Here is a 56,734-nt window from a genome sequence, read left to right on the forward strand (position 1 = left end):
CGCCGCGGGGAGCCTGCCGGTTCATCGCCACCACCAACCGGTGGGTCTGGGACCGCGAAGCAGCCCCCCTGCGGGCCGCCGCCGTGCGGGCGGAGGACGTGGAGGAGTACATGCGCCTGGCCCGGCTGCGGGCCGGGCGGGTGCGGCTGCGGGGCCTGGTGGCCCTGGTCGCCGCCGTGTTCGGCGTCGGCTTCGCGCTGTGGCTCTACGTCATGGCCCCGGCGCTGATGTACGCGTTCGCTGCCGGTGGGGTGCTGCTGCTCGGCATGGCCGGTCAGCAGCCCGACGCCCCGGTCATCGGCCCCGCCGTCCTGAAGACCGAGGTGCAGAAGCTCACCGGGTCGATCGTGCTGCGCGGTCTCGACTCCATCGGGAACGCGAAGATCTCCGCCGCCATCAAGAAGGGCGGCGACATGAACGGGCTGCGCTTCACCAGCGAAATCGTCCGCGACGGGCCCGGCTACCGCGCCGACCTCGACCTCCCGTACGGCGTCACGCCAGAGGACATCATGGAGGCCCGCAAGCCGTTGGCGTCCGGGCTGCGCCGCAAGGTCGGCTGCGTCTGGCCCTCCCCCGACCCCACCGAGCACGAGGGGCGGTTGGTGCTGTGGGTGGGGGACAAGCCGATGAACGAGACCACCAAACCCGCCTGGCCGCTTCTCAAGACGGGGCAGGTGGATCTGTTCAAGCCGGTGGTGTTCGGCAATGACCAGCGGATGCGCGACGTGTCGGTGACGCTGATGTTCGCCGCCGTGGTCGTCGGGTCCATCCCTCGCATGGGCAAGACGTTCCTGATGCGGCTGTTCCTCCTCATCGCCGCACTCGACCCGCGCGCCGAGCTGCACGCGTTCGACTTCAAGGGCACCGGCGACTTCGGCGCCCTGGAACCCGTCTGCCACCGCTACCGGGCAGGCGAGGAGAACGACGACATCGAATACGTCCTGGATGCCCTGCGGGAGCTGAAGGAGGAGCTGCGCAGGCGGGCGAAGGTCATCAAGTCCCTCCCGCGCTCCCGCTGCCCGGAATCCAAGGTCACCCCCGAACTGGCCAGCGACAAGAGCCTCGGTCTGCACCCGATCGTCGCCGGGTTCGACGAGTGCCAGGTGCCCTTCGAGCACGAGGAGCACGGCAAGGAGATCGAAGCGATCTGCACCGACCTCGTCAAGCGCGGCCCGGCGCTGGGCATCGTGACGCTGTTCGGGACGCAGCGCCCCGACGCGAAGTCGCTGCCCACAGGGATCAGCGCGAACGCGGTGCTGCGGTTCTGCCTCAAGGTCATGGGACAGCCCGCCAACGACATGGTGCTCGGCACGTCGATGTACAAGGCCGGGTACCGGGCCACCATGTTCTCCCGCTCAGACCGGGGCATCTGCTGGATGGCCGGTGAAGGCGACGACCCGCGCATCGTCGCCAGCGCGTTCGTGGACGCGGTGGCCGCCGAGCAGATCGCCGCCCGCGCCCGCAAGGTCCGCGAGGAGTACGGCAACGTCACCGGCCACGCCATCGGCGCGGGCCCGGAGAAGACGGGCCAGTCCGACGTGCTGGCCGACGTCCTCGCCGTCATCGCGCCGCACGAGAAAGCCGTCTGGTGCGAGCGAATCGCCACCCGCCTGGCCACCGCGCAGCCGGACGTGTACGGCGGGTGGAAGGGCGAGAACGTCACCGCCGCGCTCAAGCCCCACGGCATCAAGGCCGGGCAGGTCTGGGGCCAGAGCGACACCGGCGAGGGCAAGAACCGGCGCGGCATCGACCGCGCCGACATCACCGCCGCCATCACCCACCGTAACCAGAACAAGGCTGCTGCCTGACCCCAGCACGGTTGCTAGACCTAGCACCCCCGACTGCTAGGTCTAGCACCCCCGCTAGCACCCCACACCGCCCCTGAGCTGCGACCTAGCGTCTAGCAACCCACCTGCGGAAACACCCGGAAACCCGCCTGACGAAGGGATGTGAGCCCCTCGTGGCGCTCGCTAGCCTCCTCATCCTCCTCACCGCCGCCGGTTACGCACTGTTGTGTGCGACGCGGCCGTTCGCCCCGTGCCGGAAGTGCTCCGGCATCGGCGTCCGCACCCGCCGCCGCACCATCACCCTCTGCCGCCGCTGCCACGGCACCCGCGCCCGACTCCGCATCGGACGCCGACTCCTCAACAACAGCCGCACCATCCACGCCCAGGGCACCCGACCCCAGCCCGCCGACAGGAAGGCCGCCCCATGGCAGTGACCCTCTCCCTCGTCGCCCTCTTCGGACTCGTTCTGGTCTTCCTCCTGCGCTCCCACAGCCTGACCCCCGGCGGCGCGTTCACCGCTGCCGGGTTCGGGTTCTTCCTCGCCTCCACTGGCGCCGCCGACCCCATCAATCACATGGCCGCCGCCCTTATCGACGCCCTCCCCAACATCTGAGGAGCATCCCGTGCGACTGCGTATCTCGCGCACGACCTGGCCCCGGCCCGCGCTCGTCCTGACCGACACCCCCCGCCCCCGCTGCCCCGACTGCCACGGTGCGGGCGGGCACGCCGTCGACTACGGCGACCACAACGGCGAGTACGCCGGAACCGACTGGTGGCCCTGCCCCTGCTGGGACGACACCCGCCGCTGGACCCTGCTCCCCCTGCCCCGCCGCACCCCGCCCGGCGGCTACTCCAACGAACCGCCCTTCTGACGTGAGGACACCCATGATCCGCACCGGATTCGCCACCCGCGAGGGAACCGCTGCCGACAACGCCGACGCCTGCAAGGTCTACAGGCTCGCGGACGGCACTGTGGGGGCCGCCGTCATCGACGGCATCGGCCACGGCCCCCACACCTCGGCCACCGCCCCGCTCCTGGCCGAGACCGCCGCCCGCGTCACCGCCCACCGAGGCGCCCTCGCGGGCATCCTCTCCGCCGGACTCCTGATCGCGGACGACGGCCACGACGGAGAGGAGGCGAACGCGGTCGGTGTCGCGGTACTCGTCGACGACGCCGGGGCCCGCGCCGCGTGGGTGGGCGACTGTGACGTGCTCGGCTGGGACGGCAGGCGCCTGCGCCGGTACTCCACCCCCCAGGTCATGGGCGAGTGGGTACGCCAGTACGGGCCACCGGTAGAGATCGCCGCGCACTACGACGACTGGGTCCGCGTCTCCTTGCACTCGGCCACCGTCGCCACCACCGGCGAAGTCGACATCCCCGACCCCGTCGTGATCCTCCTCTCCGACGGCGTCCACGACCAGGTCGCCGCCGACGTCATGGAAGACCTGGCGCGCGAACACCACGACCCGCAGGCCCTCGCCACCGCCCTGGTCTCCGCCGCCCAGGCCGATGAGTCCGGCTACCGCGACGACGCCACCGCCATCGTCATCTCCATGACACCCCAGCCCACCACCTGACCCCGCCTACGCCGAGAGCGGCCCCCTCACGCCAATGACTGGGGCCGCTCTCGTCTACCAGCACCCTCTACAGGACTGGAGAGACCCAGCATGACGTATACCGCCACGGTCCGGCGAGACCGCCAGGCCGTCCGCCCGCTCGACACGGCCCTGAGCCTGGCCACCGCCGGGGTCCCGGTGATGCCGCTCAGCGCCGATAAGCGCCCCGTCGCCAACTGCACCGGCTGCGCCAACCTGGTATGCGGGGGGCGGCCGAACATGAAGACCCCCGGCCCCTGCACCTGCCCGGCCCCGTGCCACGGATGGGCCGCCGCCACCACCGACCCCGCCACCCTCACCGCGCCCGCGTGGGTGTCGGCCTGGAGGCAGGCTGGAGCCCTCGCCTACCACCCCGGCGGGGCTGGGGTCACGGTCGTCGACCTCGACCACGCCGACGCCGTCACCTGGGCCCGCCGGGAACTCCCCGCTACACGGACCGTGCCCACCGCCCGGGGCGAGCACTGGATCTACCGGGGCACCATGCCGTCCGCCAACCACGTACGCGACGGCGTCGACATCAAGTCCCGGATGCAGTACGCCCGGTGGCTCGGCCCCGGCACCGGCCCCGTCACGGCCCTGCCGCCAGTCGTCCTGGCCCTGATCGAGAGGGAAGAGTCCACCCCCGCCCGCGCGGCCGTGGACTCTTCCACCCCGGCCCAATGGAACCGCAGTGTCGCCACCGGCTGCCGCCACACCCCCGCCTTCGTCCGGACCGGCCTGGAACGCGGACTCGACAGCATCAGGGCCCACCCTGAGCACGGCGCCGGTACCGCCGCCTACGGAGCCGCCCGGTTCCTCGCCACCCGGCACACCGCCTGCCCCGGACCGTGCGGACTCGACAGCATCGCCGAGGAACTGATCGCCACCGCCATCGCCGTCGGTGTCCCGGCCTCGTACGCCCGCCGATGCGTCACCAACGGCATGAACGCCGCCCTGGGGGCCGTCTCATGACCGCCCGACCGCCCCGGCCCACCACGGCCGAGGGCGCCCGAAAGGCCGTCGCCGGAGGCGTCCGCATTGCTGTTCGCCCTGACGCGCAGACCGGCGACGGGCGGCGGGTAGTCGGGTTTCTCCGGATCAGCGCCCCGGGGCGGAACGCATCTCCGGCCGCCGAGTCGTTCTGCTCCTGCGGCCGTCACGAGACCGCCCGGGGCCAGGCCCGCGTCCTCGCGCTGATCGACGACCACGCCGCCCACCGGGCCACCTGCCCGATCCAGACCGAAGGGAGGACCGCCGCGTGAACACCGCCGAGGAGCTGCCCGCACCTTCCAACCCTCTCGCCGTCGCACGGCGGATCGTCCCCGACTGGACCACCCAGGACGGACACCTGCGGCTCCGCCGCTGGCGCGGCTCGTGGATGCACTGGACCGGCACCTGCTGGCGCGAGTACGACGAACAGCAGATGCGCGCCGGGCTCTACAAGCGCCTGGAGCACTGCGTCCACACCGTGGTGAACAAGAAGGGCGAGCCCGAAGAACACCCGTGGGCCCCGACGAAGACGAAGATCAGCAATCTTCTCGACGCCATGTCCGCGATCACCCTGCTGCCCGCCGACACCGACGCCCCGTCCTGGATCGACCACGAGCACGGGCGCCACGACGACAGCCCGATCGTCGCGTGCCGCAACGGGCTCCTGCGCATCCGCGACCGGGCGCTGCTGCCCCACGGGCCCGGCTTCTTCAACATCGTCTCCGTCCCCTACGACTTCGACCCCACCGCCACCGCCCCCACCTGGGAAGAGTTCCTGCGAGGGATCTGGCCCGATGACCCCGACTCGATCGCCGCGTTGCAGGAGTGGTTCGGCTACGTCCTGTCCGGGCGCACCGACCAGCAGAAGATCCTGCTCATGAAAGGCCCCTCCCGGTCCGGAAAGGGCACCATCGCTCGCATCCTGAAAGAGCTGGTCGGCAAGGAGAACCTTGCCGGGCCCACCCTCGCCGGGCTCGGCACGAACTTCGGGCTCTCCACCCTGGTCGGCAAACCCCTCGCGGTCATCTCCGACGCCCGCCTCTCCGGCGACGGCGGGCAGGTCGTCGAACGGCTCCTGACCATCTCCGGTGAGGACACCATCGACATCGACCGCAAATACCGCGACGTCTGGACCGGCAAGCTCCCCACCCGGCTCATGGTCCTGACCAACGAGCTGCCGAACTTCGGGGACTCCTCAGGTGTCATCGCCCGCCGGTTCGTCGTCCTCAACATGACTGTCTCCTGGCTCGGCCGCGAGGACACTGGGCTCACCGACAAGCTCGCCGCCGAGATGCCCGGCATCATCAACTGGGCCCTGGACGGCCTTGCCCGCCTGGAACGCAACGGCCGCTTCACCGAACCCGCGTCCTCCCAGGACGCCATCACGATGATGCAGGACACCGCCTCCCCCACCAGCGCATTCGTCCGCGAGCGCTGCACCACAGGCCCCACCCGCGACGTCCCCGTCGACGTCCTATGGAATGCCTGGCGGGAATGGGCCGAAGACAACGGCGTACGGGCCATCGGCACCAAGCAGCTCTTCGGCCGCAACCTGCTCTCCGTCGTCCCCCAGCTCAACCGCACCCGCCCCCGCGACGCCTACGGCCGACAGGTCGCCACCTACACCGGCATCGCACTCAACACAGCCGAACCACATCTATCTGAGTCGTGACTCATCGCGACTCAACCCCACCGAATCCCGCTCTGAGTCGCGATGAGTCACGACTCAAGACAATGTCGCCGCACCCTCCCAACCTCAGAGGAGTCGCACCGTGGCCCGCCCTCAGATGCTCAAACTCCCCGACGTCCTCACCGAGATCCAGATGAGCCGCGCCGCCTTCTACCGCATGCGCGCCCGAGGCCAGGCGCCCCGCCTCCAGAAGCTCCCCAACGGCCAGCTCCGCGTAAGCCGTACCGACCTGGACGCCTGGTGGGAGCGCTGCCAGCAGCGCGCCGCGTAACTATCTCCACCGACCACGAGGGGCCTCACCGCGCGCGGTGAGGCCCCTCGGTTTGAAGGGACGAAGTGAAGAGCTACGACGTACGGGTCTGGAGTATCCGCCACCGCAATAGCAAGAAGGCCCCGTACCAGGTCCGATGGATCGTGAACGGCGAGGAGTTCCAGAAGCCGTTCGCCACAAAAACCTTGGCGGACGCACGGCGCTCAGCTCTTGTCACCGCTCAGCGTGCCGGAGAGGCGTTCGACGTGGCATCCGGGCTTCCTGTCTCAGAACTGCGAGAGGCGGCCTCGCCCACCTGGTACGACCACGCCTGCGCCTACGCCCGCATGAAGTGGCCAGCATCCGCGGCCAAGCACCGGGCGAGCATCGCGGAAGCTCTCGCCGCGGTGACAGCGGCGTTCGTCAAGACGCAACGTGGAGCCCCCGACCGCGCCGTGCTGCGCGGCGCCCTACAGGCATGGGCATTCCGCATGGTGCTCGATCCGGAGACAGGAGAACACGTCAACCGCAAGGACGCAGAGGCCCCACCCCCAGAGATCCGGCGAGCGCTGGAGTGGGTGTCGAGCAACTCGTTGAAGGTAATCGACGTAGCAGAATCGGACGTCGTACGGGCGGCCCTGCGAGCTCTGTCGAAGACGCTGGCAGGGAAGCAGGCCGCAGACAACACGGTCCGCCGGAAACGGGCCGTACTCAGCAACGCCTTCCGCTACGCGATCGAGCGAGACCTCTTGGCCGCCAATCCGCTGGACCGCATCGACTGGGCACCTCCTGAGACCACCGATGAAGTCGACTTCGAGTTCGTACCGGGTCCGGAGCAAGCGGGTGAACTGCTTGCGGCCGTACAAGGCATCAGCGCCCGAGGACGTCACCTTCACGCATTCTTCGGCTGCATGTACTACGCCGCCATGCGGCCTGCCGAGGTCGCCAGTTTGAAGCGGAGCAACTGCAAGCTACCGGCGCAAGGCTGGGGGGAGTTGGTGCTCTCCCAGAGTCGCCCGGAGGTCGGTTCCGGGTGGACTGACGACGGGAAGTCGTACGAGGAGCGGGGATTGAAGCGCCGAGCCCGCAAGGCCACCCGTCCCGTTCCCATCCCGCCCGTACTGGTCACGATGCTGCGCACCCACCTGGATGAACACAGCACCGCGCCGGACGGGCGCCTCTTCCGTGCGGTGAGGGGCGGAAGAGTCCGGTCCACGGAGTACACCGAGGTCTGGCAGGCGGCCCGCGCGAAGGCGCTGTCCGAAGAGGAGGTCGAGACACCGCTCGCGGATGTGCCCTACTCCCTTCGTCACGCGGGCGTGTCGCTCTGGATCAAGGCGGGGGTCGACCCGGTGGAAGTTGCGCGCAGGGCCGGGCACAGTCCGGCTGTCCTGTGGAAGTTCTACGCGAAGCTCCTCCGTGGCCACCAGGATGCCTCAAACCGGATGATCGATATCGCCCTGGAGGCCCGCCGCGACGGCTGACGTCCCTGGCCAAACTGGCCGCAGGTTGGCCGCACGCCCTGGTCAGGACTGGGAAACGGGCGATACGAGGTGAGACAGGGTGAGCGCAGAGGGCGGGCTCCGGAGTCCGGTGCCCGCCCTCTGACCTGCTGCTTCTCTCACCTGGCGGTGGGTGTGGGATTTGAACCCACGGTGACATCGCTGCCACGACGGTTTTCAAGACCGTTCCCTTAGGCCGCTCGGGCAACCCACCCCGCGTCGGCGGCCCCCAAGCCGTGATGGCCGATGGGCCGTCATGGTCCTGTGGGACGGGTTCGACGCTTGGGACAGCCTAGCCGGTCAGCTGTCGCCCTCGCGCTGGCCCAGGGTGACTTCGGCCGTTGCGGTCCTGCCGTCGCGCTCGTAGGTGAGGGTCACCTTCTCGCCGGGCTTGCGGGTCCAGATCTCGCCGATCAGGGTCGGGCCGCTGTCGATCACGGTGTCGTTGAACTTGGTGATCACGTCGCCCGCCTTGAGGCCCGCCTTGGCCGCCGGGCCGTCCGGGGTGACGGCGGGGGTGCCGCCCGCGCCCTCGGCGGAGATCGCGGCGCCGCCGGTCTTCTCCTCCATCGTCACCGTCGCGCCGATCACCGGGTAGACCGGCTTGCCCGTCTTGATCAGCTGCTCGGCGACGTTCTTCGCCTGGTTGATCGGGATGGCGAAGCCGAGGCCGATCGAGCCGGCCTGGGACTGGCCGAGGCCGCCGCCCGTCGACTGGATCGCGGAGTTGATGCCGATGACCGCGCCCGTCGCGTCCAGCAGCGGGCCGCCGGAGTTGCCCGGGTTGATCGAGGCGTCGGTCTGGAGCGCGCTCATGTACGAATTCTTGCTGCTGGAGCCGTCACCGGAGGCGACCGGGCGGTTCTTCGCGCTGATGATGCCCGTCGTGACCGTGTTCGACAGGCCGAAGGGGGCGCCGATCGCGATCGTCGAGTCGCCGACCGCCACGCTCTCCGAGTTGCCGAGGGGGAGGGGGGTCAGACCCGCCGGGGGGCTCTTCAGCTTCAGTACGGCCACGTCGTAGCCCTGCGCCCGGCCGACGACCTCGGCCGCGTACTTCTTGCCGTCGGAGAACGTCGCCGACAGCTCGCCGGACGACTCCGCGGCGGAGGCCACCACGTGGTTGTTGGTGAGGATGTGGCCCTCCTTGTCGTACACGAAGCCCGTACCCGTGCCGCCCTCGCCGTCGCCGCCCTGCGCGTCGATCGTGACGACGCTGGGGAGCGCCTTCGCCGCGACCCCGGCCACGGTGCCCGCCGGGCGCTTGATGTCCCTCGGGGTGTCCGATGCGGAGACCGTGGTCGAACTGCCGGAGGAGCCGTTGTCGTTGCGGTCGGCCGCCCAGTAGCCGAGTGCGCCGCCGATGCCGCCCGCGACGAGTGCCGCCACCGCGACGGCCGCGATCAGACCGCCTGCGCCCCGGCGCTTCCCGTTGCCGTGGGGGAAGACGTGGGAGGGGCCCTGGGAAGGGTCGTGGCCGGGCTGTGGGGTCGGGGTGCCCCAGACCGGGCCGTTGCCGCTCCCGTTGCCGGGGGTGTGGGCCGCGCCGCCGCCCGCGTACGAGGGGACCGCGGGCGGGGGCGGGGGCCAGGAGGCGGCGCCCGCGGGGGGCTCGGGCGCCGCCCCGTAGGGGGAGTGCGGTGGCTGGTGGGGCTGCTGGGGGGTGTGGGGGCTGTGGGACGCGTGGGGGGTGGGGGAGGCGTGGGGGTCGGTCGGGGGGTGGGGCGTGGTCGGGCCGGAGTACGCCGGTGGGGGCTGGTGGGTGCCGGAGTGCGGGGCGGGGGGCTGGTGGGTGCCCGCGTGCGCCGGGGAGCCCTGGCCCGTGGGGGTGTGACGCGGTGCGTCCCCGTGCGCCGGGGTGGGGGGCGTGGCCGGGGCAGTCGTGGGGGCCTGGGTGGGCCTCGTCGCCTCCGTGTCGGAGCTGCCGGGGGCATCGTCGCGGGCGTCGTCGCGGGCATCGGCCGCCGCCGGGGGTACCGGGGGTGTGGCGTCGTCCGCCGACGGGTCGGGAGTGGTGGCCGGCACGGGAGGTGCGGGCGGAACGGACGGCACGGCCGGTACCGCGTTGCCCTCGGTGCCCTCGTTCTCGGTGCTCACAGCTCTTTACTCCTCGGTTCCACTCGGCATCCAGTCGGCGTCAGGCAAGAAATCCGCTGTGCACGTGTCTGCGGTCAGCTTTTCCCACAGCGCGTCGGGCCACTGTAAGCAGGACCTGTGCATCCGCACACCAATCTTTACATCAGACAAAACGGACCTCCAGGGTGACATGTGTTCGCCCACCCCCGTGGCGGTGACACCATGGCGCGCGTGACCCACGCACGGCAGCGCAGCGCGCACACCTCGATCCAGGTCGTCGCCCATCGCGGAGCCTCCGACGACGCCCCCGAACACACCCTGGCCGCCTACCGCAAGGCCATCGAGGACGGGGCCGACGCCCTGGAGTGCGACGTCCGGCTGACCGCCGACGGCCACCTCGTCTGCGTGCACGACCGCCGGGTGAACCGTACGTCCAACGGGCGCGGCGCCGTCTCCGCCCTGGAGCTCGCCGATCTCGCCGCCCTCGACTTCGGCTCCTGGAAGGACCGCGAGGAGTCCCCGGACTGGGATCCGGTGCCGGGCGAGCTCACCTCCGTACTCACCCTGGAACGGCTCCTGGAGCTCTTCACCGAGGTACGGGCCACCGGGCGGCCGCTCCAGCTGGCCATCGAGACGAAGCACCCCACCCGTTGGGCCGGACAGGTCGAGGAGCGGCTCCTGCAGCTGCTGCACCGGTTCGAACTGGCCACGCCGTCGGCCGACGAGCCCTCCCCCATCCGCATCATGAGCTTCTCCGGCCGCTCCCTGCACCGCGTCCAGGCCGCCGCGCCCTCGCTGCCCACGGTCTACCTGATGCAGTTCGTCTCGCCCCGGCTGCGCGACGGCCGGCTGCCCGCCGGTTCCCGGATCGCCGGGCCCGGCATGCGGATCCTGCGCAGCCACCCCGGGTACATCGAGCGGCTGCACCGGGCGGGCCACCGGGTGCACGTGTGGACCGTGAACGAACCGGCCGACGTGGAGCTCTGCGCCGAGCTCGGCGTCGAGGCGATCATCACCAACCGCCCGAAGCAGGTTCTGTCCCAACTGGGCCGCATTTAGCACACAACAGGCACACGAAGCACCCCCGTACCACCATGACGGGGAGTACACCGGCGCATTCGCTGCGCGTTCAGCCGTGACGAGTGCGTCACCGACAGCCCCTCGGCCGGTTTCCGGTGCAGCTCAGTGGGGCATCCAACCCGTGGCGTGGGGCAAAGGAGGTCTCGGGGGTGGCGTTGGTGGTGGCACAAGAGGTGCCTGCGTCGTCGAGCATGGCCGTACCCCATGGCCCTGCGGGCGTGGGGCAGGCACGGCACCGGATGCGTGAGCAGTTGCGCAGCAACGGGGTGTCGGACGCGGTCGTGGACGACGCTGTTCTCATTCTTTCCGAACTGCTCAGCAACGCCTGTCGGCACGGCAGGCCGCTGGGGCGGCACACGGATGTCGGTGACGGCGACATCCGGGCCGCCTGGCGTGTGGAGACGAGCGGCGGGCTGACCGTGGAGGTCACGGACGGCGGCGGGCCGACCCGTCCGGTTCCGGCCACCCCTTCGGTGACGGCACGCGGCGGCCGGGGGCTCAACATCATCAGCGCCCTGGCACAGGAGTGGGGCGTACGGGACGACTCGTCGGGCGAAGTCACCGTCTGGGCCCACGTCTCCTCGCAGAAGCCGCCCGGGATGGGCGGGGACGGCCCCGGTGTCGGCGCCGGCCCCGGCGGGCGGGGTGCGAACAGGCTGGGCGCGGTCGGCGGGCTGGCCGGATTCGAAGGGCTGGACTTCTCCGACGTCCTCGACGACGCGAGCTGAAAGGCCCTAGGCCCAGCCCGAGGGCGAGGCCAGCCCGAGGCCACCCTGAGGGCGGCCCGGTCTCCAGGGCGGCCCGGTCTCCAAAGCAGCATGGACTCCAAGGCGACGCGGGCCTGAGCAGAAGCTGAAGCACACGTGAGCTGAAGGGCGCGCGAGCCGAAGCACACGGCAGCCGAAGGACTCGGGAGTTGAAGGACGCGGCAGCCGAAGGGCGCGGGAGCTGAGGGCCACTCGCCCTCGAAGGCCCCGGACGTCGACGGAGGCTGTGGCAGGGCCAGGTGTGCGGAGGTGGCCTCCTGGGCGGCTAGGCTCGCGCCGAGACCGCACTGTCGCAATCGGGAGAATGCCCACCATGGCCAAGAAGCGCCCTCAGACCAAGGCCGGGAAGCAGCAGCTCAAGGACGGTGAGATCCCGGTCGTCGGGGCCCGTGAGCCCTGCCCGTGCGGTTCGGGCCGTCGCTACAAGGCGTGTCACGGACGCGCCGCCGCCCAGGCCGTGACCGAGCTCGTCCACCGCCCGTTCGAGGGACTGGCCGGCGAGTGCGACTGGGTCGCCCTGCGCGAGCTGGTGCCCGCCGCCACGGTCGGGCTGACGCTGAAGGGCGGGCTGCCCGAGGGCGTTCCGTCGGTGACGCTCGCGACCGTGCTGCCGATGGCCTGGCCCGCCCTGCGCCGCGACGACGGTTCCGTCCTCCTCGCCCTCCAGAACGACACCTCCTCCGGCGACCTCAGCCGCGACCTCGCGGACACCCTCCAGCGCGCCTTGGAGGTCGAGCCCGGCAACCCGGTCACCGCCCGCCGCGTACCGGCCGACGGGCCGCGCCTCCAGGATCTGCTCGACCCGGACGCCGCGTTCGAGCCGGTCGTCCACACCGGGTTCGAGTTCTGGGTGCCCGACGCGGAGAACGCCACGCCCGAGGTGTCCGCCTCCCTGGAGCGCGCGAACGCCGCCGCGATCCCGACGGTGCTGCTCTCCGGCGTCGACGCCGCGTACTGGTGCGAGACCCCGGAGAAGAACCACCTGCGCTGGGTCATGCCGCACCCCGAGGAGCAGCTCCTCGACGCGCTGGCCCGGCTGCACGCCGCCGGGACCTCCTCGCTCGGCGACGACACCCGCCTGGTCGGCTCCTTCCGGGCGCACGGTCTGGTCGTCCCCGTCTGGGACCTGCCGAGCTCGATGGGCGCCGAGGCGTGCGAGAAGCCCGCCGCCGCGTTCGCCGAACGGCTGGCCGCGGCGCTCGCCTCCGACGCCCCGCTCACCGCCGAGGAGCGTCGCGCCCGCGGTGGCCTCACCAACCGCCAGGTGACGCTCAGCTGACCCCGACGGGCCCCGCTCACGACCCTGACGGGACCCGCCCCGAGTTGGTGACCCGTGTCACAACTCACCGTACTCACAAGTAAATCGCCGTCCCCATAGGCGAGATCGAATTTGCGAACGGCAGATCTCTTGTTACCGTTCTAGAAGCCCGGTCGCTGGTGCATCCCCCGTCGCCAGCGACCGGGCGTCTTCGTTTCCGGCTGCGGCCCGTACCGTCCGGCCCCCGGAGCCCTTCGCCTCCGGAGCCCCTCGCCTCCGAACTCCCGGACTCAGTCCGATGCGCCCGGCGCACGATCCGATCCTGCGCGCAGCAGCAGCGGCGCCTCCTCGACCGGCCCCGCGCCCGCGTACTCCGCCACCGCCGTGTACGTACCGGGACCGCCCGCCGAGGGAGCTCGCGGGGTCTCGCAGCTGCCCGGCTCGTCGTGGGCGGCCAGTACGCAGTGCAGCTCCACGGTCCGGCCGCCCGGACCCATCAGCGTGAGTACGGAACGGAGTTCGGCGCCGGAGGTGTTGCGGTGGTAGGCGCGCGCCCAGGTCTCGCCGCCCCCGGTCATGACGCAGGTCTGCGCCTCGATCCCCTCCGGCGCGACCAGCTCGGGGCCGCACCGGGCCGCGGCGTCGGATCCGGCTGCGGACAGTTCATCAGAAAGCAGGCCGGAAAAGCTTTCTGATGAACTGTCCGCAGATTGCCGTTCTTCTTTTTCAGTTGATACGGAATATAGAGAATCTGGAGAATCCGGAGACCTCGCGGAATCTGCGGAATCTGCGGAATCCGCAGAAGCAACGATCGGAATCAGGCATCCGCACACCACGACAGCCGTAAGACCGATCATGCGGAGATTCATGGTGCGCCCCCCTTGCCGACCGCGCGGGTAATGGGGCGACGATATCGACGCGGGGCGCACGGCCGGGGCGTCCGGCACCCGTTTACCGCGGATCCGGCCCGGCTCACACCCGTACGAGTGAGCCGGAACCCTGCCATCCACCCGGCCGCCGGTCCGCACGGCCGCCCGTCAGTCCCCCGGCCACCCGGTCGTCCAACCACCCAACCGTCAGTACGCGAGTCTGCTGCCGCCGTCCGGAGCGCTCGTGCTCGCCTCGACCAAGGCGTCCAGGACCGCCTCCACGTCCGGGAGCCAGGGCGCCGTCCCCACCGGGGCGCCGCCGCCCCTCGCCGTCCGGCGGAAGACCGGGGCCGGGGCCGGGGCGGAGAGCGCCGGGGGAGCCGGCAGCGGGGCCCGCTCCCAGCGCACCTGGCCCGCGCCGATCTCGGAGGGCGGCAGGACGAGGTAGCCGCCCTCCCCGTGGAACCGGAGTGAGCTGGGCACCCAGTCCTTGCTGTACAGGAGCTCGCCGAGCCGTTCCAGCGTGTACGGGGCCACCAGCAGCGACCACCGCGTGGGCGTCGCCACGACGGGGCCCAGCCGCATGCCCATGCGGTCGAGGGCCGTCAGCGCTCTCGCACCGGCCAGGGCGGGCAGGCTCACCGCGCAGGGCGCCCGGCCGCCGGTCGCCAGCATCACCGGGGCGGTGGGACGGTTGGTCCACCACCAGCGCACCATGCGCTCGTCCGTGGTGGCCGCCAGCAGTCCGGGGTCGAAGGGGTGCGCGCCGGGTACGGCGCAGTCGGGGTCCGGACAGGCGCAGCCGAGGCCACGCCCGTCGCGCAGGGCGGCCGGCGCGGTCCCGGCTCCGGGGAGCACGGGCCACTGCCATCGGGTGGCGAAGGTCAGGGCCGCGTCGAGCCGGGCGGCACCCTCCTTGCGCCGGAGCCGGAGCCTGCGTCGCCTTCCGAGGATCTCGCGCATGAGCGCTCGTTCCTTTCCGTTGAACGCCGAGTCCACATGACACCGCGCGTGGGTGGCACCGCGCGTCTGTCTCTTCGCTGTGCGTACGTGCTCATCAGGTTCTGCGGTACGGGCGTGCCTTCGATCGTGCCGTCGATACCGAGCGTGAGCCGAGCCGAGCCGAGTGGAACCGATCCGATGGGAACAGATCTGGGGTGGAGCTGGGAACAGATCTGGGTGGAGCCGGGAGCGCCCGCCACGGACGCCTCGTGCCTGCCGGCCCGGGTCCGGTCGCGTGGGGCGGAGGCATGACCGTCACTGATCGCGACCGTCACGGGGAAGGACGTCCGGACCCGCTGTCAGGTTCCTGTTCCTGGGCGATCACATCCGCCCCTGAGCATCCGCCACCCTTGGGCGTCCGCCCCGAAGCGACTGCCCTGAGCATCGTCGATTACGTACCCAGCCTGCCCGGAATGACGCCGCCCCTGGGATTTCATCCCGGAGGCACCCCGTGTTGAGCTGTGCCAGTCGACCGCAAATAGCTGCCGGAGGGTGCAATTTTCGGCCAAGTTGACCGACACTGGAGGGGCGCGAATCCGGCGAGCCTCCAGGGGACAATGCTGGACATCGGGTTACTTGTGCGTGTACATGTGGATGCATTGATAGTGGCGCAGAATCACATGGGGGTTTGCGATGCTATTCGACGAATCGCACCGGCATGAAAGCTGGCTGCCATGAGCGCCCCACACCTGCCGAAAGTGGCTGGAATCAATCCAGAAGTTCCGGTTTCAACGCACACTGCCGCACCTCTGAGGGAGGTCCCGGCAGCGCCCGGAGCCTTCATCCAGGACCGGCTCGCGGGCTGGGTGTCGGATCTCACCACCCTGCACGAACTCACCGAGCGGCTGGCCGGGACCTCCACCCTCGAAGGAGCCCTGGACGAGCTCCTGCACGCCGGAGCCGCCCTCGTCGGCGCCCGCCGCGGACTCCTCGTACTGGAACCCGCGGACGGCGCGAGCTCGTCCACCACCGTCGGCCTCGGCCTCACCCACGCCGATCTCGGGCACATCGAGACCGTGCCGCGCACCGCCACCGCGCTGGGCCGCGTCCTCGACGGGCGGCCGGACACCGCGGACGGGATCGCCAGCCCCGACCTGCTCGGCGACAAGGACCTGGACCCCCGCCACCGCGAGGTCGCCACCCGGCTCGGGTACGCCGCCAGTTACGCCCTGCCCCTCGCCTCCGAGGCGGCCGGACGGCTCGGCGCCGCCGTCTGGCTCTACGACGAGCCCGGGGAACCCTCGGAGAAGCAGCGCCACCTCGTCGGCCTGTACGCCCGGTACGCCACCGAGCACCTGGCCCGGCTGGCCGAGCTGGAGCGGGCCCGCGCCGATGTCGCCACCGTCGCGGAGGAGCTGCTGCCCAGCCGACTGCCCCGCGTCCCCGGTGTACAGCTGGCCGCACGGCACCGGACCGGGCCCCGGGGCGGCGGCGACTGGTACGACGCCCTGCCGCTCCCCGACCACGCGCTCGGGCTCGCGGTCGGCTCGGTGGGCGGATCGGGGCCGAGCGCGATGGCCGCGATGGGCCGGCTGCGGGCCAGTCTGCGGGCGTACGCCGTCATGGAGGGCGAGGACCCCGTCGCCGTACTCTCCGATCTGGAGCTGCTGCTGCGGCTGACCGAGCCCGCGCGGACCGCCACCGCCCTCTTCGCCTACTGCGAGCCCGCCGCCCGCAAGGTCGTGCTCGCCGGGGCCGGGCACACCCCGCCGCTGGTGCTCGGCGAGCGGCGCTGCGAGTTCGTCGAGACCACGCTCTCCGCCCCGCTGGGGATGCTCGCCTGCTGGGAGGCGCCGAGCGTGGAGTTCTCCCCCGCGCCGGGAGAAACGGTGCTCCTCTACACGGACGGCCTGCTGCGCCGTACCGGTGACGCGATGGACCGGGCCTTCGCCCGGCTGCACTCGGCCGCCGCCTCGGTACCGAAGGAGGGGCGGCACGACCCGGCCGCCGTCGCCGACCACGTACTGCGCACGATGCTGCCCGACGGGCTCGACCGGAGCGACTCCACGGAGGACGTGGTGATCCTCGCGGCGCACTTCGACTGACCCCTCCCACCTCCTCGGTAACAGGTCTTTCGGCCCTGGGCCCCCTGCCGTACGCCCGTACGATGGGTGGTGGTCCAGCGTCGTATCAAGGAGAGTCACATCGTGTCTGAGGAGCTCATTCCGGAGACCCCGGAGCAGGAGACCGAAGAGAACGAGGCCGCAGAGCCGATCAAGCAGCGGAAGAACGGCCTGTACCCGGGTGTCTCCGACGAGCTTGCCGAGAACATGAAGTCGGGCTGGGCCGACACCGAGCTCCGCGACCTCGAACCGATCGCCCAGGCCGCGAACACGGCCGCCCGGCGCGCCGCGCTCTCCGCCCGCTTCCCCGGCGAGCGGCTGGTCATCCCCGCGGGCAACCTGAAGACCCGCTCCAACGACACCGAGTACGCCTTCCGCGCCTCCACCGAGTACGCGTACCTCACCGGTGACCAGACCCAGGACGGCGTCCTCGTCCTGGAGCCGGCCGGCGAGAGCGGCCACGAGGCCACGCTCTACCTGCTGCCCCGCTCCGACCGGGAGAACGGCGAGTTCTGGCTCGACGGCCAGGGCGAGCTGTGGGTCGGCCGCCGCCACTCACTCACCGAGGCCGAACAGCTGCTGGGCATCCCCGCGAAGGACGTCCGCGAGCTCGCCGCCGCGCTGGCCGGGGCCACCGGCCCGGTCCGCACCGTGCGCGGTCACGACGCCTCCATCGAAGCCGCCCTCACCGACAAGGTCACCGCGGAGCGCGACGAGGAACTGCGCGTCCACCTCTCCGAAGCGCGCCTGGTGAAGGACGCCTTCGAGATCGCCGAGCTCCAGAAGGCCTGCGACGCCACCGCGCGCGGCTTCGAGGACGTCGTCAGGATCCTGGACAAGGCCGAGGCGACCAGCGAGCGCTACATCGAGGGCACGTTCTTCCTGCGCGCCCGCATCGAGGGCAACGACATCGGTTACGGCTCCATCTGCGCCGCCGGTCCGCACGCCACCACCCTGCACTGGGTCCGCAACGACGGTGCCGTCCGCGCGGGCGAGCTGCTGCTCCTGGACGCGGGCGTGGAGACCAACGAGCTCTACACCGCCGACGTGACGCGCACCCTGCCGATCAACGGCACCTTCTCGCCGCTCCAGCGCAAGATCTACGACGCGGTGTACGAGGCCCAGGAGGCGGGCATCGCCGCCGTGAAGCCCGGTGCCGCCTACCGCGACTTCCACGACGCCGCGCAGCGCGTGCTCGCCGAGAAGCTCGTCGAGTGGGGCCTGCTCGGCGACCTGTCCGTGGACAAGGTCCTGGAGCTGGGCCTCCAGCGCCGCTGGACCCTGCACGGCACCGGCCACATGCTCGGCATGGACGTCCACGACTGCGCCGTGGCGCGGACCGAGGCGTACGTCGACAGCGTCCTGGAGCCGGGCGTCTGCCTGACCGTGGAGCCGGGTCTGTACTTCCAGACCGACGATCTGACCGTGCCCGAGGAGTACCGGGGCATCGGCGTCCGGATCGAGGACGACATCCTCGTCACCGAGGACGGCAACCGGAACCTCTCCGACAAGCTGCCCCGCCGGTCCGACGAGGTCGAGGCCTGGATGGCCCGGCTGAAGGGCTGACCCTCAGTCCCTGCCTCGGAGGGCGCGCCGCTCACACCATGAGCAGCGCGCCCTCCCGCCATTTCAGGACCTTGTCGAAGCTCACCACCGCGCCCCGGCCCGGCCGGTTGCCGAACTGGACGTGGTCGGCGAGCTGCTCGATGAGGTCCAGCCCGCGGCCGCTCTCGGCGACGCAGGGAGCATGCGCGGCTGGGCGAAGCTCGCGGCGGGCGGGAAAGCCCGGCCCCGAGTCGGCCACCTCGATACGGCATTTCTCGCCGTCCAGATAGGCCGTGACCCGGTACTGCCCGGAGTCCGCCGGGGGCCTTCCGGCTCCGGGATCCCCCTGCTCCACGAGGCCCGTCCGGTCGCCGCCGTGTTCGACGGCATTGGCACAGGCTTCGCTGAGCGCGACCGACAGGTCGAAGGAGATGTCCGGATCCACCCCCGCGGTTTCCATGGTGCCGAGCAGAAAACGACGGGCGAGCGGAACGCTCGCGGCTTCGCGCCGCAAATGGAGTGACCACCAGATGCTCATGCTCCAGCCTCCTGGCCGCGGCTCGACGTACCGATACGTATTGCCGCCCGACGCACTTCGTAAGCACGGATCGGCTGTGAGAGCCCTCATTCGGCGGATGCGGATATTCCGCGCACCGGTGTATGGCCTCCGCCGGGTGGCCCCCGCGGGTTCCGGAAGCGGCGCGTCCACAGTCCGTACATCCCCCGCCAACAGCCGCAACAAGCACGCTTGCGGACGGAGGCTGATGTTCCGGACCTGCCGTACCGCGAAGGGGTGCGCAGTGCGATGATGTCCCGGCCATGTCCACGCCTGTCGCACACGCCGGAGCCGGTCTGCGGCTCATGAGGGCCGCGGTGTTCACCGCGGTCTGCGTCGTGCTGTCCGCGGCCGGGCACACGTTCGCCGCCGGTGCTCCGGTCCCCGCGTGGACCCTGCTCGCCGGCTTCCTCGGCGTCCTCGCCGTCGCCTCGGCCCTCGCCGGACGGGAACGCTCCCTGCCGTCGATCGCGGGCGCGCTGGCGGGCGGACAGGTCGCCCTGCACATCCTCTTCGCCTACGGCAGCCACGGCAGCGCGCAGGCCGTCGCCGCCTCCGCCCCGGCGGGCAGCGGCGAGAACCCCCTGATCCGCTTCGCCGCCGGGCTCGTGTGCGGGGCCGGACCGGGGCAGATCGACGCCGCCGACGCCCACCGCATCGTCACCTCGGCGGGCATAGACCCCTCGACGCTCTCGCAGGGCCACGGCCACCTCGCGTCGTCGGCGGGAGCGACCGGGGCGACCGGCGCGGCGGAAGCCGCGGGGACGGCGGGAGCGGCCGTCGCGGCGGCTCCGGACGGTGGTTCGGGCCTGGCGTCCTCGTACACCGCGGTGATCGCGCTGCTGCCTGGGCTGCCGATGTTCCTGGCGCACCTGCTGGCCGCGCTCGCCGCAGGCTGGCTGCTGCGGCGCGGCGAGGCCGCCCTGTTCCGGCTGGCACAGCTCTCCGCGTACGGCGCCCAGGAGCTCGCGGCCACCACCCGGCTGCGCTCCCTGCGCGCCGCGCTCGCGCTCGTACGCGCCCTGCGTGCCGGAGCGCGCGAGCAGCTCGCGTACGGCCCGCGCGCCCTGCGTACGGCCGATGACGACCCGGCACCGGCCACCGGGGATCCTCTCCACCACCTGGTGATCAGGCGCGGGCCCCCGGCCCCGTACGCCCTCGCAGCCTGACGCGACACCTGCGCCCCGCCCTGAACGGACCACCACCGCCGGGACGGGCCGTCCTCCCCTGTTCCTGAGCGGCTCCGCCATGGGCGGGACCGGAATCCTCTCGGACCGGACAAGGTGTCGTGCTGCCGTCGCGCACCCGCGCGCCGGACCACCGTGTTCCTCACCTTCTGTGGAGTGATTCCTGCCATGAGCGCCAAGAACATCACCAGCGCCTCCCGTATCGCCATCGCCGCCGGCGTCGCCGCGTCCACCGTCCTGCTGCTCGCCGGTCCCGCCGCCGCGCACGTCAGCGTCCAGCCGCAGGGCGAGGCCGCCAAGGGCGGTTACGCCACCCTCAACTTCAAGGTCCCCAACGAGCGGGACCAGGCCTCCACGGTCAAGCTCGAAGTGAACTTCCCGGCCGACCACCCGCTCTCCTCCGTCACCCCCGAGGCCGTTCCGGGCTGGAAGATCGCCATCACCAAGGGCAAGCTCGACAAGCCCCTGGAGGTGCACGGCCGGAAGATCACCGAGGCCGTCACCAAGGTGACCTGGACCGCCGACGGCTCCGAGATCGCGCCCGGCTACTTCCAGCAGTTCCCGGTCTCCGTCGGGCAGCTTCCCGAGAACGCCGACCAGCTGATCTTCAAGGCCATCCAGACGTACGACAACAAGGAGGTCGTCCGCTGGATCGAGGAGCCCACGGCCAACGGCGAAGAGCCCGACAGCCCGGCCCCGGTCCTGAAGCTGTCCGCCGCGACCGACGACCACCACGGCGGCGGCACGGCCGACAAGAGCGGCGACGACGACCACAAGGCCGACGAGAAGGCCGATGAGAAGGGCCACGACAAGGCCGCGTCGGCCGAGGGCGACAAGAAGGACACGCACGCCGCGTCCTCCTCCAGCGACACCACGGCCCGCACCCTGGGCATCATCGGCATCGTCATCGGCGCCGCGGGCATCGCGTTCGGCGTGCTCGCCGGACGCCGCCGCACGGCCTGATCCGGCCGGGCCGGGCCGTACGGCCTACGCGTACGGCCCGGCCCGCCGGTCCATCACCCGCACCACATTCAGGACACCTCTTTCATGCGCAACAGAACAGCAGTGACGGCCGTGGCGTTCGCCGCCGCGGCCGCACTGGCCCTCTCCGCCTGCGGCACCGACGACGGCAAGAAGGACTCCTCGGCCATCGCCGACGTGAGCGCCGAGCCGAAGACCAAGGCCGCGACCGTCCTCGACCAGCCGTTCACCAAGCCGAACCTCGTACTCACCGACACCCAGGGCAAGGAGTACGACCTCCGCGAGGCGACCAAGGGCAAGCCGACGCTCATCTACTTCGGCTACACCCAGTGCCCCGACGTCTGCCCGCTGACCATGAGCAACATCTCCATCGCCAAGCGGGACCTGCCCAAGGCCGACCAGGACAAGCTCCAGGTCGTCTTCGTCACCACCGACCCCGAGCGCGACACCCCCGCCTCGCTCGGCAAGTGGCTCAAGGCCCAGGACCCCACCTTCACCGGCCTCACCGGCGACTTCCCCACCATCCAGGCGGGGGCGCGGCAGATCGGCATCGGCATCGACGCGCCGGAGAAGCAGAAGGACGGCACTGTCGTCTCGATGCACGGGGCCCAGGTCGTCGCCTTCTCGCCGAAGACGGACGGCGGATACGTGCTGTACGGCGAGAACACCACCGCCGAGGAGTACGCCAAGGACCTCCCCAAGCTGATCAAGGGGGAGAACCCGTGAACCGCCGCACGACCCTCGCCGCCGTCCTCGCCCTCACCACGGGGCTGGCGCTGACGGGGTGCTCCACGGACAGCGAGCCCGAACTGAAGGTCGTCGACGCGTTCATGCCGCAGCCGGTGAGCGACATGGCGGCCGCCTTCCTCGTCGTACAGAACAGCGGGTCCGCCACCGACCGGCTCACCTCGGTGACCAGCCCGCTCTCCGACGACGTCACGATCCACGAGACGAAGAACCAGAAGATGCGCGAGGTCTCGTCGTTCGAGGTGCCGGCAAACGGCGAGCTCGATCTCGAACGCGGCGGCAACCACATCATGTTCATGAAGCTCAAGCAGCAGCCCAAGAAGGGCGACAAGGTCTCCGTCGAGCTGCACTTCGAGAAGGCCGACCCCATCACGGTCGACCTGCCGGTGAAGGAAACCACCCACAACCCGAAGAAGCACTGAGGGAGTGATCGTGATGACTGCCACCGCCCCGCGCCTTCGGCCGTCGCCGATACAGCGGCCGTTTCCGGTACGGCGGACGTCCCGGATGCGGCAGCCGTCCCCGGTACGGCGGCCGTTCGCCGCCGTCGCGCTCGTCGCCGCCCTGTGCAGCCTGGTGTTCGGGCTGCTGCTGGCCGGCGCGGGCCCGGCGTCCGCGCACGCCGCCCTGACCGGGAGCGACCCGCAGGACGGGGCGGTGGTCGCCACCGCGCCCAAGGAGGTCACCCTCACCTTCTCCGAGGCGATCGCCGTCGGCGACGGTTCGATCCGGGTCCTCGACCCCAGCAGCAAGCGCGTCGACACCGGCGCCGAGCCGAAGGACCTGTCCGACGGCTCCACCGTCCGGTACGGCGTCGACCTCCACCCCGGCCTCCCGGACGGCACCTACACGGTGGCCTGGCAGGCGATCTCCGCCGACAGCCACCCGATCTCCGGCGCCTTCACGTTCTCCGTCGGCGCCCCCTCCGAGACCACCGTGGCCCTGCCCTCCGAGGAGGTCGGCGGCGGCCCGGTCGGCACGGTCTACGGCATCGCGCGGTACGCCGCGTACGCCGGGTTCGTCCTGCTCGTGGGCGGCGCCGCCTTCGTCCTGGGCTGCTGGCCCGGCGGGGCGAGGGTGCGGCCGATGCAGCGGCTCGTGGTGCGCGGCTGGATCACCCTGACCGCGGCGACCCTGGCCATGCTGCTGCTGCGCAACCCGTACACCGGCAGCGGGAAGTTCGCCGACGCCTTCGACCTGAACGGGCTCCAGGCCGTCCTGGACACCAAGCCGGGCGCCGCCCTCGTCTCGCGGCTGCTGCTGCTCGGCGCGGCCGCCCTGTTCATCGCCGTCCTGTTCGGTACGTACGCCCGGCGCGAGGACGCGGTCGAGAAGAAGGACCTCACCTTCGGGCTGGCCGTCGGCGGCACCGTCGTCGCGGCGGGCATCGCCGCCACCTGGGCCATGTCCGAGCACGCCTCGACCGGGATCCAGACGGCGATCGCCATGCCGGTGGACGTCCTGCACCTGCTGGCCGTCGCCGCCTGGCTCGGCGGTCTGGTCGCGCTCCTGGTGGCGCTGTACCGGACGCCGGACATCGGGAGCGCGGCCGTACGGCGGTTCTCCCGGGTCGCGTTCGGGAGCGTCGTCGTCCTCGCGGCGACCGGGATCTACCAGTCGTGGCGGCAGGTCGGCTCCTGGTCGGCGCTGACCGGGACGCGGTACGGGCAGCTGCTGATCCTCAAGGTGGCGCTGATCGCGGTCCTGCTCGCCGTGGCGTGGTTCTCGCGGCGGTGGACGGGGCGGCTGACGGACACCGCGCCCGGCGAGGCTGCTGGGGAGGCGCCCGATCCGGTGGCCGCCCCGGACGATGTCGACCCCGAGCGCGCCGCCCAACTGGCCCGTCAGCGGGCCGTCCTGACCGCGACGAAGAAGAAGCGGATACGGGACGCCGACCCGGAGCGTTCCGGGCTGCGCCGCTCGGTCCTGGCCGAGGCGGCGATCGCCGTGGTCCTGCTGGCCGTCACCACGGTGCTGACGTCGACCGAACCGGGCCGTACGGAGGTGGAGGCCGCGGGCACGTCCGCCGCCTCGAACGCTCCCGCCGCCACCGGCCCCGTCAACCTGAGCATGCCCTTCGACACGGGCGGCCAGAACGGCAAGGGCACCGTCCGGATCGACATCGACCCCGGGCGCACCGGCTCCAACGAGCTCCATGTGTGGATCGACGGCAGCGACGGCAAGCCGATGGACGTCCCCGAGCTGAAGGTGGCCCTCACCCTGGAGGCGCAGGAGATCGGCCCGCTGCCGGTCGTGCCCGACCGGCTCGCCGAGGGGCACTGGTCGGCGAGCGGTGTGCAGATTCCGATGGCGGGGGAGTGGAAGGTCGACGTGACGGTACGGACGTCGGACATCGACCAGGTCACCATCGACAAGAACGTGAAGATCGGCTGAGTACGTGAGCACCACCGGAAAGCAGAACCAGCAGCAGGAGCTGGAGCAGACCCAGGGGCAGGAGCAGGCCCCGGGCTCCGCCCCCGCCGGGGTCTCGCGGCGGCGGCTGCTGGGCGGTGTGGGGGCGGCGGGCGCCGCCGGGCTCGTGCTGGGTGCGGCGGGCGGGGCGGCCGGATACGCCGCGACCCGCTCCGAGGAGCCGACCGCCCTGACGACCGTCGGCTCCACCGAGGCGATGTTTCACGGGAAACATCAACCGGGGATCACCACTCCGCTTCAGGCCCGGGGCCACCTCGTCGCCTTCGACCTGGTGGCGGGCGCGGGCCGCAAGGAGGCCGCGGCGCTGATGCGGCGCTGGTCGGCGGTGGCACGGGAGCTGATGGCGGGCCGCCCGGCGGCGGGCTCGGCGGACGGGCCCGGCCATGACACCGGGGTCGCGCTGGACGCCGGCCCGTCCTCCCTCACGGTCACCTTCGGCTTCGGCCGTACGTTCTTCGCGCGTACGGGTCTCACCTCACGGCTGCCCGCCGCGCTCGACCCGCTGCCCGCGTTCTCCGCCGACCAGCTCGACGCCAAGCGCTCGGACGGCGACCTGTGGGTGCAGATCGGCGCCGACGACGCACTGGTCGCCTTCCACGCCCTTCGGGCCGTACAGAAGGAGAGCGCGGGAACAGTAAAGGTGCGGTGGCAGATGAACGGCTTCAACCGCACCCCTGGGGCCACGGCCCGGCCGATGACCGCCCGCAACCTGATGGGCCAGATCGACGGTACCGGCAACCCCAAGCCCGCCGACGAGGACTTCGAGCGGCGCATCTTCGTGCCCGCCGCCCCCGGCACCCCGCACGCGTGGCTGGAGGGCGGTTCGTACGCCGTCGTCCGCCGGATCAGGATGCTGCTGGACGACTGGGAGAAGCTTCCGGTGGACCGGCAGGAGCGGGTCATCGGGCGGCGCAAGGCGGACGGGGCCCCGCTCAGCGGCGGCAGCGAGACCACGCCGATGGACCTCGACAAGGCGGGCCCGGACGGCCGCCTCGTGATTCCCGACAACGCGCACGCCCGGATCTCCTCCCCCGAGAAGAACGGCGGGGCGGCCATGCTGCGGCGCCCGTTCTCGTACCACGACGGGATGGCGGAGGACGGCACTCCGGACGCGGGGCTCCTCTTCATCTGCTGGCAGGCGGACCCGTTCAAGGGGTTCGTCCCCGTACAGCGCAAGCTCGACCGGGGCGATGCGCTGTCGCCGTTCCTCCGCCACGAGGCGAGCGGCCTGTTCGCGGTGCCGGGCGGGGCGGCGGAGGGCGAGTACGTGGGGCAGCGGCTGCTGGAGTCGTGAGGGGGCTGGGCAATCATCGAGGCCCCGGGAGCGCCGGGCAGCCTTCAAAGCCCCCGCCCCGACGGCTGGATTCCTGAGGAGGACTGAACAGCCTTCGAGGCCCCGCCCCGACCGGATCCTGAGACGGCCCCACCCCCGCCGTACGGCGCAATAGGGTGAGCGTATGTCAGCCACGCGCTACGCCTATCTCGGTCCCGAAGGCACCTTCACCGAGGTCGCCCTCCGCACGCTCCCGGAAGCCGCCACCCGCGAGCTCGCCCCGATGGTCTCCGTACCGGCCGCCCTGGACGCCGTACGCAGCGGAGAGGCGGCGGCGGCTCTCGTACCGATCGAGAACTCCGTCGAGGGCGGCATCACGGCCACGCTCGACGAACTGACCAGCGGCGAACCGCTGATGATCTACCGCGAGGTGCTGCTCTCCATCACCTTCGCACTGCTCGTACGGCCCGGCACCAAGCTGTCCGACATCAAGACGGTCACCGCGCATCCGGCCGCCCAGCCGCAGGTGCGCAACTGGATGACGGCCCACCTCCCGCAGGCCGTGTGGGAGTCGGCGGCGTCCAACGCGGACGGCGCCCGGCTGGTCCAGGAGGGGCGCTACGACGCCGCGTTCGCCGGTGAGTTCGCCGCCGCCACCTACGGCCTCGAACCGCTGGTGACGGAGATCCACGACGCGGAGAACGCCCAGACCCGCTTCGTCCTGGTGGGCCGCCCGGCCCGGCCGGCCGCCCCGACCGGGGCCGACAAGACGTCCGTGGCGATCTGGCTGGGCGACGACCACCCCGGTGCGCTGCTGGAGCTGCTCCAGGAGTTCGCGGTGCGCGGCGTCAACCTGATGCTGATCCAGTCCCGCCCGACCGGTGAGGGGATCGGCAACTACTGCTTCGCCGTGGACGCCGAGGGGCATATCGCGGACCGGCGGGTGGGGGAGGCCCTGATGGGGCTGAAGCGGATCTGCCCGAAGGTGCGGTTCCTCGGTTCGTACCCGCGGGCGGGTGTCTCCGCGGACGAGGTGCGGCCGCTGCGGGCGGGTACGTCCGACAGCGCCTTCACCGAGGCCTCGGACTGGCTGGCGCGCAGCCAGGACGGTCGGATCTGACCGGCGGATCCGACCGGCGGATCCGACCGGTGGTCGTGGCAGCCTGAGCCGGAGCGAACCGCTCCGGTCCGGGCAGCCCCATGCGCTGTTTCAGGCACTGCCCATACACCGCCCCATACGCCGCTCCATGCACTGCGCTGTGGTCCTACCAACAGATAGTCATCCACCCACAGGGTTATCCACAGGCTGGCTTCTCGACCTGGGGACAAGTCGACACCCCAATGCGACATCGTCGACAAATCAACGCAGCGAGTCCGGACGCGCCCACAGACGTCCACAGAGGGCCGACCCGACACACCCCCTCCCGATCCGCGCGAATTCCCTTGATCAACTCACCAGAGCGACAAATTGCCACCCGAATGAGCGCACAGGGCACGTTTCGGCGGCGGAGACAGGGGAATCGACGGACGCTCGTCCACCCTCCGGAACATTCCGTTCCGACATCCACAGAACTTCTTCACAGCCTGTGGATAACCATTCCGGAACGACCCTTCCTGTGGACAACGCCAGGGGATTCGCCCTCAACTCCCCCTCCATCCAAGGTTCGTGCGTCAAGAGGCCCCGCCCCTTCTGCCCTGTTCAGGGGAGTTAACCGCCGTTATTGACGCGGCCCTGAGGCTGACCCTCAGCCGACCCCCCGCGATTCACCCCCAGAAATATCAATTCCGGCAATTCGGTCAAAGTGACACGCTCGGCAATATCGGTTCGAGTGCGAGATCCACGCACCGGTAGCCTGGAGGGGTGATTGACCTTCGCCTGCTCCGTGAGGACCCCGACCGTGTTCGCGCCTCCCAGCGCGCCCGTGGAGAGGACGTCGCGCTCGTCGACGCCCTGCTCTCCGCCGACGAGCTGCGCAGGTCGTCCGGCGTCCGCTTCGACGAACTCCGCTCCGAGCAGAAGCAGCTCGGCAAGCTGATCCCCAAGGCCACCCCCGAGGAGCGCGCCGAGCTCCTGAAGAAGGCCGACCAGCTCAAGACCGACGTCAAGGCGGCCGACGCCGCCCAGGACGAGGCCGACGCCGAGGCCAAGCGGCTGCTCCTCCAGCTCGGCAACCTCGTCCACGAGGACGTGCCGGTCGGCGGCGAAGAGGACTTCGTCGTCCTGGAGACGCACGGCACCATCCGCGACTTCGGCGCCGAGGGCTTCGAGCCCAAGGACCACCTGGAGCTCGGCGAGGCGCTCGGCGCCATCGACATGGAGCGCGGGGCCAAGGTCTCCGGCTCGCGGTTCTACTACCTGACCGGCGTCGGCGCCCTCCTGGAGCTCGCCCTCGTCAACGCGGCGATCGCCCAGGCCACCGAGGCCGGCTTCATCCCGATGCTGACCCCCGCGCTGGTCCGCCCGCGCGCCATGGAGGGCACCGGCTTCCTCGGCCAGGCCGCGGAGAACGTGTACCACCTGGAGAAGGACGACTACTACCTGGTCGGCACCTCCGAAGTCCCCCTCGCCGCGTACCACATGGACGAGATCGTCGAGGCGGACAAGCTGCCCCTGCGCTACGCGGGCTTCTCCCCCTGCTTCCGCCGCGAGGCCGGGACGTACGGCAAGGACACCCGCGGCATCTTCCGCGTCCACCAGTTCGACAAGGTCGAGATGTTCTCGTACGTCGACCCGGCCGACGCCGAGGCCGAGCACCGCAGGCTCCTGGAGTGGGAGAAGCAGTGGCTCACCGGCCTCGAACTGCCCTTCCAGGTCATCGACGTCGCCACCGGCGACCTCGGCGCCTCGGCCTCGCGGAAGTTCGACTGCGAGGCGTGGATCCCGACCCAGGGCAAGTACCGCGAGCTGACCTCCGCGTCGAACTGCGACAGCTTCCAGGCCCGCCGCCTCTCCGTCCGGATGCGCGAGGGCAAGAAGGTCCAGCCGCTGGCCACGCTGAACGGCACCCTCTGCGCCGTACCGCGCACGATCGTGGCGCTCCTGGAGAACCACCAGCTGCCCGACGGTTCGGTCCGGGTGCCCGAGGTGCTCCGTCCGTATCTGGGCGGGCGCGAGGTCCTGGAGCCGGTCGCCAAGTGACCTTTCCCTTCAAGCTCGTCGCGACCGACCTCGACGGCACGCTGCTGCGCGGGGACGACACGGTCTCCGAGCGCACCCGCGAGGCACTGGGCGCCGCCACGGCGGCCGGTGCCGCGCACATCATCGTCACCGGGCGCTCGGTCCCCTGGACCCGGCACATCCTGGACGACCTCGGTTACGAGGGCCTCGCCGTCTGCGGCCAGGGCGCGCAGGTCTACCACGCGGGCGAGCACAGGCTGCTGACCTCGCTCACCCTGGACCGGCAGCTCGCCGGGCTCGCCCTCTCCAAGGTCGAGGCGGAGGTCGGCCCGCTCGCGCTGGCCGCCAGCCGCGACGGCCTGGAGGGCGAGGTGCTGGTGGGCCCGGGCTACCGGGTGCAGGAGGGGCCGCTCCCGTACGTCTTCGTGGACGACGCCTCCGAGATGTGGGCCGCGCCCCTGAACAAGGTCTACCTCCAGCACCCGGAGCTCGACGACGACGCCCTGGCCACCGCCGCACGGGCCGCCGTCGGCAACCTGGTCGACGTGGTCATGGCGGGCCCCGGCGTGGTGGAGATCCTCCCGCTCGGGCTGAGCAAGGCGACCGGCCTCTCGCTGGCCGCCCGCCGGCTCGGTGTGAAGGCCGTCGACACCATCGCCTTCGGTGACATGCCGAACGACATCCCGATGTTCGGCTGGGCGCGGCACGGTGTGGCCATGGCCAATGCCCACGACACCCTGAAGGCCGTGGCACACGAGGTCACCGCCTCCAACGAGCACGACGGCATCGCGGTGGTCCTGGAGGAGCTGCTCCGCACGGGCTCCATCGCCGCCGCACCGCACTGACGCACCGAGACGCGGGCTCTGCCCGCCGTCGCCGAACTCCGGCGGCGGCGGGCAGAGCTCTTTCACGCCTCAGCGGCGCCCGCCGCGCCGCCGCAGCTCCTTCATCTGCTGCGCGAACACCTCCATCCGCGCGTCGAACCGGGCGTCCATCCGTACCACGTCCTGCGACAGGTCGGAGAGCCGCACGCTCATCGCACCGACCACCTGCTGCGTCGCCTCGACCTTCCGGTCCAGGCTGTCCAGCCGCTCCGACATCCGGCAGAGCACCGGCCCGAGCTCCTGGAGCGCGCTGCCGACATCGGCGAGGCAGCTCTCGATCCGGGTGACCCGCACATCGAGCGAGTCGTACTGGGCCCGCAGCGACTCCTCGGCGTCGAGGAGGTACGTACGGACGCAGCGGGCGATGTCGCTGTCGCGAAGAAGCAACGCGACGTTGAGGACGGTTCGGCGGGTGTAGAGGCGCAGCTGAGTGGCCGCCTGTGGATAACTTTCCACCCCTGCCCCCTCCCATAGCGACACCATGTCGCTCTGGAAGGACCGCAGCTCAGAGCCGCGCAGTACGCGCAGCCCGTTCTCGGCGAACTCCTCCTGATGCCGATCGGTGAGCCTTCGCACCGAGGTTGTGGATACTTCGAAGTAACGCGCCACATCCTCTGTGCGAACGTGAATTCCGTCCGGGAGCATGACAAGGCTCTTCACCTTGTCGAGGACATCGACGCGCCCCATCTGCTCGACGCGCAGCGCGCGCGATTCGAGCAGGGCGACTTCCGTGGGCATGGGCATGCCTTCCGTACGAGGGAATGACAAAGGACGGCCCCTACCCCGGGCTGCAGGGGCGGAGGACGCTCACGGTTGCCACTCACTCGATGACCGGACCGGTGGGCTCTGCCTCACCCGGGTCCGGCACTCCCCGATTTCACGAACGCTACGACGCCACGGATTCCAGTTGCCTCCACGCACCCTGACCAACGACCCGATAAACGTACGGTTACGCGCACATCTGTCCCGGTCATAGGACTGTCCCGTCAGTCATGGGACTGTCCCCGTCATACGACAACCCCCGCCCTCCAGAACACAGAGGACGGGGGCGGAGGTCGCACGGGAAGCATCCGGTCACACGGCCGGGCTCACTCCTCCCCGGCCAGCTTCAGCGCCCGCAGCTTCTGGCCCGCGTACCAGGTCGCGGCCACGGTGACGGCGGCCAGCAGGACCGTCGCCAGCGGCAGGCCCACGTCCGAGGTGACCATGCCCTGTCCGGCCACCTTCTCCGCGACGGCGAGGGACCACTGCTGGACGCTGAGCGTCCGCGCGCCCGGCACCAGGCTGCCGAAAAGGGCCTCCCAGACCAGCGCGTACACCAGGCCGATGACCACCGCGTGGCGGCTGACCGTGCCGAGGAGCAGGAACAGCGCGCTGTACGCGATCGAGGCGACCAGCGCCGCGATCGTGTAGGCGATCGCGATCTGCTGCCCGTTGCCGTTCAGGATCAGCCCCGCGAGCAGGGTCGGCAGGGCGGAGAAGACCATGGTCACCGCGATGGCGACGATCAGCTTGGTGAAGATGATCGTGGGGCGCTTCACCGGCTTGGCCAGCAGGTAGACGATCGAGCCGTCGTCGATCTCGGGGCCGATCGCCCCGGTTCCGGCGATCACCCCGATCAGCGGCACCATCGTGGCGATGGCGAACCCGCCGAGGACGTTGGCGGCGACTTGGTCGTCGGCCCCGGCGAACATGCGGACCGCCGCCGCGAGGACCAGCAGCAGCGCGGGAAGGACGAACAGGATGGCGGCCCGGCGCCGGCCGAGCAGGGCCCGGTAGGTGAGCCGGGCGACTGTGGGGTCGTACATGACGGTGCACAGCTCCTTTCAGGCCACTACTCAGGCCGCTACGAGGTAGGAAAAGACCGATTCGAGGGACTCGTCGGACGGGGAGACGGTCAGCAGCCGGATGCCCTGTTCCCGGGCCACCTTCGGCAGCAGTTCGGTGAACCGTCCGAAGTCGACGGCCTGGATGCGCAGTGCCTTCTCCGTCGGGTCGACCTCGATGCCCGCCGTCGACGGATCGGCGATGAGCGCGGCCGCCAGCGCCCGGTCGTCGCTGGAGCGGACCAGATAGCGGTGCGGCCGGTCCGTCATCAGCCGGCGGATCTTCCGGAAGTCGCCGGAGGCCGCGTGCCGCCCCGCCACGATCACCTCGATGTGCGAGGCCAGCTGCTCGACCTCTTCGAGGATGTGGGAGGAGAACAGGACCGTACGGCCCTCGGCCCCCATCCGCCGCAGCAGCTCCATCAGCTGCATCCGCTGCCGCGGGTCCATCCCGTTGAACGGCTCGTCCAGCAGCAGCACGGAGGGCTCGTGGACCAGCGCGGACGCCATCTTCACGCGCTGACGCATGCCCTTGCTGTACGTGGAGATCTTGCGGTCCTGCGCGTACTCCATCTGGACCGTGGCCAGCGCCCGCTGCGCCTCCGCCCCGCCCAGGCCCTGGAGTTCGGCGTTGGCGACGACGAACTCCTTGCCGGTCAGGAAGTCGTACATCCCTTCCCGCTCCGGGACGATGCCGATCTCCTTGTAGACGCTCTCGTTGCGCCAGATCGTCCGTCCGTCAAGCGTGACCTTCCCCGTCGAGGGGGCGAGGAATCCGCCCATCATGTTGATGAGCGTGGACTTTCCGGCGCCGTTCGGGCCGAGCAGTCCGGTGACGCCGGGGCCCACCGTCATGGAGACGTCGTTGACGGCGACCACATTGCCGAACCAGCGCGAGGTGTGGTCGATCTCGATGGTGGTCACAGCCCGACCCTCCGGTAGCGGCGCATCAGGACGGCGTACGAGCCGGCGACGAGCGCGAGAACAACGAACAGGTAGACCACGCCCGCACCGGCCCCCGGACCTTCCCCTCCGGGGAAGGCGGAGGTGGCGCCGAGGAACGCGGTCTGTACGCCGTCGATCAGGGTGATCGGCGAGAAGAGGCCGAGCCACTCGACCGCCCCCGGCGAACCGGTCTCCCAGGCGATGGCCTGGACCGTGGAGACGGCACCGTAGGAGATGGTCAGCACCGCGATCACCGCGGCGACGCCGAAGCCCCGGCGCGGGGTCAGGGCGGCCATCACCAGGCCGAGCCCGGCGAACAGCACGGACAGCAGCGCCACCGACACCAGCCCCTGGCCGAACCACTTGGTCTGGTCGACGAAGTCGAACTTCGCGAGCAGAGAGCCCACATAGAGGATGAGCAGGGGCGCCCCGGTGAGGATGAAGAGCGCGGACGCCGTGGCGGCGAACTTGGCGACGACGTAGTCGGCACGTTCGATCGGCCGCGAGAAGTACAGGGGGACGCTCTTGAAACGGAGGTCCCTGGAGACCGCCTGCGGGGCCTGTGCGGCGATGAAGAGGCCGATGACCGCCTGCAGATAGATCGCGTACGAGGTGTACTTGACCACGAGCCTCGTGGAGTCCGGCGTGGCCATGGAGACGGCCACCAGGATCGCCGCGACCAGGGTCATCACGCCGAACAGCAGCATGGGCAGCACCTTGGACTTGGCGGAACGGCCGAGTCCGAAGGAGCCGCGCAGGGTCTGCGAGTAGAGCGAGCGGCGGGCATAGGCCCGGCCGAGCCGCCTGCCGTCGTAGGAGCGGTAGCCGATGTTGTGGATCCGGGAGGTGTCGCGCCCGGTCGCGGCCTTGGTCTCCGTGCTCATCGCGACCGCTCCCCTTCTGCTGATACGGCGTCGGCTTCTGCTGGTACGGCGTCGGCGTGGGCGGCCTGCTGTACGGCACCGGCCCCGGCGGTGGCCCCGGCGGTGGCGGCCCGGTCCGGGACGCCGTCGGTGCGCGCCGCGCCCTGTTCGGTACGGAAGACCTCGGCGATCTGGTGGCGGCGCTGCTCCATGCGGACCAGGCCGAGACCGAGCCCGGCGACGCTGTCGCGCACCAGGTCGTACGTCTCCTCGCCGGTGGCCTCGACGAGGAGGATGTGGCCCGCGCCCGGCAGCCCTTCCGTGTCGAGCCCGTCGTGGCCGAGCAGGGTGACCCCGGCCCCGGTGAGGACCTTGCGCAGGGCGTCGGTGCCGTCGGGGTGGGTGTCGCTGTCGGTCACCTCGACCGCGAGGGTGGTGGTGATCTGGGTGAAGTCGCTGGTGGAGCTGGAGCGCAGGAGGGCGCCGCCGTCGATGACGACGACGTGGTCGCAGGTGCGTTCCAGCTCGCCCAGGAGGTGCGAGGTCACCAGGACGGAGATGCCGAAGTCGGTGTGGATGCGGCGGATCAGGCCGAGCATCTCGTCGCGGCCGACCGGGTCCAGGCCGTTGGTCGGCTCGTCGAGGAGGACCAGTTGAGGGTCGTGGACGAGCGCCTGGGCCAGCTTGACCCGCTGCTTCATGCCGGTCGAGTAGCCGCCGATGGGGCGGTAGCGCTCCTCGTAGAGGCCGACGTGGCGCAGGGTGTCGGCGGTGCGCTCACGGGCCGCGGTGGGCGGCAGCCCGGACATGCGGGCCATGTGCACGACGAACTCGGTGGCCGAGACATCGGGCGGGAGGCAGTCGTGCTCGGGCATGTACCCCACCCGCTCCCGGATGGCGGCGCCGCTGGTCGCCACATCGAGCCCGAGCACCGCGGCCCGGCCTTCGGTGGCGGGGGAGAGACCAAGAAGGATCTTGATCAGCGTGGACTTGCCGGCTCCGTTGGAACCCACCAGACCGGTCACACCTGGTCCGATGTCCAACGTGAGCCGGTCGAGCGCGGTCACCCGGGGGAACCGCTTGCTCAGGGCTTGAGTAGCGATAACGGCAGTCACGGATACGACGGTAGTGGCGCGGGCCACAGCGATCGTCAGCCCTGACGGCTGGATCGGCATCAGACTCCAGGCGTACGGGCCCGTAGGGGGACCCCGCGAAGGAGGAGTTCCGGCCTCCGCGTACGGCACCGCCCGGAGTTGTCCACAGGCTCGTGCACACCCCTTGACGTAGCCGCTGGACATTGTCACATTCATCAGTGTCACGTTACGGGCACGTACCGCACACGGCAGGGAACGGACGGTGGCATGGTCTCGGCAGTGCAGACGGTTTCGGCAGCGCAGGACGAAAACGCCCCGGAGCTGCGGGGGTTCAGAGAAGTGCAGCGCCTCGCCTACGCCTGCGCCGAGGCCGTCGCCGGTCAGCTCAGATCGGGGGTGACCGAGCGCGAGGCGGCCCGGATGCAGCGCGTGTGGCTGCGGGAGCGGGGCGTGCGGGACTGGTTCCACCTCCCCTTCGCGTGGTTCGGCGACCGCACGGCCTTCGCCGGGTTCAAGGTGCCGCTCCAGTTCTTCCCGACCGACCGGAAGCTGGAGCCGGGCATGCCGTTCATCCTGGACATGGCCCCGGTCTACAAGGGATATACAGCCGACATCGGCTATTCGGGCTGCCTCGGCCTCAACCCCCTGCACGACAAGCTCCTCGCCGACCTGGAGGCGCACCGCGAGCTGATCCTGCGGGAGGTGCGCGAGCGCCGTTCGCTCCGCGAGATCTACGAGGACGTCGAGCGCCTCATGACCGCCCAGGGGTACGCGAACAGGCATCGGGCCTACCCCTTCGGCGTGATCGCCCACAAGGTGGGCCGCGTCGCCGAACGGCGCTGGTCGCCCCAGGTGTTCGGGTTCGGCACCCAGGCCCTCAAGGGGCTGGTGAGCGATGCGGTGCACGGCCACCGGGACGGCTGGTCGCCGCTCTGGAGCCCGTACCGCTTCTCCGACCATCCCCCGCAGCCCGGTCTGTGGGCGGTCGAACCCCACCTCGGATTCCGGGGTACGGGCGCGAAGTTCGAGGAGATCCTGGTCGTGACCGACTCCAGGGACCCCGAGCAGAGCGCCTTCTGGCTGGACGACGATCTGCCGCATGTGCGGCGCTGGGCCGAGGAGAGGGTGGCGGCGTGAATCTGCCGGGAGCGCGTGAGCGCCGGGTGCGTACGGGCGGCGTCGAGCTGTGCGTCGCCGAGCTGGGGGAGACGGACCGGCCGACGGTGGTGCTGGTCCACGGGTATCCGGACAGCAAGGAGGTCTGGTCCGAGGTCGCCCTGCGGCTGGCCGAGCAGTGGCACGTCGTGCTGTACGACGTCCGGGGCCACGGCAGGTCGACGGCGCCGAAGCCGCTGCGCGGGGGCTTCACCCTGGAGAAGCTGACCGACGACTTCCTTGCCGTGATCGACACCGTCAGCCCCGACCGGCCGGTCCATGTGGTCGGGCACGACTGGGGCTCCGTGCAGTCCTGGGAGTTCGTCACGGTCGGGCGGACCGAGGGCAGGATCGCCTCCTTCACCTCGATGTCCGGCCCGTCGCTCGACCACTTCGGGCACTGGATCAAACAGCGGATGACCCGGCCCACCCCGCGCCGGGTCGGTCAACTGCTGGGCCAGGGAGCCAAGTCCTGGTATGTGTACATGCTCCATACGCCGGTGCTGCCGGAGCTGGCCTGGCGCGGGCCGCTCGGCAAGCGGTGGCCCGGGATCCTCCAGCGGCTGGAGAAGGTGCCCGCGGGCGACTACCCGACCGCCTCCCTGCCCGACGACGCGGCGCACGGGGCCTGGCTCTACCGGGACAACGTCCGGGCCCGGCTGGGCAGGCCGCGCGCCGACGCCTACGCCCACGCCCCGGTCCAGCTCATCACACCGACCGGCGACTCCTTCCTCTCCGAGCGGCTCTACGACGACCTGGAGCAGTGGGTCCCCCGGCTGGTGCGCCGGTCGCTGCCCGCCAAGCACTGGGTGCCGCGCACCCGGCCCGACCAACTGGCCGCGTGGATCGCTGAGTTCGCCGCCGCCAACGAGACGGACGGCCAGGAGGGGCCCACGGCCCAGCAGCCTGCGGCGAAGGGGCGGTACGCGGAGCGGTTCGGCGGTCAGCTGGTGCTGGTGACGGGTGCGGCCTCCGGGATCGGGCGGGCCACGGCGTTCGCGTTCGCCGAGGCGGGCGCCCGCGTGGTGGCCGTCGACCTCGACGCGGAAGGGGCGGCCAGGACGGCGGAGCTGGCCCGGCTGGTCGGCGCCCCGGCGGCCTGGGGCGAGGCGGTCGACGTCGGCGACGAGGCGGCGATGGAGAAGCTCGCCGCCAAGGTCGCCGCCGAGTACGGCACCGTCGACGTCCTGGTCAACAACGCCGGGATCGGGCTCTCCGGCTCCTTCCTGGAGACCACGAGCGAGGAGTGGAAGAGGGTCCTGGACGTCAATCTCTGGGGCGTCATCCACGGCTGCCGCGTCTTCGGCGGGCAGATGGCCGACCGGGGCCAGGGCGGCCACATCGTCAACACCGCTTCCGCGGCCGCCTTCCAGCCCTCCCGCGCCCTCCCCGCGTACAGCACGTCGAAGGCGGCCGTGCTGATGCTGAGCGAGTGTCTGCGGGCCGAGCTGGCGGAGAAGTCGATCGGGGTGAGCGCGATATGCCCCGGCATCGTCAACACCAACATCACCGCCACCACCCGGTTCGCCGGGGCCGACGCGGCGGAGGAGCAGCGGCTGCGGAAGCGGACCACCCGGCTCTACGGGCGGCGCAACTACCCGCCGGAGAAGGTGGCCGAAGCGATCCTGGAGGCGGTCGTCCGCGACCGGGCCGTGGTGCCGGTGACTCCGGAGGCGCGCGGCGCGCGGCTGCTGTCCCGGGTCAGTCCCGGTGTGCTGCGGAGGATCGCCCGGCTGAAGCCGCCGCTGTGAGCGGGCGGGAGGCGGGAGCGCCGAGCGGGCGTGCGGGCGGCGCGGGCTCCGGACCGGGGTCCAGGTCGAGCTCCGGGCCGGGTGCCGCGCCGGGGCCCAGGTCCAGCTCCGGGCCGGGGGCCGCGGTGGCGGAGGGCCGGAGCGGCGCCGAGTACCGGATCGAGGACCTGGCCCATGCCAGCGGGGCCACGGTGCGCACGATCAGGGCGTACCAGGACCGGGGGCTGCTGCCGACACCCGAGCGGCGCGGGCGGGCCAATGTCTACGGGGAGGCGCATCTGGCCCGGCTGCTCCAGATCGCGGACCTGCTCGACCGGGGCTACACCCTGGCCAGCATCAAGGAGTTGCTGGAGGCGTGGGACGCGGGGCGGGGGCTGGGCGGGGTGCTCGGCCTGGTCGCCGAGGTGCACGGGCCCTGGACCGACGAGGAGGCGGACCGGATCACCCGTGCGGAGCTGGACGCGAGGTTCGGCGGCTCGCAGGACGACGAGGCGATCGCCGAGGCGGTGGAGCTCGGGGTGCTGGAGCGCGTCCCGGGCCGGGCGGACGAATTCCTCGTACCGAGCCCGCAGGAGCTGGCGGTGGCGGTCGAGTTGCACGCGGCAGGTGTGCCGCTGCTCGCGATCTCCGCTCATCTCAAGGAACTTCGCGGACAGGTCGAGCACATAGCGTCCCGTTTCCTGGAGTTCACCACCGAGCATGTCTTCGCCCGCTATCTGGGCCACCGCCCGCCGACCGACTCCGATGCGGCGGAGGCGGCCTCGATGGTGCGCCGGCTGCGACCGCTGGCCCAGCAGACGGTGGACGCCGAACTGGCCCGCGCGATGAGGATGTTCGCCACCCGGCATCTGCACCACCACCTGGGTGCTCAGGAGAGCGTCATCGAGGGCAGCGAGACCCGCCCGGTGCTGCTGCCGCTCCGGACAACGCAGGCGGTGCAGGAGCTGGTTGGCCCGGAGCAGGTCGCGGCTTTCGTCGCGGCGGCCACCGAACGCGAGGTTCAGGCACGCACTTTGGACACACTTGCCTCATCTCACGCAACCAACAGCAAAGTTGGCGAAATACCCTAAATCGCACGTCACTTGTCCACAGAACCGTCAAATAGCCTGTGGATAAGTAGAGTTGGCTGTGGATCAAACATCGGTGCGAAGAAAGCGGAAAAGAATCCTGTAGGAAATCCGGATGCACCGATGAACTGCCCCCGGGCACTCTGGCGGGATGGACGAACGTCGCACCGTCAAGGTGTCCAAGTACCTCTCGAAACATCTGCGGCATCAGCCGGAACTCATCGGCATCACGCTCGACCACAACGGCTGGGTGGACGTGGAGACGCTGCTGAACGCGGCGGCCCGGCACGGCTTCGCCATCACCCGGGCCGAGCTCGACCATGCCGTGGCCGCCAACGACAAGCGCCGCTTCACGGTGGACGGCGACCGCATCCGCGCCAACCAGGGCCACACCGTCACCGTGGACCTGGAGCTGCCGCCCGCGCAGCCACCGGCGTACCTCTACCACGGCACGGTGGCCCGCGTCCTGGACGCGATCCGGGCCGAGGGCCTGCGCCCCATGGCCCGCCACCACGTCCACCTCTCCCCCGACCGCGAGACGGCCACCCGGGTCGGCGCCCGCCGCGGCCGCCCCCTGGTCCTCACCGTGGACGCGGGCGCCATGCACCGCACCGGCCACGTCTTCCGGGTCAGCGCCAACGGGGTCTGGCTCGCCGACTCCGTACCGCCTCAGTTCCTGCGGCTGCCCGGCTGAGCCCTCCCGGAGTTCCTGCGCGCCGGAGACCCCCTGGCCATCAGCCCAGCTGGGCAGGTGCCTCGGTCACGATGCGTTCGTAGACGGCCGGATCGATGTCGAAGTCGGAGTCCGGGATCGGGGCGTGGACGGCGATCTCGGTGAACCCGAGCTCCGCGTGCCGGCCCGCGAAGTCGACGAAGGCGTCCACCGACTCCAGCGGGGTGTTGCGGTCGGGGGTGAAGCCGGTGAGCAGGATCCGGTCCAGCTCGGAGGCGTCCCGGCCGATCTCCGCGCAGGCGGCGTCGAGCCTGCCGCTCTGGTCCCGGAGGGCCTGGACCGACTGCTCGGGGGTGCCGCTCTCGTACAGCTTCGGGTCTCCGGTGGTGACCCACGCCTGCCCGTGGCGAGCGGCCAGCCGCAGACCGCGCGGGCCGGTCGCGGCGACCGCGAAGGGCAGCCGGGGGCGCTGGACACAGCCCGGGACGTTGCGGGCCTCCACGGCGGAGTAGTGCGTTCCGTGCTGGGTCACCGCACCCTCGGTGAGCAAGCGGTCCAGCAGCGGGACGAACTCGCCGAAACGGTCGGCGCGCTCACGCGGGGTCCAGGCCTCCTGGCCCAGCGTGGTGGCGTCGAACCCGTTGCCTCCGGCGCCGATACCGAGGGTGATCCGGCCGCCGGAGATGTCGTCCAGGGAGATCAGCTCCTTGGCCAGGGTCACGGGGTGCCGGAAGTTCGGCGAGGTCACCAGCGTGCCGAGCCGCAGCCGCCGCGTGGCCGTCGCGGCGGCGGTGAGGGTGGGGAGGGCACCGAACCAGGCCCCGTCCCGGAAGGACCGCCAGGAAAGGTGGTCGTACATGTACGCGGTGTGGAATCCGAGGTCCTCGGCCCGCCGCCATGTCTTCTGCCCTTCGGCCCACCGCTGGATGGGAAGGATCACCGTGCTCAGACGCATGGCCCCGACGATACGCCCGCTCCCACAGGCCTGCCGGGGGAGCGGATTACGGGAGCCCGGCGAGGCCGCCCCGGCCGCTCCACGGCCGGTCGCACCCCGGCCGGAGTTGGACTTCCGCGGCCTCCGGAGGATAGAGCTGGGCCGACAGCAGGTGCGGTGAGCGGGAGCCGGCGGGGGCCGGGAACAGGGGGAACACGTGATGGCGGACATCAACCAGGCCGACGGCAGGCAGGGCGCGCAGGCGGCGCCCGGAACGCCCGGGAGCCCCGGAGCCGCCCCCGTACGGCGCTCCCTGCTGGGGCGGTTCCTGCGCAACCGTACGGCCCGGACCGCCACCGTCGCCGGACTGGTCGGCGCGCTGCTGGGCGCCGGCGTCGTGGCCTGGCGGACGGACACACTGCCGCTCGTGGGGCCCCGGCCGTGCTGGGACTCCCTCGACGGCTCCGCCATGACGGATCTCTTCGGTGACCGCAGGACCGAGGTCGCGGAAGAGGATCTCCAGCCCGACCCGCAGGGCGAACGGCTCGCGTACGGGCACTGCCGGATCACGGGCTACGGCGAGGTGCGCGGCAAGGAGACGGCCTTCCAGCAGGTGACCGTCCACGTCCGCAGACTGGACGCGCTCTTCGGCACCGACAGCCGCAAGTGGCCCGCGGAATTCCTCGCGGCGAACATGGCGCCGCTGGGGGAGGGCCTGCCCGGCATGGCCTCGGGCACGCGTGCCTGGATAGCCCTGCCGGAGAGCTGCACCGGAGGCGGGGACAGCGGCCCGGCCGTGGTCGACGCGGGGAAGGGACAGGCGGGTCTGGACCTCGACTCGGCGTACGACCCGGCCGAGCGGGCCGCGCTCGCCCGCGCGGTGGTGGCGGTGGCGAACGGCGTCATGCGCGACTTCGACTGCTCCGGCACCTACCCCGCCCCCGGAGAACTGGCCGACCCCGTCGACTGGACCGACGCCGATCACCGGGCGTTCTGCGGGATCCCGGGGTTCGTCCTGCCCGCCCGCCACCGCAGTTCGCTGACCACCACGCGCACGGTGGCCGGTGACGGCGGCCCGGCCAGGGTCTGCGAGGGCTCCCCCGGCCGCGGCCGGGGCCGGGCGTACCTGCGGTTCACGACCGTGGTCGACCCCCTCACCGCGAACATCTTCACCAAGGACCTGTTCGACGGCGGCCCGCGCGTCAGGGGCACCAAGGGGCGCGGAACGCTCAACGCCACCCGTGCCGTCTACGAGCTGAACTGCCAGAGCGGGCGTGTGGTGTTCATGGTGGAGCAGCTGAAGGGCATGGAGTCCGGCTACCCGTACACCCGCGACCTCCTGCCCGCCTATGTCGCCGCCGAGGCCGAGCGGATCGGCTGCGGGCCCGAGAAGGTCACCCTGCCAAAGGCGTGACCCGCCCGATGGTCCGACCGATGACCCCGGCCCATGGCCCTGCCCATGGCACGCCCTACGGCCCGGCCCATGGCACGCCCCCGGCACGTCCGATGGCACCCCCGCACCCCCTTGGCATATGCCTGAGGAACGTTTCGCAGCTCAGGGGCGCGCCCACTCAGATGTGCGCCCCTCCGCACGCACGTGCACCCCGGTGGGCGAGAATGGCGGGGTGACCTCAGCTACCGATGCGCCTCTGCCTGCCGTGACCCGGCTGATCGCGACCGACCTCGACGGCACCCTGCTGCGCGACGACAAGACGCTCTCCGCGCGCACCGTCGCCGCGCTCGCGGCAGCCGAGGAGGCCGGGATCGAGGTCTTCTTCGTCACCGGCAGGCCGGCCCGGTGGATGGACGTCGTCAGCGACCATGTGCAGGGCCACGGGCTGGCGATCTGCGCCAACGGTGCCGTGGTCACCGACCTGCGGGCGGACCGCGAGCTGCTCACCGTACGGCCGCTGGAGCGCGAGGACGCCCTGCACGTCGTACGCACCCTGCGCGACGCCGCCCCCGGCACCTCCTTCGCCATCGAACTGACCACCGGCATCAACTACGAGCCGTCCTACCCGCCGTTCCACCTGGACCCGGGCGCCGCGGTCGCCGTCGCCGAGAAGCTGCTGCACGAGGACGTGCCGGGCGAGGGCTCCCCCGTACTCAAACTCCTCGCCCACCACACCGAGATGCCCCCGGACGCCTTCCTCGCCCTGGCCCGTACGGTGTCCGGGGAGCGGGCCTCCATCACCCGGTCCAGCCCCTCCGCGCTCCTGGAGGTCAGCGGGCCCGGGGTCTCCAAGGCCAGTACGCTCGCCGCCTGTTGCGCCGAGCGCGGCATCTCGGCCGCCGAGGTGGTCGCCTTCGGCGACATGCCCAACGACGTCGAGATGCTCGGCTGGGCCGGTGCCTCGTACGCGATGGGCAACGCGCACCCCGCCGCCCTGGCCGCGGCTTCGGGGCGGACCGCCACCAACGAGGAGGACGGGGTGGCCGTGGTCATCGAGCGGATCCTCGCCACCCGCTGACCACCCGGCCCGGGACAAGGGGCACCCCCGAAGCTCACAGCGGCGCCTCCCACACCACCGTCGTACCGCCCCCGTCCTCCCCGATCCCCGGGGCGATCCGGCTCGACCCGCCCAGCGACTCCGCCCGCCGGGCCAGGTTGCGCAGCCCGCTGCGGCGCCCGCCCTCCGGGATGCCCACCCCGTCGTCGGCCACCGAGAGACGTACGGCAGACCGGCCGTCCGGCAGGGTCGCCGTGGCGTCGACGACCACGTCGATCACCGAGGCCCCGGCGTGCCGGAAGGCGTTGGAAAGGGCCTCGCGCAGCGCGGCGACGAGGTTCTTGCCGGTCAGCTCGCCGACGAGCGAGTCGACGGCCCCGAGGAAGCGGTGCGAGGGCTTGAACCCGAGCGGTACGGCCGCCATGTTGATCTCCCGCAGGACCCGGGTACGGAGCCCCGAGGGAGCCTCGGCCGGTTCCTGCTGGAGCGCGAAGATGGCCGTACGGATCTCCTGGATGGTCACGTCCAGCTCGTCGACCGCCCGGCCCACCCCCGTCCGCACCTCGGGGACCACCGACCGGCGCTGGGCGCTCTCCAGCATCATCCCGGTGGCGAACAGCCGCTGGATGACGAGGTCGTGGAGGTCGCGGGCGATCCGGTCGCGGTCCTCGTAGACCGCGAGCCGCTCCCGGTCGCGCTGCGCCTCGGCCATCATCAGCGCGAGGGCCGCCTGGGAAGCGAACTGGGTGGCGAGCGTCCGCTCGGTCCGGCTGAACGGGCGCGCGCCCCGCGACCGGGGCGTGGCCAGGGCGCCGAGCACCCGGCCGCCGCTCTGGAGCGGCAGCAGCATGCTGGGCCCGAACCGGTTGGCCAGCCTCGTCACCATCCGGCTGTCGGTGGCGGAGTCGTCGATGAAGACCGCCTCGCCCGCCAGCAGCTTCGCCACCACCGTGGAACCGGCCGGGATGATCACCCCGAGCGAGGACGAGGGGTCGTCGGCGGAGACGGCGACGATCTCCAGACCGCCGTCCTCCGTGGGCAGCAGCACGATCCCGGCGGCCGAATCGGCGAGGTGGCGGGCCTGTTCGGCGACGACGGAGAGCGCGTCGTCGGCGTCCCCGCCCGACAGGAGGGCGGTGGTCACCGCCACCGAACCGTCGATCCAGCGCTCCCGCTGCCGGGCCGCCTCGTACAGCCGGGCGTTGCCGATGGCGATCCCGGCCTCGGTGGCGAGCACCCGCACCATGTGCAGGTCGTAGTCGCTGAACTCGCCGCCGCCCTCCTTCTCGGTCAGATAGAGGTTGCCGAAGATCTCCCCCTGGACCCGGATCGGCACCCCGAGGAAGGTCCGCATCCGGGGGTGGCCCGGCGGGAATCCGGCGGCCCGTGGATCGGCGGTCAGATCGGCCAGCCGTACGGGGTCGGGGTCGTGGATCAGCGCGCCCAGGAGGCCCCGCTGCCCGTCGGGCCGACGTCCGATCGCCCGGGCGGTCTCCTCCGGGACCCCGTGGGTGACGAAGTCGGAAAGCCCCTCGCCCGCCTCGTCGACCACGCCGATGGCCGCGTACCGGGCATGGGCGAGCTCGGCGGCGGTCGCACAGATGCGGTCCAGGGTGGAGTGCAGCTCCAGCCCGGTGCCGACCGAACGCATCGCCTCCAGGAGCTGCGGGACCCGGGCGGTGAGCTCGGTGGACAGGCCCTGCAGGCTGCGGGTGGCCTGCGTAGCGGCGTCGAGTGAGTCCTGCGGGTCCGGCTCTGCCATGACCTGAGCCTAGTTAGTGGCGATTGGTGAGGAAAGTCGGAATTTCCCCTCCGCAGGGCTCAGGCCCCCGCTGTCACCACCACCGTCTCCGCCTCCCGCTCCAGCATCCGGCGCAGCGGACCGTCCTCGGCGGCGAGTTCCGCGTACGGCCCGCGCTGCGCCACCCGGCCCGCGTCCAGCACCAGCACCTCGTCGACCGCCTCGACCCCGGCCAGCCGGTGGGTGATCAGCACGGTCGTCCGGCCCTCGGTCGCCGCCAGCAGGTCGGCGGTGAGCGCGTCGGCGGTCGCCAGGTCCAGGTGTTCGGCCGGCTCGTCCAAGACGAGGACCGGGAAGTCGGCCAGCAGCGCCCGCGCCAGGGCCAGCCGCTGACGCTGGCCGCCGGAGAGCCGGGCGCCGTGCTCGCCCACCGGGGTGTCCAGCCCCTCGGGCAGCGAGCGGACCCACTCCAGCAGCCGGACCCGGGAGAGGACGTCGTACAGCTCCGGGTCGGTGGCTCCGGTCCGGGCGAGGCGCAGGTTCTCGCGGATCGAGCTGTCGAAGACGTGGGCGTCCTGGGCGCACAGGCCGACCGAGCTCCGTACGGTGTCGCCGTCCAGGGCGGCCGCCTCCACACCGCCGAGACGGTACGTCCCCGAGGACGCGTCCAGGAAACGGAGGAGGACCTGCGCGAGCGTCGTCTTGCCCGAGCCGGAGGGGCCGACGACCGCGATGCGGCGGCCCGGCACCAGCGTCAGGTCGAGCGATTCCAGCGCGTCGTGGTGCGCGCCCGGGTAGCGGGCCGTCAGCCCCCGCACCTCCAGCGGGAAGGGGGAGGCGGGCGGATCGGCCGGGGTCGCGGGCTCCCGTACGGGTACGGGGGCGTCGAGCACCTCGTACACCCGCTCCGCACTCCGCCGCACCCGCTGCCGGTACTGCACCGCGAGCGGCAGTCCGGCGACGGCCTCGAAGGCGGCGAGCGGGGTCAGCACCACCACCGCGAGCGCCACCCCGGCCAGCCGCCCGTCGTTCACGGCGGGGACGGCGACGAGCGCGGCGGCCACCACCGTGACCCCGGCGACCAGGGCGGAGAGCCCGCCGCCCAGGGCCGTCGCGGTGGCCGCACGGGAGGCGATCCGGGTGAGCAGCCCGTCGGCCGCGCGCATCTGGGCCTGACGGACCGGGAGGGCCCCGGCGACGGTCAGCTCGGCCGTTCCGCCGAGGAGATCGGTGACCCGGGTGGCCAGGGCGGCGCGTGCGGGCGCCAGCTGACGCTCCGTACGGCGGGCGACGGCACCGCTGACGAGCGGCACACCGACCCCGGCGACCAGCAGCCCGACCGCCAGGACCACACCCGCCTCGGGCAGCAGCCAGCCGGTGAACCCGGCGGCGGCCACGGAGACCGTGAGCGCGGTCCCGACGGGCAGCAGCCAGCGCAGCCAGTAGTCCTGGAGCGCGTCCACGTCGGCGACGAGCCGGGAGAGCAGATCGCCCCGGCGCACCGTGCGCAGACCGGCGGGCGCGATGCGTTCGAGGCCCCGGTACACCGCCACCCGGAGCTCGGCGAGCAGCTTCAGCACGGCGTCGTGGGAGACCAGGCGCTCCGCGTACCGGAAGACCGCCCGGCCGATGCCGAAGGCGCGCGTCGCGGTGACCGCCATCATCAGGTAGAGCACCGGCGGCTGTTCGGAGGCCCGGGAGATCAGCCAGCCGGAGACCGCCATCAGCCCCACGGCCGACCCCACGGCGAGGCTGCCCAGCAGCAGGGCCAGGGCCAGCTGCCCGCGCTGGGCGCCCGCCGCCTCACGGACCCGGGCGAGGACCCGCCCGGAGCGGGCCTCGGTCTCCCGCAGCAGCCCGGCTTCGGAGGCCGCACCGGCTTCGCGTACGCCGTAGGCCCCGCGTACGTCGTCGGCCTCGCGTGCCTCCCCGGCCTCCAGCAGGTCCGCCGCCTCCAGCACATCTCCGGGGCGGCGCGCGTCCAGCGGCTCGCCGCCCGCGAGGGGCTGCGGGACGGGCAGTCCGGGTGCGGCGGTCGTGGCGGGCCCGGAAGCGTCCACCTCCCGCGGCTCCAGCGTCACCACACGGTCCGCCACCGCGAGCAGCGCCGGGCGGTGGACGACCAGCAGCACGGTCCGGCCCGCCGACAGCCTCCGTACGGCGTCGACAATCCCTGCCTCCGTCTCCCCGTCCAGGCTCGCGGTCGGCTCGTCGAGCAGCAGCAGCGGCCGGTCGGCCAGGAAGGCGCGGGCCAGGGCGAGACGCTGACGCTGGCCCGCCGAGAGCCCGGCGCCGTCCTCACCCAGCAGGGTCCGCTCCCCGTCGGGCAGCGCCGCGACGAAGTCGTACGCCCCCGCGTCCCGCAGCGCCGCCACCACCGCCTCGTCGTCGGCGTCGGGCCGCGCGAGCCGGACGTTCTCCGCGATCGTGCCCGCGAAGAGGTGCGGGCGCTGCGGGACCCAGGCGATCCGGCTCCGCCACCGCTCCAGGTCCAGATCCGCGAGATCCCGGCCACCGACCCGGACATGGCCCTCATCGGGTACGGCGAACCCCAGGACCACATTCAGGAGGGTGGACTTGCCGACGCCGCTCGGGCCGACCAGAGCGACGGTCTCCCCCGGCTCGGCGGTGAGGGAAACGGCGTCCAGCGAGGGGTCGGTGCGGCCCTCGTGACGTACGGTCACACCCGCCAGCTCCAGGCGCGTCGACTCCGGCACATCCTCGGTGCCCGCCGCCCGGGGCTCGGTCTCCAGGACCGAGAAGATCTCCTCGGCGGCCGAGAGCCCCTCCGCCGCCGCGTGGTACTGCGCCCCGACCTGCCGGATCGGCAGATACGCCTCCGGGGCCAGGATCAGGACCACGAGGCCGGTGTAGAGGTCGAGATCCCCGTGCACGAGCCGCATCCCGATGGTGACGGCGACGAGGGCGACCGAGAGGGTGGCCAGCAGTTCCAGGGCGAACGAGGAGAGGAAGGCGATCCGCAGGGTGCGCAGGGTGGCCCGGCGGTACTGCGAGGTGATGGTGCGGATCGACTCGGCCTGGGCCTTGGCGCGGCCGAAGACCTTGAGCGTCGGCAGTCCTGCGACGACATCCAGGAAGTGGCCGGAGAGCCGGGAGAGCAGCTGCCACTGACGGTCCATCCGGGACTGGGTGGCCCAGCCGATCAGGATCATGAAGAACGGGATGAGCGGCAGGGTGACCACGATGATCGCCGCCGAGACCCAGTCCTCGGTGACGATCCGGGCGAGCACCGCGACCGGCACGACGACTGCGAGCCCGAGCTGCGGAAGGTAGCGCGCGAAGTAGTCGTCGAGCGCGTCGACCCCGCGGGTCGCCAGCGCCACCAGGGAGCCCGTGCGCTGTCCGCTCAGCCAGCCGGGACCCAGCAGCGCGGCCCGCTCCAGAAGCCGTCCGCGCAGCTCGGACTTGACCGCCGCGCTCGCCCGGTGGGCTGCCAGCTCGGTGAGCCAGGCAACCAGGGCGCGGCCGAGGGCGACCGCCGCGAGCAGGATCAGCGGAGTCCGGAGCTCGGTGACCGAGAGCCCGCCCTCGAACCCGCCCACCACGATCTCGGCGATGAGCATCGCCTGGGCGATCACCAGCGCGGCCCCGACCAGGCCGAGGGCCACCACGGCCGCCAGGAAGAAGCGGGTGGCTTGGGCATACCGCACCAGACGCGGGTCGATCGGTTTCACGTGAAACATCCCCCAGCAACGGGATCGTTGGGATCAGCGTGGCGAGCCGGGTCGTGTTTCACGTGAAACACGACCCGGCCGGAGTGGATCAGTGCGCGTCCGCGATGTGCTGGGTGCCGATCCGCTTGCGGAACACCCAGTACGTCCAGCTCTGGTACAGCAGCACCATGGGCGTGGCGATACCGGCGCACCAGGTCATGATCTTCAGCGTGTACGGCGTGGACGAGGCGTTGGTGACCGTGAGGTTCCACGCCTCGTTCAGCGAGGACGGCATGACGTTCGGGAAGAGCGTCAGGAACAGCATGCCCACCGCCGCCACGATCGTCAGCCCCGAGAAGGCGAACGACCAGCCCTCGCGCCCCTTGGCGATGGCCCCGATCGCGGCCACCAGCGCCACCACCGCCACGATCAGCGCCACCAGGCTCCAGCGGTCACCGCTCGCCGCCTGGGTCCAGAGCAGGAAGCCCAGCGCGAGCACCGCCGTGGCAAGGCCCAGCTTGAGGGCCAGAGCACGCGCCCGTACCCGGATGCCCCCGGCCGTCTTCAGTGCGGCGAACACCGCGCCGTGGAAGGTGAAGAGGAAGAGCGTGACGAGCCCGCCGAGGATCGCGTACGGGTTCAGCAGGTCGAAGAAGGTGCCGACGTACTCCATGTCGGCGTCGATCTTCACGCCGCGCACGATGTTCCCGAACGCCACCCCCCACAGCACCGCGGGGATCAGCGAGGTCCAGAAGATCGCGGTCTCCCAGTTGGTCTGCCACCGCTCCCCGGTCCGCTTGGCCCGGTACTCGAAGGCCACCCCGCGCACGATCAGGCAGAGCAGGATGATCAGCAGCGGCAGGTAGAACCCGGAGAACAGCGTGGCGTACCACTCGGGGAAGGCCGCGAAGGTCGCGCCGCCCGCGGTGAGCAGCCAGACCTCGTTGCCGTCCCAGACGGGCCCGATGGTGTTGATGAGGACCCGCCGCTCCTTGCGGTCCCGGGCGAGCAGCTTGGTGAGGACTCCGATGCCGAAGTCGAATCCCTCCAGGAAGAAGTAGCCGATCCAGAGGACGGCGATGAGCACGAACCAGATGTCGTGGAGTTCCATCTCTCAGCTCCTGTGCTCTCAGTACGAGAAGGCCATGGGCCGGTCGGCGTCTTCGTCGTCGTGGCCGTTGATCCGGGTGGGCGGGTTGAGGTCGGATTCGGTGAGCTCCGGCGGCCCGGCCTTGATGTACTTCACGAGCAGCTTGACCTCGATGACCGCGAGCACGGCGTAGAGGAGCGTGAAGAGGATCATCGAGGTGAGGATCTCGCCCTGCGATACGCCGGGGGAGACCCCGTCGCGGGTCTGGAGCACCCCGTAGACCACCCACGGCTGGCGGCCCATCTCGGTGAAGATCCAGCCCCAGGAGTTGGCGATGAGCGGGAAGAGCAGCGTCCAGAGCGCGGTGAGCCAGTAGAGCTTGGTGAGCTTCGGGCTCAGCGCCTTGTTCCGGAAGAGCACCAGGTTCGGTACCTCGTCCTCACCGGTCCGCATCGCCGGTGGCAGCAGGAACTTCTTCCGGGTCAGCCAGAGCCCCAGGAGGCCGAGGCCGAAGGAGGCCATCCCGAAGCCGATCATCCAGCGGAAGCTCCAGAACGCGACCGGGATGTTGGGCCGGTAGTCGCCGGGGCCGTACTTCTCCTCCAGCTCCCTGTTGATGTCGTTGATGCCGGGGACGTACGAGTTCGGGTCGTTGTTGGCCAGGAAGGAGAGCACCCCGGGGAGCGAGATCTCGACGGAGTTGTGGCCCTCGCTGACGTCCCCGTACGCGAAGATCGAGAACGGCGCGCGGTCCTGGCCGTCCCAGAGCGCCTCGGCGGCGGCCATCTTCATCGGCTGCTGCCGGAACATCACCTTGGCGAGCATGTCGCCGCTGACGGCGGTGAGCAGTCCGGCGATGACGACCGTGACCAGCCCCAGCCGCAGCGAGGTCCGCATCACCGGGATGTGCTTCTTGCGCGCGAGGTGGAAGGCCGCGATGCCGACCATGAACGCCCCGCCGACCAGGAAGGCGGCCGTGATGGTGTGGAAGAACTGGGTCACCGCGGTGTCCTGGGAGAGCACCTTCCAGAAGTCGGTGAGCTCGGCGCGGCCGCGTTCCTCGTTGATGCGGTAGCCGACCGGGTGCTGCATCCAGGAGTTGGCCGCCAGGATGAAGTAGGCGGAGAGGATCGTGCCGAGCGAGACCATCCACATGCAGGCGAGGTGGATCTTCTTCGGCAGCCGGTCCCAGCCGAAGATCCACAGTCCGATGAAGGTGGACTCGAAGAAGAAGGCGATCAGCGCCTCGAAGGCGAGCGGGGCGCCGAAGATGTCGCCGACGAAGCGCGAGTAGTCCGACCAGTTCATGCCGAACTGGAACTCCTGGACGATGCCCGTCACGACGCCCATGGCGATGTTGATCAGGAACAGCTTGCCCCAGAACTTGGTGGCCTTGAGGTACTTCTCGTTGTTCGTCCGCACCCAGGCGGTCTGCAGGCCGGCGGTGAGCGCGGCGAGCGAGATCGTCAGCGGAACGAAGAGGAAGTGGTAGACGGTGGTGATGCCGAACTGCCATCGCGCCAGGGTCTCCGGCGCCAGAGCGAGGTCCACGTCGTCTTTCTCCTTACGTCGCCGTGGTGACACCACGTCGCCGTGGCCACACCGGGCACTTCGCCCCTTTAATCCCGCTGATCGCGGGAGGAACAGGGGCACGCTTGTGAACGCGTTCACATTCACAAGCAATTATGGCGCACACACTTTCGGACCGTTCGCCGGGGGTACCCCTTTCGGCCCGAGGCGCCCCCGGACGTACACAGAAGGCCCCGGAGCCCACGCGAAAGGCCCCGGACCTCGTCGATCGAGGTCCGGGGCCACCGGCCGTACAGACGGCCGCAGCAAGGAGGGCCGGGGTGCTACTGCTCCGAACGGAACGCCTCCGCCGTCTTCAGGAAGAGGTCGTTGCCCTCGCTCTCCCCGATCGAGACCCGTACGCCCTCGCCCTTGAACGGGCGCACCACCACTCCGGCCCGCTCACAGGCGGCGGCGAAGTCGAGGGTCCGCTCGCCCAGGCGCAGCCAGACGAAGTTGGCGTGCGACTCCGGAACGGTCCAGCCCTGCCGCACCAGCTCCTCGCTCAGCCGGTTGCGCTCGGCGACCAGCGAGCCGACCCGGCCCAGCAGCTCGTCCTCCGCACGCAGCGAGGCGACCGCCGCGTCCTGGGCGAGCTGGCTGACCCCGAAGGGGACGGCGGTCTTGCGCAGCGCTGCGGCCACCGGCTCGTGGGCCACGGCGAACCCGACCCGCAGCCCGGCGAGTCCGTACGCCTTGGAGAAGGTCCGCAGCACCGCCACATTGGGCCGGTCGCGGTAGATCTCGATGCCGTCGGGCACGTCGGCGTCCCGGATGAACTCCTTGTACGCCTCGTCGAGCACCACCAGCACATCGCTCGGCACCCGGTCCAGGAACCGTTCCAGCTCGGCCCGGCGCACCACGGTCCCGGTGGGGTTGTTCGGGTTGCAGACGAAAATCAGCCGGGTCCGGTCGGTGATCGCCTCGGCCATCGCGTCGAGGTCGTGCACCTCACCGCTGGTCAGCGGGACCTTCACCGAGGTCGCGCCGCTCACCTGCGTGATGATCGGGTAGGCCTCGAAGGACCGCCAGGCGTAGATGACCTCGTCGCCCGGGCCCGAGGTGGCCTGGAGCAGCTGCTGGGCCACGCCGACAGACCCGGTCCCGGTGGCCAGGTGCGAGAGCGGCACCCCGAACCGGTCGGACAGCTCGCTCACCAGCCCGGTGCAGGCCATGTCCGGGTAGCGGTTGAAGCTGCCCGCAGCCGCGACCGCCGACTCCAGGACCCCCGGCAGCGGCGGATAGGGGTTCTCGTTGGAGGACAGCTTGTACGCGACCGGTCCGCCGGCCGCGGCGGGCTTGCCCGGCACATAGGCGGGAACGCCGTCCAGCTCGGCGCGCAGCTTGGGGCTCGTCTGGCTCACCGCAGGGTCCTCCTCGACCGTCCGTACACATCAATACTGCTCACCTTATGAGGATTGGGCGCCGCTGCGAATGGGTCGGGCGCGGAATATCCCGCGGTGCCGGAAATGGTCCGCCCGGGCGGCCTCCCCAGGGGGGAGCGTTTCCGGTTCCGGCGCGCGCCCGTGTCTCACGCCGTGGCGCGCGTCCCCCGAAGTGGTGAGTTGAGACCTCTTCGAGACATCGACCATTCAGCAGGCCGTCAGCCGTCAGCACCTGACAGGCTTATGCTGGACCGGTCAACAACCTTGCTTTGCAAGGGATTTGGCACGTCATGACCATGCAGAAACGTGCCTGTCGATACGTGCATATGCGACCGGACCGACCGCCCCTCCGAGCCCTACTATCGGCTCGCCATGACAGCAGCAGGGAAGCACCAGGTGAGCCGGACGGAGACCCCCCGGCGCAGCGGCCGGCCAGGACGGGCGGGGATCCGTGACGTGGCCGCCGCGGCCGGAGTCTCGATCACGACCGTCTCCGACGCGCTCAACGGCAAGGGCAGGCTCCCGGACGCCACCCGCAGCCATGTCCGCGAGGTCGCAGAGCGCTTGGGCTACCGCCCCTCCGCAGCGGCCCGAACCCTCCGTACGGGCAAGTCGGGGCTGATCGGCCTGACCGTGACCACATACGGGGATGAACCTTTCACCTTCACCGAATTCGCGTACTTCGCGGAGATGGCGAGAGCCGCGACCTCGGCGGCGCTCGCCCGGGGGTACGCCCTCGTCATCCTCCCCGCCACCTCCCGGCACGACGTCTGGTCGAACGTCGCGCTGGACGGGACCGTCGTCATCGACCCCTCCGACCAGGACCCGGTCGTCACCGAACTCGTCCGCCAGGGGCTGCCCGTCGTCTCGGACGGCCGCCCGGCCGGGACGCTCCCCGTCACCGCCTGGGTCGACAACGACCACCGGGCCGCCGTGCTCGATCTCCTCGACCACCTCGCCGCCGCCGGAGCCCGCCGGATCGGCCTGCTGACCGGCACCACCACCGACACGTACACCCGGCTCTCCACCACCGCCTACCTGCACTGGTGCGAGCGGGTCGGCCAGGACCCCGTCTACGAGTCCTACCCGGCGCACGACCCCTGCGCGGGCGCGGTCGCCGCCGACCGGCTGCTCGCCCGCCCGGACCGCCCGGACGCCGTCTACGGGCTCTTCGACCCCAACGGGACCGATCTCCTCGCGGCCGCCCGCCGCTACGGCCTGCGGGTCCCCGAGGACCTGCTGCTGGTCTGCTGCAGCGAGTCCACCGTGTACGCGGCCACCGAACCGCCCATCACGACGCTCTCGCTCAAGCCCCGCCGCATCGGCACGGCCGTCGTCCAGCTCCTCATCGACGCCATCGAAGGGGTGGAGCACGACGGGCCGGTGGAGCAGGTGATACCGACCGAGCTCATCGTCCGGACCTCCTCGCAACGCCGTCCGCCCCGCACCACGGTCAGCCCGCCGCGTTCCCCCAGCAGGGACTGATCATCTCTTTTCGGACCAATCGGCCGGTGAACCGTACGTGCGCCCGGATTCACCACCCCTGGTGCGTCACACAGATCGATCCGCATTCCTATGATGGGCGCACGACACCGCGGACCACCTCTACCAGGCAGGGCCCGTCAGGTGTACGGCGGCGCGACGGTGGTGGAGGGGTCGATGACACAGGGGGCCGGTCAGGAACCCGTGGTGCGGACGGCGACGTTGCGTGACTTCCGGGTTCCGCCGTACGCGCAGACACCCGTACCACCGCAGCCGCCCGGCGCGGCGCCGCACCCGTCCATGCCCCCGCGTGCGCCGGCGCCGCCCGCACCGGTACCGCACACCTCCGTGGAGCCGCACGCGCCCGCCCCGCCCCGTCTGCCGCATCCCGGCAACGTCGCCGTCGGCGACGAGCTCCCGGAGGGGTACACCCCCACCGAGCGCGACCTCCCCGTCATCAACCGCGGCGACACCGTCCAGGTGCAGGCCGTCCCCGAACCCCGCCCCACCACCGGGGAGGGTCTCGGTCCGCTCTTCGTCGTCGGCGACGTCCACGGCTATCTGGACGAGCTGCTGGCCGCACTCGGCGCACAGGGCCTCATCGACGCCGACGGCAGCTGGGCCGCGGGCAACGCCCGCCTCTGGTTCCTGGGCGACTTCACCGACCGCGGACCCGACGGCATCGGGGTCATCGACCTCGTCATGCGGCTCTCCGCCGAGGCGGCGGCCGCGGGCGGCTACTGCAAGGCCCTGATGGGCAATCACGAGCTGCTGCTCATCGGCGCCAAGCGGTTCGCCGACACCCCCGTCAACTCCGGCGCCGGCACCGCCACCTTCCAGGCCGCCTGGCTGCTCAACGGCGGCCAGAAGAGCGACATGGACCGCCTCCAGGACGTACACCTCCAGTGGATGTCCCGGCTGGACGCGGTCGTCGAGGAGGACGGGCATCTGCTGATGCACTCCGACACGACGGCCTACCTCGACTACGGCTCCACCATCGAGGACGTCAACGACACGGTTCACGCCATCCTCACGCGCAGCGACGCCGACGAGTGCTGGGACCTCTTCCGCAAGCTCACCAAGCGGTTCGCCTTCCGGGACGAGGGCGGCGCCGAGGCGGTGCGCGAGCTGATGGCGACGTACGGCGGACAGCGCGTCGTCCATGGTCACAGCCCGATTCCGTATCTTCTGGGCGAGGTCGGCACGGAGGACGGCGAGGACGGTTCGGGTCCGGTGGTGAACGGTCCGCACGTGTACGCGGACGGGCTCGCCATCGCCATGGACGGCGGAGTGACCATGGCCGGAAAGCTACTGGTCGTCCAACTCCCCCTGCATGGCTGACGCCCGGCGGGGAAGACGCTCCTGGATCCGACCGCGCCGCTCATCGGGCCTATTTCCGGAAACCCCCTGTCACGCCGCGCCGTGAGCGCTCTACCATCGGCTCATCAGTAGCAGGCTCTCCTCCGTTTCCGCCCGATCGCCCGGTCAACGCGGGCTGCCGGGCCCGACGGAGCATCGGGGGATGCAGATGACAAGCGCTCCGCACCTGCTGGCCGAGGACGGTCCCGAGTACGCGCGGATCCTGGGCGACGCACTGCGCCACGCCCACGAACGTCCGGACCTTGAGGGCGTCGGTGACCGGCTCAACACCGAACAGCTGCGCACCATGGCGCTCAACGCCACGGCGCTGATCACCGCGGCGGCCGCCACCGAGTACGAGCACTACGTCAGGGCCCGCGCCGAACTCCGCGCGGCGAGCGCCACCGCCCCGGACGACGACCCGCACACGGACGCCGCACGGATCACGGCACCCGGACCGGGGGCAGGCATAGGCGCGGTCATCACCGTCCTGACGCCGCTCCTCGCGGGCGCCGCCGCACTGATCTTCCTGCTGGTCGGCTATCTGCTGCGGGCGGTCAGCCCGTCCCTGGCCTTCGGCACCACCATGGTCGCGGCCGGATGGTTCTTCGCCGCCGTCGCCGCCGCGGCCATCCTGGTCGCCGCCATCGGGCTCCTCGTCACCGCCCTGCGCAACGGCGCGACCTCCCTGGCCGCCGAGGACGAGGAACAGGAGCTGCCGGAGGAGGTCGCCCGGGCCAGGGAGGCGTGGCGGCACGCCCTGCTGGAGCGCGGCATCCTGCCCTTCCTCCGGGACGCCCTGGCCGACCCGGCCGCCGGACGGTCCGCACGGACCCCGCACCGCTCGCCCAACCGCATCCCCAAGATCGGCTACAGCAGACCGGACTTCTCCGGCCCCGAGGACGGCCCCTCGGCCGGCCCCCGCCCCACCTTCACGAGCCCCGACTTCACCAGCCCGGACTTCGGCGGCCCCGAACACCGCCCGGAGTAGCCCTACCGGTCCCCCTCCGGGCCGCCGCCCAGCGCGAGCAGCCTCTCCCCGGTCGCGTAGAGCTCCACCAACAGCGGCCGCAGCGCCCGGCCGGACGCCGTCAGGGCATAGCTGCTGCGGACGGGAAACCCGCGTCGGCGCTCCACCGAGACCAGGCCGCTCTCCCCGAGCTCCCGCAGCCGCTGGCTGAGCACCTTCGCCGACACCTCCGGCAGCCGCTCCCGCAGTTCGGAGAAGCCGCGGGGCCCGCTCATGAGCTCACGCAGGACCAGAGTGGTCCACCGCCCGGCGACCGCGGAGAGCGCGACCTCGACCGGGCAGTCCCGCTCGGGGCGGTGGGTGCGCCCCTGGGCGGTGGGGGCCAGTTCCTCGTCCCAGTCCGTGAAGGTATCGGCTTGGTGACCCACGTCGACGGGCTGTTGGCTGGCTGTATGACGCATCCCACCAGTGTGCGGCTCACCACCGAGGCCGCAGAGCATCCGTACGTCCTGGAACGGGCGTTCAACACCTTCGACGCCGCCGCCCTCGACCAGCTGTACGAGCCCGAGGCGGTGTTCGTACCCCGTCCCGGCGCACCGACGGCAGGTCCTGGGCGGCTCCCGGCCCATCAGGACTTCCTCGCGTTGCGCGTGCCGATCCGGGTGACACCGCGGCACACGTACGTCTCCGGGGACGTGGCGCTCCTGATCGTGGACTGGACCGTGGAAGGCACGACGGCCGACGGGACACCCGTCCGCATCGCGAGCACGGCGACCGACGTCGCCCGACGCGGACCCGACGGGTTCTGGCGCTACGTGATCGACAACCCGTTCGGTACGGCGACCGGGACCGCCCCCGGGCCCGGGTAGCTCGGTCCGGGCACCGCCGCGCCGGAGAACGGCACGCTCATACGGCCGACAGCTCCTCGGCGACATCCGCCACAACCCGTACGAACGCGCGGACGCGCTCCGTGGTGTTCCCCTCCAGCCAGACCGGCCCCCGTTCGACCGGTGGCGCGTCGTGCAGGGGCACATGGGTGACGTCCGGTCGGG

The 56,734-nt window shown here is 71.3% G+C and carries 51 protein-coding genes and 1 tRNA gene (1 of these 52 only partly in view); 34 read left to right on the forward strand and 18 right to left on the reverse strand.

Annotated elements, in window-relative coordinates; translation table 11 throughout:
* The 10 genes from ACFW9Z_RS05565 to ACFW9Z_RS05610 form a co-directional block, all read left to right on the forward strand.
* Positions 1 to 1,808 carry the 3' portion of a cell division protein FtsK gene (locus ACFW9Z_RS05565; protein ID WP_384634802.1) on the forward strand. 271 nt of this gene lie to the left of the window's left edge, so the window shows 1,808 of its 2,079 coding nt (coding positions 272-2,079); the start codon falls outside the window, past its left edge; its stop codon occupies positions 1,806 to 1,808.
* A 152-nt stretch (positions 1,809 to 1,960) separates the two neighbouring features.
* Positions 1,961 to 2,221 carry a hypothetical protein gene (locus tag ACFW9Z_RS05570; protein ID WP_384634804.1) on the forward strand — a complete coding sequence of 87 codons (261 nt, stop codon included), beginning with the start codon at positions 1,961 to 1,963 and terminating at the stop codon, positions 2,219 to 2,221.
* Entirely contained in the window at positions 2,212 to 2,400 is a 189-nt protein-coding gene (locus ACFW9Z_RS05575; protein ID WP_384634806.1) for a hypothetical protein, read from the forward strand. The genes ACFW9Z_RS05570 and ACFW9Z_RS05575 overlap by 10 nt, the downstream gene beginning before the upstream one ends.
* A gap of 10 nt (positions 2,401 to 2,410) precedes the next feature.
* Complete coding sequence (locus tag ACFW9Z_RS05580; protein WP_367815735.1) at positions 2,411 to 2,659, forward strand: hypothetical protein; 249 nt, start codon at positions 2,411 to 2,413, stop codon at positions 2,657 to 2,659.
* 13 nt (positions 2,660 to 2,672) lie between these two features.
* Complete coding sequence (locus ACFW9Z_RS05585) at positions 2,673 to 3,365, forward strand: hypothetical protein (protein ID WP_384634809.1); 693 nt, start codon at positions 2,673 to 2,675, stop codon at positions 3,363 to 3,365.
* A 90-nt stretch (positions 3,366 to 3,455) separates the two neighbouring features.
* Positions 3,456 to 4,355 carry a bifunctional DNA primase/polymerase gene (locus tag ACFW9Z_RS05590; RefSeq protein ID WP_384634812.1) on the forward strand — a complete coding sequence of 300 codons (900 nt, stop codon included), beginning with the start codon at positions 3,456 to 3,458 and terminating at the stop codon, positions 4,353 to 4,355.
* Positions 4,352 to 4,645 (forward strand): hypothetical protein, encoded by a 294-nt coding sequence (locus tag ACFW9Z_RS05595; RefSeq protein ID WP_384634814.1) that lies wholly within the window; start codon positions 4,352 to 4,354, stop codon positions 4,643 to 4,645. The genes ACFW9Z_RS05590 and ACFW9Z_RS05595 overlap by 4 nt, the downstream gene beginning before the upstream one ends.
* On the forward strand, positions 4,642 to 6,045 hold the full coding sequence (locus ACFW9Z_RS05600; protein WP_384634816.1) for a phage/plasmid primase, P4 family: 1,404 nt from the start codon (positions 4,642 to 4,644) through the stop codon (positions 6,043 to 6,045). The genes ACFW9Z_RS05595 and ACFW9Z_RS05600 overlap by 4 nt, the downstream gene beginning before the upstream one ends.
* 100 nt (positions 6,046 to 6,145) lie before the next feature.
* On the forward strand, positions 6,146 to 6,334 hold the full coding sequence (locus tag ACFW9Z_RS05605) for a helix-turn-helix transcriptional regulator (RefSeq protein WP_384634819.1): 189 nt from the start codon (positions 6,146 to 6,148) through the stop codon (positions 6,332 to 6,334).
* A gap of 65 nt (positions 6,335 to 6,399) precedes the next feature.
* The gene (locus ACFW9Z_RS05610) at positions 6,400 to 7,797 is read left to right on the forward strand and encodes a tyrosine-type recombinase/integrase (RefSeq protein ID WP_384634821.1); all 1,398 of its coding nucleotides are present in this window, start codon (positions 6,400 to 6,402) and stop codon (positions 7,795 to 7,797) included.
* A 142-nt stretch (positions 7,798 to 7,939) separates the two neighbouring features.
* On the opposite strand, the gene ACFW9Z_RS05615 is transcribed toward ACFW9Z_RS05610, so the two are convergent.
* Both ACFW9Z_RS05615 and ACFW9Z_RS05620 read right to left on the reverse strand, forming a co-directional pair.
* Positions 7,940 to 8,029: transfer RNA gene (locus ACFW9Z_RS05615), tRNA-Ser, on the reverse strand.
* Between the two features lie 86 nt (positions 8,030 to 8,115).
* Positions 8,116 to 9,912, reverse strand: coding sequence for a S1C family serine protease (locus ACFW9Z_RS05620; protein WP_384634824.1), 1,797 nt, complete (start codon positions 9,910 to 9,912; stop codon positions 8,116 to 8,118).
* Between the two features lie 201 nt (positions 9,913 to 10,113).
* On the opposite strand from ACFW9Z_RS05620, the gene ACFW9Z_RS05625 reads away from it, so the two are divergent.
* From ACFW9Z_RS05625 to ACFW9Z_RS05635, 3 genes are all read left to right on the forward strand, one after another.
* The gene (locus ACFW9Z_RS05625; protein WP_384634827.1) at positions 10,114 to 10,950 is read left to right on the forward strand and encodes a glycerophosphodiester phosphodiesterase; all 837 of its coding nucleotides are present in this window, start codon (positions 10,114 to 10,116) and stop codon (positions 10,948 to 10,950) included.
* An 83-nt stretch (positions 10,951 to 11,033) separates the two neighbouring features.
* On the forward strand, positions 11,034 to 11,699 hold the full coding sequence (locus ACFW9Z_RS05630) for an ATP-binding protein (protein ID WP_384634829.1): 666 nt from the start codon (positions 11,034 to 11,036) through the stop codon (positions 11,697 to 11,699).
* Between the two features lie 352 nt (positions 11,700 to 12,051).
* Entirely contained in the window at positions 12,052 to 13,017 is a 966-nt protein-coding gene (locus tag ACFW9Z_RS05635) for a DUF5926 family protein (protein ID WP_384634832.1), read from the forward strand.
* Positions 13,018 to 13,286: 269 nt separating this feature from the next.
* On the opposite strand, the gene ACFW9Z_RS05640 is transcribed toward ACFW9Z_RS05635, so the two are convergent.
* Both ACFW9Z_RS05640 and ACFW9Z_RS05645 read right to left on the reverse strand, forming a co-directional pair.
* On the reverse strand, positions 13,287 to 13,574 hold the full coding sequence (locus ACFW9Z_RS05640) for a hypothetical protein (protein ID WP_384634835.1): 288 nt from the start codon (positions 13,572 to 13,574) through the stop codon (positions 13,287 to 13,289).
* 498 nt (positions 13,575 to 14,072) lie between these two features.
* A complete protein-coding gene (locus ACFW9Z_RS05645) occupies positions 14,073 to 14,828 on the reverse strand; it encodes a bifunctional DNA primase/polymerase (protein ID WP_384634838.1) in 756 nt (251 codons plus the stop codon).
* 713 nt (positions 14,829 to 15,541) lie between these two features.
* Here ACFW9Z_RS05645 and ACFW9Z_RS05650 point away from each other — a divergent pair.
* Positions 15,542 to 16,912 carry a PP2C family protein-serine/threonine phosphatase gene (locus ACFW9Z_RS05650; protein WP_384634840.1) on the forward strand — a complete coding sequence of 457 codons (1,371 nt, stop codon included), beginning with the start codon at positions 15,542 to 15,544 and terminating at the stop codon, positions 16,910 to 16,912.
* A 102-nt stretch (positions 16,913 to 17,014) separates the two neighbouring features.
* Positions 17,015 to 18,496, forward strand: coding sequence for an aminopeptidase P family protein (locus ACFW9Z_RS05655; protein ID WP_384634843.1), 1,482 nt, complete (start codon positions 17,015 to 17,017; stop codon positions 18,494 to 18,496).
* A gap of 31 nt (positions 18,497 to 18,527) precedes the next feature.
* On the opposite strand, the gene ACFW9Z_RS05660 is transcribed toward ACFW9Z_RS05655, so the two are convergent.
* Positions 18,528 to 19,013 carry an ATP-binding protein gene (locus ACFW9Z_RS05660; RefSeq protein WP_384634846.1) on the reverse strand — a complete coding sequence of 162 codons (486 nt, stop codon included), beginning with the start codon at positions 19,011 to 19,013 and terminating at the stop codon, positions 18,528 to 18,530.
* A 281-nt stretch (positions 19,014 to 19,294) separates the two neighbouring features.
* Between ACFW9Z_RS05660 and ACFW9Z_RS05665 the strand changes: the two genes are divergently transcribed.
* The 9 genes from ACFW9Z_RS05665 (at position 19,295) to ACFW9Z_RS05705 (ending at position 29,615) form a co-directional block, all read left to right on the forward strand.
* Positions 19,295 to 20,200 (forward strand): hypothetical protein, encoded by a 906-nt coding sequence (locus ACFW9Z_RS05665; protein WP_384634849.1) that lies wholly within the window; start codon positions 19,295 to 19,297, stop codon positions 20,198 to 20,200.
* Between the two features lie 186 nt (positions 20,201 to 20,386).
* A complete protein-coding gene (locus tag ACFW9Z_RS05670; protein ID WP_384634852.1) occupies positions 20,387 to 21,181 on the forward strand; it encodes a YcnI family protein in 795 nt (264 codons plus the stop codon).
* Between the two features lie 84 nt (positions 21,182 to 21,265).
* Positions 21,266 to 21,925, forward strand: a complete 660-nt coding sequence (locus ACFW9Z_RS05675; RefSeq protein WP_384634855.1) for an SCO family protein — start codon at positions 21,266 to 21,268, stop codon at positions 21,923 to 21,925.
* Positions 21,922 to 22,368, forward strand: a complete 447-nt coding sequence (locus ACFW9Z_RS05680) for a copper chaperone PCu(A)C (protein ID WP_384634858.1) — start codon at positions 21,922 to 21,924, stop codon at positions 22,366 to 22,368. Before ACFW9Z_RS05675 ends, ACFW9Z_RS05680 begins: the two co-directional genes overlap by 4 nt.
* A 13-nt stretch (positions 22,369 to 22,381) precedes the next feature.
* Positions 22,382 to 24,340, forward strand: coding sequence for a copper resistance CopC/CopD family protein (locus ACFW9Z_RS05685; RefSeq protein ID WP_384634861.1), 1,959 nt, complete (start codon positions 22,382 to 22,384; stop codon positions 24,338 to 24,340).
* A 40-nt stretch (positions 24,341 to 24,380) separates the two neighbouring features.
* Positions 24,381 to 25,673, forward strand: coding sequence for an iron uptake transporter deferrochelatase/peroxidase subunit (gene efeB / locus ACFW9Z_RS05690; protein ID WP_384635747.1), 1,293 nt, complete (start codon positions 24,381 to 24,383; stop codon positions 25,671 to 25,673).
* A gap of 163 nt (positions 25,674 to 25,836) precedes the next feature.
* Positions 25,837 to 26,772, forward strand: a complete 936-nt coding sequence (gene pheA, locus ACFW9Z_RS05695; protein WP_384634864.1) for a prephenate dehydratase — start codon at positions 25,837 to 25,839, stop codon at positions 26,770 to 26,772.
* A gap of 741 nt (positions 26,773 to 27,513) precedes the next feature.
* Complete coding sequence (gene serS / locus ACFW9Z_RS05700; RefSeq protein ID WP_384634867.1) at positions 27,514 to 28,791, forward strand: serine--tRNA ligase; 1,278 nt, start codon at positions 27,514 to 27,516, stop codon at positions 28,789 to 28,791.
* On the forward strand, positions 28,788 to 29,615 hold the full coding sequence (locus ACFW9Z_RS05705; protein ID WP_384634869.1) for an HAD family hydrolase: 828 nt from the start codon (positions 28,788 to 28,790) through the stop codon (positions 29,613 to 29,615). Before serS ends, ACFW9Z_RS05705 begins: the two co-directional genes overlap by 4 nt.
* Before the next feature lie 69 nt (positions 29,616 to 29,684).
* On the opposite strand, the gene ACFW9Z_RS05710 is transcribed toward ACFW9Z_RS05705, so the two are convergent.
* The 5 genes from ACFW9Z_RS05710 to ACFW9Z_RS05730 form a co-directional block, all read right to left on the reverse strand.
* The gene (locus ACFW9Z_RS05710) at positions 29,685 to 30,392 is read right to left on the reverse strand and encodes a hypothetical protein (protein WP_384634872.1); all 708 of its coding nucleotides are present in this window, start codon (positions 30,390 to 30,392) and stop codon (positions 29,685 to 29,687) included.
* 350 nt (positions 30,393 to 30,742) lie between these two features.
* Positions 30,743 to 31,462 carry an ABC transporter permease subunit gene (locus ACFW9Z_RS05715; protein ID WP_384634875.1) on the reverse strand — a complete coding sequence of 240 codons (720 nt, stop codon included), beginning with the start codon at positions 31,460 to 31,462 and terminating at the stop codon, positions 30,743 to 30,745.
* A 30-nt stretch (positions 31,463 to 31,492) separates the two neighbouring features.
* A complete protein-coding gene (locus ACFW9Z_RS05720; protein WP_384634878.1) occupies positions 31,493 to 32,404 on the reverse strand; it encodes an ABC transporter ATP-binding protein in 912 nt (303 codons plus the stop codon).
* Positions 32,401 to 33,309, reverse strand: a complete 909-nt coding sequence (locus ACFW9Z_RS05725) for an ABC transporter permease (RefSeq protein ID WP_384634881.1) — start codon at positions 33,307 to 33,309, stop codon at positions 32,401 to 32,403. The genes ACFW9Z_RS05720 and ACFW9Z_RS05725 overlap by 4 nt, the downstream gene beginning before the upstream one ends.
* The gene (locus ACFW9Z_RS05730; protein WP_384634884.1) at positions 33,306 to 34,463 is read right to left on the reverse strand and encodes an ABC transporter ATP-binding protein; all 1,158 of its coding nucleotides are present in this window, start codon (positions 34,461 to 34,463) and stop codon (positions 33,306 to 33,308) included. The genes ACFW9Z_RS05725 and ACFW9Z_RS05730 overlap by 4 nt, the downstream gene beginning before the upstream one ends.
* A 186-nt stretch (positions 34,464 to 34,649) precedes the next feature.
* Between ACFW9Z_RS05730 and ACFW9Z_RS05735 the strand changes: the two genes are divergently transcribed.
* From ACFW9Z_RS05735 to ACFW9Z_RS05750, 4 genes are all read left to right on the forward strand, one after another.
* On the forward strand, positions 34,650 to 35,519 hold the full coding sequence (locus ACFW9Z_RS05735) for a M24 family metallopeptidase (RefSeq protein ID WP_384634887.1): 870 nt from the start codon (positions 34,650 to 34,652) through the stop codon (positions 35,517 to 35,519).
* A complete protein-coding gene (locus ACFW9Z_RS05740; RefSeq protein ID WP_384634890.1) occupies positions 35,516 to 37,288 on the forward strand; it encodes an SDR family oxidoreductase in 1,773 nt (590 codons plus the stop codon). Before ACFW9Z_RS05735 ends, ACFW9Z_RS05740 begins: the two co-directional genes overlap by 4 nt.
* 125 nt (positions 37,289 to 37,413) lie before the next feature.
* The gene (locus tag ACFW9Z_RS05745; RefSeq protein WP_384634892.1) at positions 37,414 to 38,358 is read left to right on the forward strand and encodes a MerR family transcriptional regulator; all 945 of its coding nucleotides are present in this window, start codon (positions 37,414 to 37,416) and stop codon (positions 38,356 to 38,358) included.
* A gap of 148 nt (positions 38,359 to 38,506) precedes the next feature.
* On the forward strand, positions 38,507 to 39,049 hold the full coding sequence (locus ACFW9Z_RS05750; RefSeq protein WP_384634895.1) for an RNA 2'-phosphotransferase: 543 nt from the start codon (positions 38,507 to 38,509) through the stop codon (positions 39,047 to 39,049).
* Between the two features lie 40 nt (positions 39,050 to 39,089).
* On the opposite strand, the gene ACFW9Z_RS05755 is transcribed toward ACFW9Z_RS05750, so the two are convergent.
* Positions 39,090 to 39,983 (reverse strand): LLM class flavin-dependent oxidoreductase, encoded by an 894-nt coding sequence (locus ACFW9Z_RS05755; protein WP_384634898.1) that lies wholly within the window; start codon positions 39,981 to 39,983, stop codon positions 39,090 to 39,092.
* Between the two features lie 199 nt (positions 39,984 to 40,182).
* On the opposite strand from ACFW9Z_RS05755, the gene ACFW9Z_RS05760 reads away from it, so the two are divergent.
* Both ACFW9Z_RS05760 and ACFW9Z_RS05765 read left to right on the forward strand, forming a co-directional pair.
* Positions 40,183 to 41,376, forward strand: coding sequence for a hypothetical protein (locus ACFW9Z_RS05760; protein WP_384634901.1), 1,194 nt, complete (start codon positions 40,183 to 40,185; stop codon positions 41,374 to 41,376).
* Positions 41,377 to 41,587: 211 nt separating this feature from the next.
* The gene (locus tag ACFW9Z_RS05765; RefSeq protein WP_384634904.1) at positions 41,588 to 42,433 is read left to right on the forward strand and encodes a Cof-type HAD-IIB family hydrolase; all 846 of its coding nucleotides are present in this window, start codon (positions 41,588 to 41,590) and stop codon (positions 42,431 to 42,433) included.
* Positions 42,434 to 42,467: 34 nt separating this feature from the next.
* Here ACFW9Z_RS05765 and ACFW9Z_RS05770 read toward each other — a convergent pair whose 3' ends face one another.
* From ACFW9Z_RS05770 to hisC, 5 genes are all read right to left on the reverse strand, one after another.
* Positions 42,468 to 44,174 (reverse strand): GAF domain-containing sensor histidine kinase, encoded by a 1,707-nt coding sequence (locus tag ACFW9Z_RS05770; protein WP_384634906.1) that lies wholly within the window; start codon positions 44,172 to 44,174, stop codon positions 42,468 to 42,470.
* A gap of 59 nt (positions 44,175 to 44,233) precedes the next feature.
* A complete protein-coding gene (cydD, locus tag ACFW9Z_RS05775) occupies positions 44,234 to 47,848 on the reverse strand; it encodes a thiol reductant ABC exporter subunit CydD (protein WP_384634909.1) in 3,615 nt (1,204 codons plus the stop codon).
* A gap of 88 nt (positions 47,849 to 47,936) precedes the next feature.
* Positions 47,937 to 48,938, reverse strand: coding sequence for a cytochrome d ubiquinol oxidase subunit II (gene cydB / locus ACFW9Z_RS05780; protein ID WP_384634911.1), 1,002 nt, complete (start codon positions 48,936 to 48,938; stop codon positions 47,937 to 47,939).
* An 18-nt stretch (positions 48,939 to 48,956) separates the two neighbouring features.
* Entirely contained in the window at positions 48,957 to 50,468 is a 1,512-nt protein-coding gene (locus ACFW9Z_RS05785; protein ID WP_384634914.1) for a cytochrome ubiquinol oxidase subunit I, read from the reverse strand.
* Between the two features lie 302 nt (positions 50,469 to 50,770).
* Positions 50,771 to 51,850 carry a histidinol-phosphate transaminase gene (gene hisC / locus ACFW9Z_RS05790; RefSeq protein WP_384634917.1) on the reverse strand — a complete coding sequence of 360 codons (1,080 nt, stop codon included), beginning with the start codon at positions 51,848 to 51,850 and terminating at the stop codon, positions 50,771 to 50,773.
* 393 nt (positions 51,851 to 52,243) lie between these two features.
* Between hisC and ACFW9Z_RS05795 the strand changes: the two genes are divergently transcribed.
* From ACFW9Z_RS05795 to ACFW9Z_RS05805, 3 genes are all read left to right on the forward strand, one after another.
* Complete coding sequence (locus ACFW9Z_RS05795) at positions 52,244 to 53,356, forward strand: LacI family DNA-binding transcriptional regulator (protein WP_151511369.1); 1,113 nt, start codon at positions 52,244 to 52,246, stop codon at positions 53,354 to 53,356.
* A gap of 159 nt (positions 53,357 to 53,515) precedes the next feature.
* Positions 53,516 to 54,694, forward strand: a complete 1,179-nt coding sequence (locus ACFW9Z_RS05800; protein ID WP_384635750.1) for a metallophosphoesterase — start codon at positions 53,516 to 53,518, stop codon at positions 54,692 to 54,694.
* 181 nt (positions 54,695 to 54,875) lie between these two features.
* Complete coding sequence (locus ACFW9Z_RS05805; RefSeq protein ID WP_384634921.1) at positions 54,876 to 55,703, forward strand: hypothetical protein; 828 nt, start codon at positions 54,876 to 54,878, stop codon at positions 55,701 to 55,703.
* A gap of 2 nt (positions 55,704 to 55,705) precedes the next feature.
* Here the strand turns inward: ACFW9Z_RS05805 and ACFW9Z_RS05810 are convergent, their stop codons facing one another.
* Positions 55,706 to 56,143, reverse strand: coding sequence for a winged helix-turn-helix transcriptional regulator (locus ACFW9Z_RS05810; protein ID WP_384634924.1), 438 nt, complete (start codon positions 56,141 to 56,143; stop codon positions 55,706 to 55,708).
* On the opposite strand from ACFW9Z_RS05810, the gene ACFW9Z_RS05815 reads away from it, so the two are divergent.
* A complete protein-coding gene (locus ACFW9Z_RS05815; RefSeq protein WP_384634927.1) occupies positions 56,135 to 56,551 on the forward strand; it encodes a YybH family protein in 417 nt (138 codons plus the stop codon). The two genes, ACFW9Z_RS05810 and ACFW9Z_RS05815, sit on opposite strands and share 9 nt — an antisense overlap.
* Positions 56,552 to 56,588: 37 nt before the next feature.
* Here the strand turns inward: ACFW9Z_RS05815 and ACFW9Z_RS05820 are convergent, their stop codons facing one another.
* Complete coding sequence (locus ACFW9Z_RS05820; protein WP_384634931.1) at positions 56,589 to 56,714, reverse strand: hypothetical protein; 126 nt, start codon at positions 56,712 to 56,714, stop codon at positions 56,589 to 56,591.
* Positions 56,715 to 56,734 lie beyond the last annotated feature (20 nt).

The sequence above is a fragment of the Streptomyces sp. NPDC059452 genome, assembly GCF_042750035.1.
GTDB lineage: Bacteria > Actinomycetota > Actinomycetes > Streptomycetales > Streptomycetaceae > Streptomyces.

Excerpts from the sequence above, each read along its gene's own strand:
- ACFW9Z_RS05575 (WP_384634806.1), top strand. The coding sequence starts at position 2,212 with ATGGCAGTGACCCTCTCCCTCGTCGCCCTCTTCGGACTCGTTCTGGTC.
- ACFW9Z_RS05585 (WP_384634809.1), top strand. The coding sequence starts at position 2,673 with ATGATCCGCACCGGATTCGCCACCCGCGAGGGAACCGCTGCCGACAAC.
- ACFW9Z_RS05590 (WP_384634812.1), top strand. The coding sequence starts at position 3,456 with ATGACGTATACCGCCACGGTCCGGCGAGACCGCCAGGCCGTCCGCCCG.
- ACFW9Z_RS05595 (WP_384634814.1), top strand. The coding sequence starts at position 4,352 with ATGACCGCCCGACCGCCCCGGCCCACCACGGCCGAGGGCGCCCGAAAG.
- ACFW9Z_RS05625 (WP_384634827.1), top strand. The coding sequence starts at position 10,114 with ATGGCGCGCGTGACCCACGCACGGCAGCGCAGCGCGCACACCTCGATC.
- ACFW9Z_RS05635 (WP_384634832.1), top strand. The coding sequence starts at position 12,052 with ATGGCCAAGAAGCGCCCTCAGACCAAGGCCGGGAAGCAGCAGCTCAAG.
- ACFW9Z_RS05640 (WP_384634835.1), bottom strand. The coding sequence starts at position 13,574 with ATGACCGGGGGCGGCGAGACCTGGGCGCGCGCCTACCACCGCAACACC.
- ACFW9Z_RS05645 (WP_384634838.1), bottom strand. The coding sequence starts at position 14,828 with ATGCGCGAGATCCTCGGAAGGCGACGCAGGCTCCGGCTCCGGCGCAAG.
- ACFW9Z_RS05650 (WP_384634840.1), top strand. The coding sequence starts at position 15,542 with ATGAGCGCCCCACACCTGCCGAAAGTGGCTGGAATCAATCCAGAAGTT.
- ACFW9Z_RS05660 (WP_384634846.1), bottom strand. The coding sequence starts at position 19,013 with ATGAGCATCTGGTGGTCACTCCATTTGCGGCGCGAAGCCGCGAGCGTT.
- ACFW9Z_RS05665 (WP_384634849.1), top strand. The coding sequence starts at position 19,295 with ATGTCCACGCCTGTCGCACACGCCGGAGCCGGTCTGCGGCTCATGAGG.
- ACFW9Z_RS05670 (WP_384634852.1), top strand. The coding sequence starts at position 20,387 with ATGAGCGCCAAGAACATCACCAGCGCCTCCCGTATCGCCATCGCCGCC.
- ACFW9Z_RS05675 (WP_384634855.1), top strand. The coding sequence starts at position 21,266 with ATGCGCAACAGAACAGCAGTGACGGCCGTGGCGTTCGCCGCCGCGGCC.
- ACFW9Z_RS05685 (WP_384634861.1), top strand. The coding sequence starts at position 22,382 with ATGACTGCCACCGCCCCGCGCCTTCGGCCGTCGCCGATACAGCGGCCG.
- pheA (WP_384634864.1), top strand. The coding sequence starts at position 25,837 with ATGTCAGCCACGCGCTACGCCTATCTCGGTCCCGAAGGCACCTTCACC.
- ACFW9Z_RS05710 (WP_384634872.1), bottom strand. The coding sequence starts at position 30,392 with ATGCCCACGGAAGTCGCCCTGCTCGAATCGCGCGCGCTGCGCGTCGAG.
- ACFW9Z_RS05715 (WP_384634875.1), bottom strand. The coding sequence starts at position 31,462 with ATGTACGACCCCACAGTCGCCCGGCTCACCTACCGGGCCCTGCTCGGC.
- ACFW9Z_RS05725 (WP_384634881.1), bottom strand. The coding sequence starts at position 33,309 with ATGAGCACGGAGACCAAGGCCGCGACCGGGCGCGACACCTCCCGGATC.
- ACFW9Z_RS05730 (WP_384634884.1), bottom strand. The coding sequence starts at position 34,463 with ATGCCGATCCAGCCGTCAGGGCTGACGATCGCTGTGGCCCGCGCCACT.
- ACFW9Z_RS05735 (WP_384634887.1), top strand. The coding sequence starts at position 34,650 with ATGGTCTCGGCAGTGCAGACGGTTTCGGCAGCGCAGGACGAAAACGCC.
- ACFW9Z_RS05750 (WP_384634895.1), top strand. The coding sequence starts at position 38,507 with ATGGACGAACGTCGCACCGTCAAGGTGTCCAAGTACCTCTCGAAACAT.
- ACFW9Z_RS05755 (WP_384634898.1), bottom strand. The coding sequence starts at position 39,983 with ATGCGTCTGAGCACGGTGATCCTTCCCATCCAGCGGTGGGCCGAAGGG.
- ACFW9Z_RS05760 (WP_384634901.1), top strand. The coding sequence starts at position 40,183 with ATGGCGGACATCAACCAGGCCGACGGCAGGCAGGGCGCGCAGGCGGCG.
- ACFW9Z_RS05770 (WP_384634906.1), bottom strand. The coding sequence starts at position 44,174 with ATGGCAGAGCCGGACCCGCAGGACTCACTCGACGCCGCTACGCAGGCC.
- cydB (WP_384634911.1), bottom strand. The coding sequence starts at position 48,938 with ATGGAACTCCACGACATCTGGTTCGTGCTCATCGCCGTCCTCTGGATC.
- ACFW9Z_RS05795 (WP_151511369.1), top strand. The coding sequence starts at position 52,244 with ATGACAGCAGCAGGGAAGCACCAGGTGAGCCGGACGGAGACCCCCCGG.
- ACFW9Z_RS05805 (WP_384634921.1), top strand. The coding sequence starts at position 54,876 with ATGCAGATGACAAGCGCTCCGCACCTGCTGGCCGAGGACGGTCCCGAG.
- ACFW9Z_RS05815 (WP_384634927.1), top strand. The coding sequence starts at position 56,135 with ATGACGCATCCCACCAGTGTGCGGCTCACCACCGAGGCCGCAGAGCAT.
- ACFW9Z_RS05810 (WP_384634924.1), bottom strand. The coding sequence starts at position 56,143 with ATGCGTCATACAGCCAGCCAACAGCCCGTCGACGTGGGTCACCAAGCC.